General features: G+C 47.4%; 48 protein-coding genes (2 of these 48 running past the window's edge). 19 read left to right on the forward strand and 29 right to left on the reverse strand.

Annotated elements, in window-relative coordinates:
- Positions 1-16: the 3' portion of an ABC transporter ATP-binding protein gene (locus ACYVGR_RS17950; RefSeq protein WP_460959122.1), read on the forward strand. Its footprint begins 1,760 nt before the window's first position; only the last 16 of its 1,776 coding nucleotides appear in the window; the start codon falls outside the window, past its left edge; its stop codon occupies positions 14-16.
- A gap of 89 nt (positions 17-105) precedes the next feature.
- Here the strand turns inward: ACYVGR_RS17950 and ACYVGR_RS17955 are convergent, their stop codons facing one another.
- Positions 106-783 carry a LexA family transcriptional regulator gene (locus ACYVGR_RS17955; RefSeq protein WP_460959124.1) on the reverse strand — a complete coding sequence of 226 codons (678 nt, stop codon included), beginning with the start codon at positions 781-783 and terminating at the stop codon, positions 106-108.
- 210 nt (positions 784-993) lie between these two features.
- Here ACYVGR_RS17955 and ACYVGR_RS17960 point away from each other — a divergent pair, with 210 nt between their 5' ends.
- Entirely contained in the window at positions 994-2,205 is a 1,212-nt protein-coding gene (locus ACYVGR_RS17960; protein ID WP_460959126.1) for a DNA polymerase Y family protein, read from the forward strand.
- A gap of 106 nt (positions 2,206-2,311) precedes the next feature.
- On the opposite strand, the gene ACYVGR_RS17965 is transcribed toward ACYVGR_RS17960, so the two are convergent.
- Together ACYVGR_RS17965 and ACYVGR_RS17970 are read right to left on the reverse strand one after the other, a co-directional pair.
- Positions 2,312-3,172 carry a pirin family protein gene (locus tag ACYVGR_RS17965; RefSeq protein WP_460959128.1) on the reverse strand — a complete coding sequence of 287 codons (861 nt, stop codon included), beginning with the start codon at positions 3,170-3,172 and terminating at the stop codon, positions 2,312-2,314.
- Positions 3,173-3,226: 54 nt separating this feature from the next.
- A complete protein-coding gene (locus ACYVGR_RS17970) occupies positions 3,227-4,042 on the reverse strand; it encodes an Fpg/Nei family DNA glycosylase (protein WP_460959130.1) in 816 nt (271 codons plus the stop codon).
- A 381-nt stretch (positions 4,043-4,423) separates the two neighbouring features.
- Between ACYVGR_RS17970 and ACYVGR_RS17975 the strand changes: the two genes are divergently transcribed.
- Positions 4,424-5,371 carry a hypothetical protein gene (locus ACYVGR_RS17975; RefSeq protein WP_460959132.1) on the forward strand — a complete coding sequence of 316 codons (948 nt, stop codon included), beginning with the start codon at positions 4,424-4,426 and terminating at the stop codon, positions 5,369-5,371.
- Positions 5,372-5,452: 81 nt separating this feature from the next.
- Here the strand turns inward: ACYVGR_RS17975 and ACYVGR_RS17980 are convergent, their stop codons facing one another.
- The 7 genes from ACYVGR_RS17980 to ACYVGR_RS18010 all read right to left on the reverse strand — a co-directional run bounded on the left by ACYVGR_RS17980 (position 5,453) and on the right by ACYVGR_RS18010 (position 11,965).
- Positions 5,453-5,890 carry a hypothetical protein gene (locus ACYVGR_RS17980; protein WP_460959134.1) on the reverse strand — a complete coding sequence of 146 codons (438 nt, stop codon included), beginning with the start codon at positions 5,888-5,890 and terminating at the stop codon, positions 5,453-5,455.
- Positions 5,891-5,892: 2 nt separating this feature from the next.
- Complete coding sequence (locus ACYVGR_RS17985) at positions 5,893-6,759, reverse strand: transglutaminase domain-containing protein (protein ID WP_460959136.1); 867 nt, start codon at positions 6,757-6,759, stop codon at positions 5,893-5,895.
- 139 nt (positions 6,760-6,898) lie between these two features.
- Complete coding sequence (locus tag ACYVGR_RS17990; RefSeq protein ID WP_460959384.1) at positions 6,899-8,521, reverse strand: OmpA family protein; 1,623 nt, start codon at positions 8,519-8,521, stop codon at positions 6,899-6,901.
- A 98-nt stretch (positions 8,522-8,619) separates the two neighbouring features.
- Positions 8,620-8,826, reverse strand: coding sequence for a type II toxin-antitoxin system HicA family toxin (locus ACYVGR_RS17995; RefSeq protein WP_460959138.1), 207 nt, complete (start codon positions 8,824-8,826; stop codon positions 8,620-8,622).
- Complete coding sequence (locus tag ACYVGR_RS18000; RefSeq protein WP_460959140.1) at positions 8,823-9,062, reverse strand: type II toxin-antitoxin system HicB family antitoxin; 240 nt, start codon at positions 9,060-9,062, stop codon at positions 8,823-8,825. Before ACYVGR_RS18000 ends, ACYVGR_RS17995 begins: the two co-directional genes overlap by 4 nt.
- A gap of 41 nt (positions 9,063-9,103) precedes the next feature.
- Positions 9,104-11,407 carry an ATP-dependent helicase gene (locus ACYVGR_RS18005; RefSeq protein ID WP_460959142.1) on the reverse strand — a complete coding sequence of 768 codons (2,304 nt, stop codon included), beginning with the start codon at positions 11,405-11,407 and terminating at the stop codon, positions 9,104-9,106.
- A gap of 117 nt (positions 11,408-11,524) precedes the next feature.
- Positions 11,525-11,965 carry a hypothetical protein gene (locus ACYVGR_RS18010; RefSeq protein ID WP_460959144.1) on the reverse strand — a complete coding sequence of 147 codons (441 nt, stop codon included), beginning with the start codon at positions 11,963-11,965 and terminating at the stop codon, positions 11,525-11,527.
- Positions 11,966-12,125: 160 nt separating this feature from the next.
- Between ACYVGR_RS18010 and ACYVGR_RS18015 the strand changes: the two genes are divergently transcribed.
- From ACYVGR_RS18015 to ACYVGR_RS18025, 3 genes are all read left to right on the forward strand, one after another.
- Positions 12,126-12,713 carry an RNA polymerase sigma factor gene (locus ACYVGR_RS18015; protein WP_460959386.1) on the forward strand — a complete coding sequence of 196 codons (588 nt, stop codon included), beginning with the start codon at positions 12,126-12,128 and terminating at the stop codon, positions 12,711-12,713.
- A gap of 74 nt (positions 12,714-12,787) precedes the next feature.
- Positions 12,788-13,411: a hypothetical protein gene (locus ACYVGR_RS18020; RefSeq protein WP_460959146.1), complete on the forward strand. Its 624-nt coding sequence runs from the start codon at positions 12,788-12,790 to the stop codon at positions 13,409-13,411.
- Positions 13,392-14,462: a hypothetical protein gene (locus ACYVGR_RS18025; protein WP_460959148.1), complete on the forward strand. Its 1,071-nt coding sequence runs from the start codon at positions 13,392-13,394 to the stop codon at positions 14,460-14,462. The genes ACYVGR_RS18020 and ACYVGR_RS18025 overlap by 20 nt, the downstream gene beginning before the upstream one ends.
- On the opposite strand, the gene ACYVGR_RS18030 is transcribed toward ACYVGR_RS18025, so the two are convergent.
- Positions 14,455-14,952, reverse strand: a complete 498-nt coding sequence (locus ACYVGR_RS18030; RefSeq protein ID WP_460959150.1) for a cupin domain-containing protein — start codon at positions 14,950-14,952, stop codon at positions 14,455-14,457. The two genes, ACYVGR_RS18025 and ACYVGR_RS18030, sit on opposite strands and share 8 nt — an antisense overlap.
- Before the next feature lie 100 nt (positions 14,953-15,052).
- Complete coding sequence (gene tpiA, locus ACYVGR_RS18035) at positions 15,053-15,817, reverse strand: triose-phosphate isomerase (RefSeq protein WP_460959152.1); 765 nt, start codon at positions 15,815-15,817, stop codon at positions 15,053-15,055.
- A gap of 240 nt (positions 15,818-16,057) precedes the next feature.
- Here tpiA and ACYVGR_RS18040 point away from each other — a divergent pair, with 240 nt between their 5' ends.
- Positions 16,058-17,320 carry an aspartyl protease family protein gene (locus ACYVGR_RS18040; protein WP_460959154.1) on the forward strand — a complete coding sequence of 421 codons (1,263 nt, stop codon included), beginning with the start codon at positions 16,058-16,060 and terminating at the stop codon, positions 17,318-17,320.
- A gap of 75 nt (positions 17,321-17,395) precedes the next feature.
- On the opposite strand, the gene ACYVGR_RS18045 is transcribed toward ACYVGR_RS18040, so the two are convergent.
- On the reverse strand, positions 17,396-18,430 hold the full coding sequence (locus ACYVGR_RS18045; protein WP_460959156.1) for a sensor histidine kinase: 1,035 nt from the start codon (positions 18,428-18,430) through the stop codon (positions 17,396-17,398).
- Between the two features lie 90 nt (positions 18,431-18,520).
- Entirely contained in the window at positions 18,521-19,228 is a 708-nt protein-coding gene (locus tag ACYVGR_RS18050; protein WP_460959158.1) for a response regulator transcription factor, read from the reverse strand.
- Between the two features lie 294 nt (positions 19,229-19,522).
- Here ACYVGR_RS18050 and ACYVGR_RS18055 point away from each other — a divergent pair, with 294 nt between their 5' ends.
- On the forward strand, positions 19,523-20,674 hold the full coding sequence (locus ACYVGR_RS18055; RefSeq protein ID WP_460959160.1) for an AI-2E family transporter: 1,152 nt from the start codon (positions 19,523-19,525) through the stop codon (positions 20,672-20,674).
- A gap of 72 nt (positions 20,675-20,746) precedes the next feature.
- On the opposite strand, the gene ACYVGR_RS18060 is transcribed toward ACYVGR_RS18055, so the two are convergent.
- Both ACYVGR_RS18060 and ACYVGR_RS18065 read right to left on the reverse strand, forming a co-directional pair.
- On the reverse strand, positions 20,747-21,376 hold the full coding sequence (locus ACYVGR_RS18060) for an LON peptidase substrate-binding domain-containing protein (protein ID WP_460959162.1): 630 nt from the start codon (positions 21,374-21,376) through the stop codon (positions 20,747-20,749).
- A 21-nt stretch (positions 21,377-21,397) separates the two neighbouring features.
- Positions 21,398-22,183: a cysteine hydrolase family protein gene (locus tag ACYVGR_RS18065; protein WP_460959164.1), complete on the reverse strand. Its 786-nt coding sequence runs from the start codon at positions 22,181-22,183 to the stop codon at positions 21,398-21,400.
- Between the two features lie 110 nt (positions 22,184-22,293).
- On the opposite strand from ACYVGR_RS18065, the gene prmA reads away from it, so the two are divergent.
- From prmA to ACYVGR_RS18085, 4 genes are all read left to right on the forward strand, one after another.
- Positions 22,294-23,124, forward strand: coding sequence for a 50S ribosomal protein L11 methyltransferase (gene prmA / locus ACYVGR_RS18070; protein WP_460959166.1), 831 nt, complete (start codon positions 22,294-22,296; stop codon positions 23,122-23,124).
- Between the two features lie 38 nt (positions 23,125-23,162).
- Positions 23,163-28,199 (forward strand): hypothetical protein, encoded by a 5,037-nt coding sequence (locus ACYVGR_RS18075; protein ID WP_460959168.1) that lies wholly within the window; start codon positions 23,163-23,165, stop codon positions 28,197-28,199.
- Positions 28,200-28,333: 134 nt separating this feature from the next.
- A complete protein-coding gene (locus ACYVGR_RS18080) occupies positions 28,334-29,269 on the forward strand; it encodes a CPBP family intramembrane glutamic endopeptidase (RefSeq protein WP_460959170.1) in 936 nt (311 codons plus the stop codon).
- Between the two features lie 48 nt (positions 29,270-29,317).
- Positions 29,318-31,036 (forward strand): GMC oxidoreductase, encoded by a 1,719-nt coding sequence (locus tag ACYVGR_RS18085; RefSeq protein ID WP_460959172.1) that lies wholly within the window; start codon positions 29,318-29,320, stop codon positions 31,034-31,036.
- A 110-nt stretch (positions 31,037-31,146) separates the two neighbouring features.
- Here ACYVGR_RS18085 and ACYVGR_RS18090 read toward each other — a convergent pair whose 3' ends face one another.
- On the reverse strand, positions 31,147-33,423 hold the full coding sequence (locus ACYVGR_RS18090; protein ID WP_460959174.1) for an FAD-dependent oxidoreductase: 2,277 nt from the start codon (positions 33,421-33,423) through the stop codon (positions 31,147-31,149).
- Complete coding sequence (locus tag ACYVGR_RS18095; RefSeq protein WP_460959176.1) at positions 33,398-35,455, reverse strand: glycoside hydrolase family 2 protein; 2,058 nt, start codon at positions 35,453-35,455, stop codon at positions 33,398-33,400. The genes ACYVGR_RS18090 and ACYVGR_RS18095 overlap by 26 nt, the downstream gene beginning before the upstream one ends.
- A gap of 67 nt (positions 35,456-35,522) precedes the next feature.
- Between ACYVGR_RS18095 and ACYVGR_RS18100 the strand changes: the two genes are divergently transcribed.
- On the forward strand, positions 35,523-35,759 hold the full coding sequence (locus ACYVGR_RS18100; protein WP_460959178.1) for a hypothetical protein: 237 nt from the start codon (positions 35,523-35,525) through the stop codon (positions 35,757-35,759).
- A complete protein-coding gene (locus tag ACYVGR_RS18105) occupies positions 35,756-36,163 on the forward strand; it encodes a PIN domain-containing protein (RefSeq protein WP_460959180.1) in 408 nt (135 codons plus the stop codon). Before ACYVGR_RS18100 ends, ACYVGR_RS18105 begins: the two co-directional genes overlap by 4 nt.
- Here ACYVGR_RS18105 and ACYVGR_RS18110 read toward each other — a convergent pair.
- From ACYVGR_RS18110 to ACYVGR_RS18140, 7 genes are all read right to left on the reverse strand, one after another.
- Positions 36,119-37,846 carry a sodium:solute symporter family protein gene (locus ACYVGR_RS18110; RefSeq protein ID WP_460959182.1) on the reverse strand — a complete coding sequence of 576 codons (1,728 nt, stop codon included), beginning with the start codon at positions 37,844-37,846 and terminating at the stop codon, positions 36,119-36,121. The two genes, ACYVGR_RS18105 and ACYVGR_RS18110, sit on opposite strands and share 45 nt — an antisense overlap.
- Before the next feature lie 258 nt (positions 37,847-38,104).
- Positions 38,105-40,681 carry a glycerophosphoryl diester phosphodiesterase gene (locus ACYVGR_RS18115; RefSeq protein ID WP_460959184.1) on the reverse strand — a complete coding sequence of 859 codons (2,577 nt, stop codon included), beginning with the start codon at positions 40,679-40,681 and terminating at the stop codon, positions 38,105-38,107.
- Positions 40,682-40,861: 180 nt separating this feature from the next.
- The gene (locus ACYVGR_RS18120) at positions 40,862-41,965 is read right to left on the reverse strand and encodes an FAD:protein FMN transferase (protein WP_460959186.1); all 1,104 of its coding nucleotides are present in this window, start codon (positions 41,963-41,965) and stop codon (positions 40,862-40,864) included.
- Positions 41,937-43,742 (reverse strand): FAD-dependent oxidoreductase, encoded by a 1,806-nt coding sequence (locus ACYVGR_RS18125; protein WP_460959188.1) that lies wholly within the window; start codon positions 43,740-43,742, stop codon positions 41,937-41,939. Before ACYVGR_RS18125 ends, ACYVGR_RS18120 begins: the two co-directional genes overlap by 29 nt.
- A 109-nt stretch (positions 43,743-43,851) precedes the next feature.
- Entirely contained in the window at positions 43,852-44,955 is a 1,104-nt protein-coding gene (locus tag ACYVGR_RS18130) for a hypothetical protein (protein ID WP_460959190.1), read from the reverse strand.
- A gap of 181 nt (positions 44,956-45,136) precedes the next feature.
- On the reverse strand, positions 45,137-46,612 hold the full coding sequence (locus ACYVGR_RS18135; protein WP_460959192.1) for a RagB/SusD family nutrient uptake outer membrane protein: 1,476 nt from the start codon (positions 46,610-46,612) through the stop codon (positions 45,137-45,139).
- 121 nt (positions 46,613-46,733) lie between these two features.
- Complete coding sequence (locus tag ACYVGR_RS18140) at positions 46,734-49,772, reverse strand: SusC/RagA family TonB-linked outer membrane protein (RefSeq protein WP_460959194.1); 3,039 nt, start codon at positions 49,770-49,772, stop codon at positions 46,734-46,736.
- Between the two features lie 340 nt (positions 49,773-50,112).
- On the opposite strand from ACYVGR_RS18140, the gene ACYVGR_RS18145 reads away from it, so the two are divergent.
- Positions 50,113-51,132, forward strand: coding sequence for a LacI family DNA-binding transcriptional regulator (locus ACYVGR_RS18145; protein WP_460959196.1), 1,020 nt, complete (start codon positions 50,113-50,115; stop codon positions 51,130-51,132).
- A gap of 140 nt (positions 51,133-51,272) precedes the next feature.
- On the opposite strand, the gene ACYVGR_RS18150 is transcribed toward ACYVGR_RS18145, so the two are convergent.
- Entirely contained in the window at positions 51,273-51,626 is a 354-nt protein-coding gene (locus ACYVGR_RS18150; RefSeq protein WP_460959198.1) for a winged helix-turn-helix transcriptional regulator, read from the reverse strand.
- A 97-nt stretch (positions 51,627-51,723) separates the two neighbouring features.
- Between ACYVGR_RS18150 and ACYVGR_RS18155 the strand changes: the two genes are divergently transcribed.
- The 4 genes from ACYVGR_RS18155 to ACYVGR_RS18170 all read left to right on the forward strand — a co-directional run bounded on the left by ACYVGR_RS18155 (position 51,724) and on the right by ACYVGR_RS18170 (position 55,687).
- Positions 51,724-52,467 carry an SDR family oxidoreductase gene (locus ACYVGR_RS18155; RefSeq protein ID WP_460959200.1) on the forward strand — a complete coding sequence of 248 codons (744 nt, stop codon included), beginning with the start codon at positions 51,724-51,726 and terminating at the stop codon, positions 52,465-52,467.
- Between the two features lie 21 nt (positions 52,468-52,488).
- Positions 52,489-52,872, forward strand: coding sequence for a DoxX family protein (locus tag ACYVGR_RS18160; protein ID WP_460959202.1), 384 nt, complete (start codon positions 52,489-52,491; stop codon positions 52,870-52,872).
- Between the two features lie 225 nt (positions 52,873-53,097).
- Complete coding sequence (locus ACYVGR_RS18165) at positions 53,098-54,267, forward strand: alpha/beta hydrolase family protein (protein WP_460959204.1); 1,170 nt, start codon at positions 53,098-53,100, stop codon at positions 54,265-54,267.
- A gap of 43 nt (positions 54,268-54,310) precedes the next feature.
- The gene (locus tag ACYVGR_RS18170) at positions 54,311-55,687 is read left to right on the forward strand and encodes a Gfo/Idh/MocA family protein (protein WP_460959206.1); all 1,377 of its coding nucleotides are present in this window, start codon (positions 54,311-54,313) and stop codon (positions 55,685-55,687) included.
- Positions 55,688-55,743: 56 nt separating this feature from the next.
- On the opposite strand, the gene ACYVGR_RS18175 is transcribed toward ACYVGR_RS18170, so the two are convergent.
- The 3 genes from ACYVGR_RS18175 to ACYVGR_RS18185 all read right to left on the reverse strand — a co-directional run.
- Positions 55,744-56,217 carry an RES family NAD+ phosphorylase gene (locus ACYVGR_RS18175; RefSeq protein ID WP_460959208.1) on the reverse strand — a complete coding sequence of 158 codons (474 nt, stop codon included), beginning with the start codon at positions 56,215-56,217 and terminating at the stop codon, positions 55,744-55,746.
- Between the two features lie 18 nt (positions 56,218-56,235).
- Positions 56,236-56,619 (reverse strand): type II RES/Xre toxin-antitoxin system antitoxin, encoded by a 384-nt coding sequence (gene parS, locus ACYVGR_RS18180; protein WP_460959210.1) that lies wholly within the window; start codon positions 56,617-56,619, stop codon positions 56,236-56,238.
- Positions 56,620-56,704: 85 nt separating this feature from the next.
- On the reverse strand, positions 56,705-57,671 hold the 3' portion of the coding sequence (locus tag ACYVGR_RS18185; protein WP_460959212.1) for an ATP-binding protein. The gene runs 170 nt beyond the window's last position; only the last 967 of its 1,137 coding nucleotides appear in the window; its start codon lies off the right edge, out of view; it ends in the stop codon at positions 56,705-56,707.

A 57,671-nucleotide genomic window follows, 5' to 3' on the forward strand; every position in this document is an offset into this window, starting at 1 on the left:
GCAAACGGAAGGGTAAAAAATTAAGTCAGGGTTAGTCAAAAGTGGTCAAGTACTGCAAAACAATACTTGACCACTTTTGACTAACCCTGACAATATCTGACTAGTTTATTCTACTGGAGCCTCTACAATCGCTACAATTTTCCAAAGCCCACGAATATCGCTGAGCGGCACGGTTACATTGCCACCATTAGGATTATCGGAGTGGAGGGTAAGGTATTTGCGGGTCAATAACTCATTATCGCGAATTCGCTTAACAACAAAATAATCCCGATACATGACCGCATAAACACCGCCTGACTGGTATTCCCAGTTATTCTCGTTGATGGGAACGGCTAAGACTTTGGCTCCGTGAATAAGCTGTGGCGTCATGCTACTTCCTGAAATCTCCAGCACAACCGGATTTTTATGCCCTTTCAGCAACGGCTTCCGGACACGGAATGACTCCGTATCGGCCATATTGATGGTGTCCGAATAACTCTCAACAAAGGTGGCGTAGAATTTTACGGGCACAAACGGTACTTCAATCGTATCATCATTGGTGATCGTCAACTGAGCATTGCCTTCGGGCGGGTTAAGCACAGGCATAATACCGCGGATCAGGAAATCTGCACTGATCTGCGGATAACAGGCCAGCAAACTCATAATCGTGTCGTACGATGGTTTGGCCCGGCCGTTTAAAATATTATAAAATTTCGATGGGTTTTCGCCTAACTCCTTGGCTATCTGGTAAATAGTGATCCCCAACGCATCGAAAACCTGCTTTAGTCGGTCCTGGATAGTCACAATAGTGTCAATATTTTTTTAACAAATTTCTGCCATTATCAGATAGATAGTTGACATATATAATACAAGTAAAATATATTGCGGTTGTATTACAGCAAATATACTAAAAATACAGACGAATGACTAGGGGAAAAGCCATATTCTTAGCCAAAATAGATGAATCGGAACCGTATTAGTACACAAACTAGTCCAACTGTGCTATTTATTGATATGAATAGTTTTTTCGCGTCCTGTGAGCAACAGGATAATTACTGGCTGCGTGGGCGGCCTGTTGGTGTGTGCGTGTATACGGGGCGGCACGGATGCGTCATTGCGCCTTCGATAGAAGCTAAGTTGCGAGGTGTAAAAACGGGTATGCGTCTGGATCAGGCTATTCTACTCTGTCCGGAGCTGGTTCCGGTTGAAACGCATCCCAGGCGCTATCGAGAGTACCATGTTAAGATCGTAGAGGTACTTCGGACTTTTTCCGACGATGTTGTACCAAAGAGCATCGATGAGGCTGTGGTAGACTTAACAAATTACCAATTGGTTTATAAAGACATGCGGCAGGTGGCTCTGTCTATTAAACAGGCTATTAATAAAAAAGTGGGCGATTGGTTGCGCTGTTCAATTGGTATTGCTCCCAATGTGTTTCTGGCCAAGCTTGCTTCCGATGTGCAGAAGCCTGATGGTTTAACCGTTATCACACCCGAAACGATTGATGACGTTTTACGTTCGTTAACGTTAACCGATTTGCCCGGAATTGGTCATCGAATGGCTGCTCGCCTAGCGGCAGGAGGAGTGCATACTCCGCTGGATTTACGCTATGCTTCGCCCAACCATTTGCAAGCTGTTTGCAAAAGTATTGTTGGCTGGCACTGGCATTTGCGGCTGAATTTTGGGGGAGAGGTTGATTTGTCGACCAATGACGAGCTGAAAAGCATGTCGGCTATGCGGACGATCTCAACCGAGCAACGGCAAACGACCGAGCGTTTGGAGGAATTGTTACAGTCGTTGTGTTTAACCCTCGAACGGCGAATGGTGAATAAAGGGCTCTTCTGTCAGGATATGTCGTTTTCCTGCCGATACCACACCGGTAAAACCTATAACTATGAAGTGCATTTTTCGGAACCCAAGCAGGATGGCCCGGAACTTTATCAGATAATCAGGGAGCGACTAGCGAAATTTCAGGCAGCTCACAATTGTGAACCCGTTTTGAATGAACACCTGCGGAGTATGTCTTTGGTGGTATTCCGGTTCATTCCTGCTGAAGTAGTACCACTGAATTTGTTCACTACGGATAGTCGAAAAGATACGCTTCGTAAAACACTTTATGATCTCAAAACGAAATTCGGTGCCGATAAACTGGTTAGGGCAACGGAGCTGCGGGATAACCCCATTTATCGAGATGTAATTGGTTTCGGGAATATCAAGGATCTGTGAGGTTGTCAAAATGTTGTCAGGTATCGTCAGAAAGAAAAAGTCAAAATTTGATAAGTGACAATACCTGTCAATTCTTGACTACTCCTGACAATACCCGACTTACAACTTAATTCAATACGCCCATTCGCCCATTCTGAAAGTCTTCGAATGCTTCCAGAATTTCTTCTCGGGTATTCATAACAAACGGGCCGTAAACTGCCAAAGGCTCATGAATTGGCTCACCGGCCAGAATAAGTAATTTGGCGTCGGTACTGGTCGACAGTGTGATTGTATCCCCATCGGCATTCATCAAGGCAATTTGACCACGATCAATCGTTTCGCCCAACAGCTTGGCTGAGCCACTTAGCACATAGACCATTAACGAATACTCCTTCGGAATCGTCAGCGTCTCCGACTGGCCATTTACCAGTGTTAAATCAGCCACTATAATTGGACTAAATGTATTTGCCGGACCTTTCAAACCCGCCAACTCGCCTGCAATAACCCGAAGTTTACCGCCATTGGGTAACCCTGTTGTTTGGATTTTCGACGCGGCAATATCCTGGTATTTGGGCGGACTCTTTTTGTCTTTAGCAGGTAGATTCACCCACAACTGTACGAAATCCAGCTGGCCGCCCTGACGAGAAAACTCCTTTTCATGTTTTTCTTCGTGGATAATGCCCGATGCCGCCGTCATCCATTGCACATCGCCCGCAAAGAGTTTTCCGTAATTCCCGGCAGAATCGCGATGTTCTAAAGCACCCTCATAAACAATCGTTACAGTCTCAAAGCCTCGATGTGGATGCTGATCAACGCCTTTAGGTCGATTGGAAGGTTTCACCTGCATAGGACCATGATGATCTAACAGCAAAAACGGATTATATGGGCGTGATCCTTGTGGGTGAAAAGCATTTAAACCGATAAAACCATCTCCAACACTGTTGGGAGTAGCGGTATTTATAGTGGAAATTGTTCGTTGCGTTGCCATATTAAATGTATATACATTTAATACACTAACAGGTTATTGCTTTCGCAAGTTCATTTAAACGACCTGTTCTTTAGGGCAAAAGAAAGTTGTTCGACCACCTACTTCCGAGCGTTCGATACGAGTACCACAACGAGGGCAAAATTTATGGGCTTCCACATCATCATAGGGTGAATCGTCCCACTCGCGAACATGAATTAAAAAGCTGCTCGGAAAATCTCGATACGTAGCTTCGTAGCGAATAGCTGTTTCCAATACGAGCCGAATAGCCTTGTGCAATTGATTGAACTGATGCGCTGAAAGCGTATTGGCCCGTTGTTCGGGATGGATGTAGGCTTGAAACAATACTTCATCGACAATCCAGTTTCCCAACCCGGCCACTACTTGCTGATCAAGCAGAACTGGCTTTATAAAAGCCTTTTTAGGCTGAATTTTCGCGGTTAACTCATTTAAGGAAATTGAAAGTCCATCTTCCCCGATTTTCTTTCGTTTCAGAAAAGCGTCAATATCGTCGATCAAGCCTATTCGCTCGAATTTCCGGGGACATAGGAAACCAAGGTTAAATCCATTCGTAAACTCGAATACGATTCGGGCAAACCTGGGTCGATCAATTGACGAATGGTAATATTCCAGATCGCCGGTCATGCCAAAATGCATATGGACGATCACATCGGGTGCGTCGGTTAGGATAAAAAGATTCTTTCCAACCCGGTGTGTCCCTATAAACTGACGTCCGATTAAGGCAGCTACCAGGGTATTATAGTCGATTGTAAGTAGTTTTCTATCCTCCACTTCAATGTGAGCAATAGGCTGATGAAGCGATGAGGTTTCGAGATATTGGCGTCTGATTTCGACCTCCGGAAGTTCTGGCATTGCAAAAGGGTTTACCTAGTAACCAGTTGAGGTTCGGGTTGTTATAAGGAGTAAATCGAGAGCACAGAATTACATAGTTCATAGATGGCTAAATTTAATATTTATCCTACGGTCTATCTTGCTGATAATCATTGGCTATTTTTGCTGCTTCTGGTAAGTGTAAAAAAAACCTTTTTCGAGTACAACCTGTTGTTGGCTACAATACTGGCTTGCTAGATGGCGTTCCGTTAGTATTGATTGAAGAGTAAATTCTATTTTTCTGTAGTCGAATTTTATTTTTTCATTCAACATCCTTGTTAGATGTAACAACCTCTACACAACCGCGAAAGCGGCTTTTTTTACAAGTCTGTGCATGTTTAATCGTTAAACTGAAAATTTGAAATGGAAAATAATTCGCAAAAGCCAAAAACAAATGGCGCTCTTCTGGCTGCTCTGATTATTATGACAGGTTTAGCCGGAGTATCAAGTTATCTGTATTTCGATCAGAAAAAGGTTTCTGAAAATCAGGAAGTCACTATATCAGAACGCGTCGAAGAACTGTCAACCACTCGGGTTAAACTCGATTCGATCTCGACGGCATTAGACGCTAAAATTGCCGAAGTACAGAAGTTAGGTGGTGACGTTTCGGAGTTAGAGAAAATGAAAGCGCAATTGGAAGAAGATAAAGCGAGCCTGAAAAAAGGTAACCGCATTTCAATCGCGAAATACGAAGCGAAAATCAAGCAGTACGAAGCGTTCCTGGTTGAAAAAGATACGCTGATTGCCAACCTACAGCGCGAAAACGTAACGCTGGCATCGAATGTGAAAACATTGGATGAAGAAAATACTGGCCTGAAAGTAAAAGGGCAGCAATTCCGGGACTCGGTAACTACCGTTGTAGCGGAAGTACAATCGCAAAATCAGGATTTGACGAATAAAGTTACCCGTGCGGCAGCGTTGAAGGCGCAGAACGTAAAAGTATTTGCGGTTAATGCCAAAGGAAAAGTAAAAGAAGATGATTCGTACAAAGCGAAACGGTTAGACAAAATCAAACTGGTTTACACGTTGCAGGATAATCCGCTGACCAAAGAAGAACCGAAAGATGTATTTGTTCGCGTGCTTGACCCATCAGGGGCAGTTGTGTCGGATATGGCTAACGGTTCAGGTACGTTTACGGTAGATGGAAACGAAACCATTTATACCACCAAACAAACGGTGAACTACACGAGCAACGGCCAAAATGTTGAACTGCTTTATTCGCGTGGATTGCCTTACAAACCAGGCAAATACACGGTAGAATTGTACTCGGAAGGATTCCGGATCGGTTCGGGTGAATTTGCAGTTCGATAGGCGTTTCGAAACCAAGCCTATAAAAAATGGCGGCTCCCAACGGAGTCGCCATTTTTTATAGGCTTTAAAATCAGTGAATTTCTATTTAACGCCAGCAAAGTTTAGCCGGGTTTTCGAATCAGTCTGAATATTTACGCGCAACAGTTTTCCCTGTTTTTCCATGCCATCGTTCGTGAAGACTCGATCGGTCTGTAGTGTACCAATACTTGAATCAGCTACCAGCAATTGAATCAAATCGGCCTGGCGGCTCAATCGCACATGCTGAATAGCCTGGCTAGTTGGGGTTAAGTATTGTGTATTATATACTAGCGTAACACTAGTATCCGATTCTGCTTTCAGTTCTGTATAGGGCATCTGCTCTGTCGGAATCGCTACGCGAGATGGGTCAAGGTAGACGTTTGTTCGATAGGTGCCTGCTACTTCTCCTGCCAGTGTTGCAGAGGTGGGCTGAATATCTGTCTCGCGCTGACAAGCGGTCATGGTTCCGACAAACGCACAGAAAAGCAGTTGCTTTTTCATTATTAGTTACTGTTTTGATTCATGGACCCGGCGGAGTTAGAAATCGTTGGAAACTCCTCCATCTTTTTCCCACTTTCGTCCGCGTCATTCTGTGCCGTATCGACCCACACTTTCATATTGTTCAACTGCATTGGTCCAAATTGAGTCGTGAAGGCTACATCGGCTGCATCGCGACCATAAGCTACCGTAATACGATTACCGCGTGGTTGTTCCTGGGTAGCGTCGAATGTAAACCAGCGGCCATCTACGTAGGCTTCAAACCACGCATGTAAGTCCATCGGATCGAGTTGGTATAAATAACCAACGACCATACGGGCCGGAATATTTAATGCCCGACAAAGGGAAATACCAAGATGGGTAAAATCACGGCAAACTCCAATCCGACTATTGGCTGTATCAACAGCTGATGTGCTGGCATTGCTAGTGCCGTATTGATAGGTGATGTTCTCGTGAATCCACTTGCGTATGGCTTCGGCCTGGTCATAACCGGCTTCAGCATCTTTCGTAATGTCGCTGGCCAAATTGCCTAGTTGATCTGACTGGCAATAGCGACTGGGTAAGGTGTAATGCAGAACATCATCCGGGAGGTCTTCAACAGGCGTATAAGGGGCACCCGGGGCCACGTCAATCAAATCGGCAGTTTGGACTGTGGCCGAAAAGTGAATTGAAAATGGGCCTTCCGGAGCGACTACTCGCTGGCATAAATTGCCGTACATATCGGTAAATTCGGTCACGTTAACCGTAGGCGTAATCTGGTATTCTTCCCGAATAATCCATTGCCCCGCCCCCGAACGCGGACGAAGCATTAACACTAAAGGAGTTGGCGTTTGGGCATGAAATGAAAGTTCACAGCCAGCGTTGAGTTGCATAGTATGATCTAAATGAAGAGTGTTTAAAGAGGCAAACCAGTGATAGCGCAGCTTGCCTTACCAGATAACTGTAAGTTGATACCCGATGTTGGTGTTTTGCTGACAAAAATCACCGACACATAGCTATCTGGGTTGATAATTACTTCTTTACAATCACGAATTCAACTCGTCGGTTTTTCTGACGACCTTCTTCAGTATCGTTTGTTGCAATGGGTTTCGATTCCCCTAAGCCTTTGCTGGCAATACGGTCAGGTTCAATGCCTTTGCTGATAAAATACTCCCGAACAGCATCTGCACGATCCTGCGAGAGTTTGTTATTGATTTCATTCGATCCTGTGTTATCCGTATGACCGCGTACTTCTATAGTCATTTTCGGAGCTTCATTCAGATTCGTGACCAGTCGGTCAAGTTCTGGACTGGATTCTGGTCGTAACTCTGCTTTCCCGGTGTCGAAGAAAATATTATTCAGAGGGATTACAGCACCCGGCTTTATTTCTAACAATTTCAATTCTTTACCCTTAATTTCCTGAAAGGCTTTTGATTGAGTTAGATCAATATTTTCTCCAATGGCAATGAAATCTTTGGCAATAGCCCGAATCGCATATTTCTGACCATAGGGCAATATAATTTTGTATTCGCCTGTGAGTGGATCAGAAGTGGCTTCGCCTGCTTCGGTGCCATCGGGTAGTGTCTGATAAACAATTCTGGCTTCAATAGGCTTACCTGTTACCTGGTCTACCACTTTTCCGCTAATCAGGGCAACCGGATCGGGCCGGGTTACATCTCCTTTACCAGCCACATCATCACCTCCTCCTCCCAATTTGCCAGGTTGGTTGGTCGGACGATCGTCGCTAAGTTTAACCCGGACAATATCACCTTTACCGAGTGTATTTTTGAACGTAGTCAGATAAGCATAATCGCCCGAAGCGGCCAGGGTATAATAAGCGTCATAGCCATCCGTGTTGACATTAGGGCCGAGATTAACAGGTTTCGACCAGTGCTTCCAGGTTTTGTCAACCCGCTTACAAACGTAAATATCATTGCTGCCTAAACCCCCTTCCCGATTGCTTGAGAAATAGAGCGTAGCGCCATCGGGCGCCAGAAATGGGGTCGTTTCGGTGAACTTGGTATTTACCTCTGGACCAAGTTCCATTGGCTTTGTCCAGGAGCCGTCTTTTTGCCGGAAACTAACGTAGAGATCGTCTTCCTTGCTATTCTTCTTCTCGCTAAAGGCCATCAACAAGACCTTCCCATCTGCCGACATGAACCCACAGTCGAACTGCCCCTTACTCATGTTGACATAGTTGGGAATATCCATTTTCTGCGGTGGCGACCAGCCATTAGCCGTTTTCTTGCTTAGCGAAAACCCACGGGTTTCGTAATTCCCATTGTTGTACTGCCCTTTAATGAGCATTGTTTGGCCATCGGGGGTTATGCTATAGGCGCAATTATATTCGTCCTTATTGAGCGGGAAACCCATACGACGGGCAGGGCCCCATTTTCCACTGGCTGCATCAAGGTCAGAGTACCAAATGTCCTGACTTCCTTTCACACCATGCGTATTATTAGGGTGGCTGATCCGGGCGTAATACAAGGTTTTTCCATCCGGCGAAATCATCGGATTAATCTCATTGTATTCCGAATTAACCTGACTGCCAAGATTTTCAACTTTAGTGCCGGTTGAATCTGGCTTGGGCTGGGCATTCGTAAACAGCGGGGTGAATAGCAGCAAACAGGTCGTAAAGGTGCCGAGGGCATTCATGGAAGTCACACGGATAGTGAGGTGCTTTGAAGGAGAACGATGGAGTGTGAAGATTTTGTATTCGGTTGGAAAGACCTATTCGTCAGAACAATCAATTATCAGTCCAGATTTGCTGTGTCAATACCTGCATCTTTTAAGATACCCAGAAATGTCCCTTTTTTCATGTCCTTTCCATGAACGGGAACAGGAACCGTAATCTTTGTATCAGGATTGTAATAAATGTGGTGACTGCCTTTCCCCATTCGCTTTAAAAAAAAACCGTTTTCTTCCAGAATTCTTATAAGCCGTTTAGGCGATAAATTCATACCAACTCAGTCGTCAGGTTTAATGAGTACTCTAATGTCTCACTATCATCGGGTGGGATAGGTTGCCCTTCTTCTTTCAAAACTTCCAGGCATCCTTCAATGGCGTCTTTTGCCATTGCAATAGCTTCTTCAATCGTTTCGCCATAGGTAACACAACCACGAATAGCGGGTACTCTCACAGTATAGCCACCTTCTGGTTCTGGGGTTAAAATCAGCCGATATTGTAATGTTTTCATAAATCAAGCAAATCTGTTTAACTTCTCTTTATTACTCTCATTTATAGCACAATCCGCAACTTCGCGAAGCTCAGCAACAACACTTTTTCGCCCACTTGCTCAAACTGGATAGTGGCTTTACGTTCAGTGCCGTTAATCTCTACTTTTTTTACCGTACCAAAACCAAATTTAGCATGTTCAACCCGTTGTCCAGACGCCAATTCTGCTGTGCTGGTGGGCGCGAAATCGGGCGAAGGCGTATGCGAAGCGGCCTGCTGAGGAGTTTGTCGTTGGGCTGTTTTCTGCGCTAATGAGCGAACAAAGGCCATTGACCCCGTTGACGTACTTTCGCTGCGATCCCGATTAGGGCGCTCAGGCCGGTCGAAGTCCAGGCGGCTTGGGGCCGATCGTTGTTTCGACATTTTCATGTATTTCTGATCGATTTCCATCAGAAACCGACTTGGTTCGCACATTTTTAGTCGACCATAATGGTAGCGTGTTTCGGCGTAAGAAATCGTCAACCGCTTTTCGGCACGGGTAATGGCCACATAAAACAATCGACGTTCTTCTTCTAGGTCATTTCGGCTTTCGAGCATCATCTGGCTGGGAAAGAGATCTTCTTCTAAACCAACGATATGCACGTTTTTGAATTCCAATCCTTTAGCTGAGTGGATGGTCATTAAGGTGATTCGGTCGTTATCACCGTCGTCTTCCTTCTCATCGGCGGTAGTAAGCAGCGAGACCGACTGTAGAAAGGTGGCAAGGCTTTTATCTTCGTTATCAGGATTATCGACAAACTCCTTAATGGCGTTCAGCAATTCTTGGACGTTTTCGTAGCGGGCCAGCCCTTCAACCGTTTTGTCATCGTAAAGCTCTTTCAATAAGCCCGACGTTTTGGCGATATGGGAGGCTACTTCAAACGCATCTTTCTGATCGAGCAGCAATTTGAAGCTCTTGATCAACGTGGCGAAGTTCTCGATGGCAAACGAAGCACGACCAGCAACATACTTGGTGATGTTGGCCACAATTTCCCAGATAGAATCCTGCTGTTCGGCGGCAATAACGCTAAGTTTAGCAATGGTCGTATCGCCGATTCCTCGTTTGGGCAGATTGATAATCCGCTTGAAGGCTTCTTCGTCCTGCTGGTTAACTACAAAGCGCAGGTAAGCAATCAGGTCTTTAATCTCTTTGCGCTGGTAGAAAGACAAGCCCCCAATAATGCGGTATTTAAGGCTCACTTTGCGCAGGGCTTCTTCAAACGCCCGCGACTGGGCATTGGTCCGATACAGAATCGCGAAGTCGTTGTTTACGAGCGATTCGTTCATCTTTGCCTCAAAAATGGCTGAGGCTACCAACCGCCCTTCTTCGTTGTCCGACGATGCCTTGATTACGTCGATTAGTGGACCTTCTTCGTTGGACGTAAAGACGTGCTTTTCCAACTGATTTTTATTGCGGGCAATAATGGAGTTTGCCGCCTGGACAATGGTATTCGTCGATCGGTAATTCTCCTCCAGCTTTACGATCTTGACATTTTCTTTACCATAATCACGCTGGAAATTCAGGATGTTCTCGATGTTGGCACCCCGGAACGCGTAAATACTCTGGGCATCGTCGCCCACAATACAAATGTTCTGGTGAACAGCCGCCAGTTTTCGGGTGATGAGATACTGCGATACGTTGGTATCCTGAAACTCATCGACCATTACGTACTGAAACTTGTGCTGGTATTTATTCAGAATATCTAAATGATCGCGGAACAACACATTTGTATTGAATAACAGATCATCAAAATCCATGGCATTAGCCGCAAAACACCGAAGTGCATACTGCTTGTAGATTTTGCCAATATGCGGCATCCGCGCCGACTCGTCGTCGGCCTGAATAACCGAATTATTCAAATAATCATCTGGACCAATTAGACGGTTCTTGGCGCCTGAAATTCGGCTAAAAACGCTGTTGACACGATACACCTTATCGTCCAGCGCCATTTCTTTAATGATACTCCGCAAAAGCGATTTAGAGTCATCGCTATCATAAATGGAGAAATTGCTGGTATAACCAATCGCTTTGGCTTCGATGCGTAAAATCTTAGCAAATACGGAGTGGAACGTACCCATCCAGATATTCCGCGCTTCTGTACCAACAACTTTTTCGATCCGATGGCGCATTTCGCCAGCAGCCTTATTGGTAAACGTCAGCGATAAAATTCGAAAGGGATCAACTCCATTGTCAATCAGGTGGGCAATCCGGTACGTCAGAACACGGGTTTTTCCCGAGCCAGCACCAGCTATAATCATTAGCGGGCCACTGCCGTGCATGACGGCTTCCCGCTGAGGGTCATTTAATCCAGAAATATAATCAACCATTCCGCTCGTTTCTCTTCCTTCTATAACAAGTAAAAGTAGGAAAAAATTTGCTAGGGGAGATGGAGAATGACGTCAACAGAAGGGAGCAAGCGACACGCTAAGTAAAGGAGTGAGCAATTATAACATCGGCCCTAAATCAACGCCCATTACGTCTGAAACCGACGAGGCTATAGCTACACCGCCGTCGCCTTTTCGGTAACGAAGCCATTCATGGGTTTTATAATTGTAAAGAAACCCTTCCAAAATTCCGTAGTCGTCATCTTCAATTAAGCGAATAACCTTACGTAGATCGTTCCTAAAACCACGGTTTGCACAAACTTCAATAATAACACGAGTTTGTTCTGTTTTCTCATCAAACAGAATTACATCAGGTACTGGATAGCCCGGTCCTTCATCCAAGGGCGTTTCTGGAAGTGGAATAAGAGATATTGTCTGTTTATGATAGTACAGAACTCCTAGCTCAACCGTGAGTTTGCTGATGATGCGCTGATGATCGTAGGGTGAGTTAGTCCCATCATCATGGACCATAAAGGGCGGATTATACTTTTGTTCGTACATAATCGTGTAAATTGTGTGTTTATACACAGAAAAACGCCATTTAGAACGAGGAGATGCAAAAACGCGTAATTTTTCTAAATTATTGTGCAACATCTTCAACTTTCCTGCATCTTTCTCCTGATTGCAATCTGACTTAAACGATAACGAGACGCTGAACCTGTTGGAATCGAACCGAAACGTCGGAGATGCGGCTTCCCGACCGCCGTACCCTGACCGTCATGCTGAACTGGTCAAACGCTGCCAACAGGGCGAGCGACGGGCTCAGTATGAGCTTTACCAGCATTACGTGAAGGCGATGTATAACGTGTGCCTGCGGATTCTGAATCACGAAGCCGAAGCCGAAGACGTTTTACAGGAGGCTTTTATGGACGCGTTTGGTCATATCAATTCGTTTCGTGGGCAGAGTACGTTTGGGGCGTGGTTGAAGCAAATTGTTGTGAACCGAGCTATAAACCATCTCCGTAGCCGACGGTTAGAGTTGGTAGATATCGAGTCGCATCGCTTTGGTGAAGACGACGGACCTGATCTGGCTGATGTTGAGCCGTACGATGAGGAAGGCGTTCAACTGGAAGTGGAGCGGGTTCGCCGGGCTATGCAATTGTTGCCGGAAGGCTATCGGGTTGTATTGTCACTCTATTTATTTGAGGGCTACGACCACGAAGAAATAGGTAACGTATTGAATATAAGTGAGACAACATCGCGAACGCAATACCTGCGAGGGAAAAAACGTTTGCTGGAATTACTATAATAAAGCTGAACGATTATTGACTGGACGTTTTACTTACCAACACCGCGACAATCCTAAAGGAAGTCGACACACATATGAAAAAGGATAAACTTGAACGCTTTGTACGAGACAACCATGAGGCCTTTGATCGAGAGCCCCCGGTTGATCTATGGAAAAAATTAGAAGCGGGTCTTGACAAATCCAGTTTGGATAAGACGCTACCTCAACAGGCTGGACCGAGCATCGCTTCGCCGTTTCTGGAAGTGCATAAAAATCGTTCGCTGACGAGTGGACGACAAATTGGCTGGCCTACGCTGGATTGGCGCGTGGCGGCTTCTATTGCTGTCCTATTGCTGGCTGGTTGCTTTTTTTATATGAACCAGCGGTATGGGGTGGCGCATCAGCCTGAAGTGGTAGCTGCCAATCCGACTTATGCCAAAGAAGTTGTGCATTATACGCAGCTAATTGACGATAAGCGTGCTGAACTGAAACAAATGACGGAAGACAATCCGGCATTGTATCAGGAGTTTGCCACCGATCTTAATCGGCTGGAAAACTCATACAAGGCGCTTAAAGCTGATTTGCCAAAGAATCCGAATCAGGAACTGTTGATTCAGGCCATGATTCAGAATCTACAACTTCAGATTAACCTGCTTAATGAACAGTTGCGTGTTATTGACCGCATTAAACAACAAACCAATGAAACGAATCCTGTTTAGTATCTTATTTGTACTCGGCCCATTACTCACCTGGGCTGGGGAGCCGATTGACGTCGGTGAGAGCGAAAGCTCAATTGAAAAGAAAAAGACCATTATCAAACTATTTGATGTGGACAGTAAAGATCAACTGGTTGTCGACAATCAATTTGGTGAGGTCAAGATTGGATTGTGGGATAAAAATGAGATCCGAGTGCAGATAACAATCGTCGCCAATTCCGATTCCGACGAGCGTGTACAGAAATTCATAGATGCTGTTTCTATTGAAGAAAAGCGCAGTGGCGATCAAATTCTGGTTCGGACGAATTTTAGCCAGAGTAGCGTATCGAACTGGAGTTTCGGGAAATGGAAAGATGGTGGCGAGCGCAATTATGTCAAAATTAATTATGACGTGATGATGCCCAAGCGAAATGCATTAACCGTGCGGAATAAGTTTGGCAATACAAGTGTACCCGCCTTTCAGGCACCCTTAACGATCTATAGTCGATACGGAAACTTTAGCGCCGAAGACCTGACGAGTCGCCAGAACGATATTGATGTAGCGTACGGGAAGGCCGATATTCGTTCATTGGATGAAGGAAAGCTAAGAATTTCGTACGGCAACCTCGAACTGGAAAAGGTTAACGTGTTAGAGTTGGTCAATAAATTTGGTAAAATGAATATCGGCAATGTCGGCAAGCTGAACGCAGACATTGACTACTCGGGCGCCAAAATTGGAACGTTACGCGAATCCGGGAAGATTAAACTCGGCTTTTCGGGAGGTTTCCGTATCGATCAGATGCCTAAGACGGTGGATAATGTCGATATTCAGGCTTCTTACTCTTCCGTAGCGCTGCCGCTGGATCACAACAACGACTGCGATTTCGATGTGACGGTTAGCTACGGAAACTTCAATTACGATTCGGGCTCAACAATGCACTTTACAAGTCAGCCGAATGATAATGACAATCATCGGGGGCCTAAGCTTACTAAGCAATATATTGGCAAAGTAGGAAGCGGTAACGGCACTAAGGTAAAAGTGGTATCCAGATTTGGGAATGTGAATTTCAGGTAGTTAGTAGTTCAATTACAGCCTTGTGTTGAGGGAGTTCCTGGAGTAAGGTCATCCGGTCTGCCATCTCAAAGTCGGCAAAATCGAATCCAGGGGCTACCGTACAGCCTACTAATGAAAAATCGGTGCCCATAGCTGGCTTTGAGCCAAACCAGCACCCGGCTGGAACAACGGCCTGAAATACCTGGCCCTGATCCAGGCGGTTACCAAGCCGAATAACGGTCAACTCTCCAGCTGGCGAAATAACAAAAACCTCTAGTGGTCCGCCCGCATAAAAATGCCATACTTCGTCGGATTGAATGCGATGAAGCGCCGAGATATGATGACTCTCGAGCAAAAAGTAAATGGCTGTACTAACTGACCGATCCCCGCTAAAGCGGTTGGGTAAAGCTTCCTTCGAAATCGCTTCGGCAGAACGATAAGTTTCTGCAAAATAGCCGCCCTCAGGGTGAGGGTGCATGTTGAGCGTTCGGACGTAATCAGCAGCGGTCATGGGTAATGTTGAATGATAGAATGAGTGAGTGATAGAATGAATTAGCAGACTTGGGTTTACTATTCAATCAGTCTATCACTCACTCATTCAACATTAAAAATTATTGAGCAGCCTTCACGACAGTTAAGAAATCGGCCGCCTTGAGCGAAGCACCACCAATTAGACCGCCGTCTACGTCGGGTCGGGCGAAGAGTTCGGCTGCATTTTGGGCGTTGGCACTACCACCATATAGAATTGTCGTGTCCTGTGCGACTGTGTCGCCATATTGACCCGCAATGTGCTGGCGTAATTCAAAGTGCATATCCTGTGCTTGTGCCGAAGAGGCTGTTAAACCTGTACCGATGGCCCAGATGGGTTCGTAGGCGATCACGACTTTACCAAACGACTCGGCCGAGAGGTGAAACAGGCTTTCCGTGATTTGATCTTTTACAAAGCCAATGTAGTCGCCGTTTTCGCGAAGATCGCGCGACTCACCGCAGCAGAAAATAGGGACAAGGCCATTTTGGAGAGCAATGTTTACTTTCTCGGCAAGTTGAGCATTTGTTTCGCCGAAATATTGCCGACGTTCGCTGTGGCCCAGAATTACATACTCAATACCAATGGATTGCAGCATTGGCGCCGAAATCTCACCCGTATAAGCCCCCGATGCTTTCTCATGGCAGTTCTGGGCACCAATTGACACCTTACCGCCTGGGTTTAACTGCTGTTGTGCCGAAGCCAGATAAAGTGATGGTGTACATAATACAACCTTCACATCACCTGTGACTTCGTCTTTAACCATATTGATTACTTCCGACAGTAAGGCTTGAGCTTCATCGGCAGTTTTATTCATTTTCCAGTTGCCAGCAACAATTTTCTTCCGCATAATAAATTAGTAAGGCGTTCAAAATCAGTTTTCTAAATCAAACGAACAGATCATTCGTTTCGTAACCAGGGCGAAATTAGGCGTTTTAAACCGAACGATTTGTTTGTGTGTATGCTAAATTTTGTCCAGGCTTATATATGCTTGTTTTGTCATTTTTATTGACCTAAAACCAATCGCTAATTAATTGTGTTATTTGAATAAAAAAATGCGTAATTTTAATTTGATAAAATAAAGCTATACATGAAAACGCTGGTACTGGCCTTTGGACTGTTTCTGTCCTGTTTGGCTGCTCGGGGAGATGATCCTCAGCGCATGCCCGATAAGGATAGGTACGGCTTTTTTATTTCAGGAAATCGCACCTGGACTCGCATTCCGTTTCAGCTTCACTCGAATCTGATCATTGTTCCTGTACGAGTCAATGATTCGGATACACTGCATTTTATTCTGGATACAGGGGTTAGTAACACAATCATTACTGACCCAGCTGCATTGAAGAAAAGCTCTTTGAATTTGACCCGAAAAGTTAAAATTAGCGGGGCTGGCGAAGGCGGGAGTCTGACGGCCTCTATTGCCATCAACAATAGTCTGACTATGGGCGGGCTAAAAGCAGCGCACCATAATCTGGTTATTCTGGATGAAGATATGCTCAAATTGTCGGAGTACGTTGGTACGCCCGTACACGGTATTTTCGGCTATGAAATCTTCGCCAACTTTGTTGTAAATGTTGATTTTCAACGCCGGGAGCTGATGATTATGCGGCCTGATAAATACACTTATCGCAAACGTAAAGGCGATCGGTATCCAATTACCATTCAGGATACGAAAGCCTATACAGATGCGCTATCGGTGTTTGATGGGCAAAAAACCTTGCCGTTGCGGGTTGTTTTAGACACAGGCGCAGGTCATGCGCTCTTGCTTGATCGGTCACGCAGTACAGCGTCGATGCCAATTCCTGAGAAGAACATTCGGGCGCAATTAGGTCGTGGTCTTAATGGAGTAATTAACGGGAGCTTGGGTCGGATTCAGAAAATCCGGTTTGGCCGCTATGAAATGGACAACATTTTGGCCTCATTCCCCGATAGTCTGGGTTTTGGTATGAAACTGGTCAACATGCCCGAACGCCAGGGTAACGTCGGCTGTGAGCTATTGCGCCGATTCAATGTTACATTTAATTATCCGGATCAATATATTGTGATGAAACCCATCAAGCGTCTGATGCATGAGAGTTTCGAACACGATATGAGTGGTATGGAGCTTCGGGCAAAAGGTGATAGCTTCCGGAATTACTACGTAGATAAAGTCATTTCGGGTTCTCCAGCAGCTATGGCTGGGCTGGAAGAAGGGGATGAAGTTTTATTTGTCAACAACAGTTCGGCAAAAGATCTGTCAATTAGCGATATCTATAAGATATTCCAAAAGGGCGAAGGCAAAGAAGTATCTGTACTGGCCCGACGAAACGGGCAGATTGTAATGGCCCATTTTTTTCTTAAACGGTTAATCTGAAATGTCTCAGGTTTCAAGTTCAATGTTCCATGTTATTGAGTAGACTGGAACATTGAACTTGAAACCTGAGACATTTCAGTCCATCCGTTCCAGCTTGAACCGGAACGTTGTGCCTTTATCGACCTTGCTCATCACCGTAATTTTAGTCTTGTGAGCGTTCAGGATGTGCTTCACAATAGCAAGTCCAAGACCTGTTCCCCCCCGATCTTTGGAGCGACTTTTCTCGACGCGATAGAACCGCTCAAAAATCCGGCTCAGGTGTTCAGGTGGGATGCCCGGTCCATTGTCCCGAATTGACACCAGAATGTGCTTTTTGTCTTCTTCAAGATTCACCACAACCCGGCCGTTCTCATTGCCGTACTTGACCGCATTTTCTATTAAGTTGGTCATTACCTGTAAAATACGCTGAGAATCGGCTTTTACCCACACAGGGCCCGGCTGGGTTGTTCGTATTGAGAGTGACGTTCCTTTGGTTTGGGCAATCGTTTCTAATTGATCAAAAATTTCCTGTGTGATTTCAGCCAGATCAACTCGCCCAAAACTCATTTTTACTTCGCCGGTTTCCAGTTGAGAAAGGGCAACTAGGTCTTTTACCAGGGCGTCGAGGCCATCGAGGCTTTTGGCTGCTTTCGACAGAAATTTATCCCGCACCTTTTCATCATCGACTGCACCATCGATCAGCGTATGAATAAAACCCTGAGCTGCGAATATGGGCGTTTTTAATTCGTGCGAGACATCGGCCAGGAACTCCCGGCGGAACTGCTCCAGGCGCTTCAATTCATCGATTTCCCGTTGTTTTCGGGCGACGTAGACGAAAATCTCATCGTTTAATTTTTTGAACGGATTCGTGTTCTTGATGATCGATTTTCGGGAGATGCTGAAGTCACGGATTTTGAGTTGATGGATGGTTTTGTACATCTTATTGACTTCCCGGAACACGAGTAGTTCAATAGCATACAGCACCAGAAAAAACGAAATAGCAAACGACGAAAGGCCCACCACAAACAACATACTGCTGGTAACCCCCTCAACAAACGTTAAAAAGGTCAGCGTCAGTGCCGAAATCAGGCAAGCCAGTAAAAGCGCAATAATGCGGGGACTGAGAGACATTTAATGAATGAGTGAAAGAGTGAAAGAGTGAATGAGTGAATGCCATCCGGTAGTTTTATTCACTCATTCGCTCATTCACTCTTTCACCTTTTATTCCGGTTGATCGGTAAACATATAGCCTACGCCCTTGAGTGTACGGATGTGGGCGTCGCCGATTTTTTCGCGGAGTTTGCGGATGTGGACGTCGACTGTACGTTCGAGAACGTAAATGTCGGCCCCCCAGATTTTCTGAAGTAGCTCTTCGCGGCTACAGACTTTGTTCGGATGTTGGGCCAGAAAAAACAGTAACTCAAATTCTTTTTTCGGCAATATGATTGACTTGTCGTTCTGGCTAACCGAATAATTCTTTCGGTTAATCAGCAGATCGGCAATGGTAATTTGCTCGCCGGGGTCTGCTTTCTGCGCTTCACGCCGGAACAGCGCGTTAATACGACTCATGAGTGCCCGTGGCTTAATCGGCTTGGTGAGATAATCATCAGCACCTACGTCGAAAGCGGCAACTTCGGAGTATTCTTCCGAGCGAGCTGTCAGGTAAAGAATATACGTCTGGCGGAGTTCGGCAATGTCGCGAAGTTGCCGACCCGTTTCGATACCATCCAGATGGGGCATCATGATGTCGAGCAGAACCAATTCGGGCAAATACGTCTTGGCAATTTCAATGGCTTTTCGTCCATCGGTTGCTGTACGGACTTCATAACCTTCTTTATTAAGGTTGTATTCGAGCATTTCAACAATGTCGGCGTCGTCGTCAACGACTAAAACGCGATGCAGTGGTTGAGCGGCTTTTGCAGCACTCATACGAGATGGAAGTTGGTGATAATGACCTACTTTTAGTAGCTTACTTATAGCATTAACAGCCCGAAGTTACGTGGCTTATAGTCAACGTTACCAATTACAAACGCATACTTAACAAAAACTTAACAGTTACTTCATAAGCAACGCCCCTAATTTTCAACTGAAAACGAGTTCGTTAATTGATTATAAAGAAGTCTATTGTTCAAACTAAAGCCGATAACAGATGGTTGGCTACTTAGGTAACCCTGCCAAATGCTGAAAATAGAACTAAGCTCCCCTCGGTTGTTACCTGTTACTATGAATAATCACGCTTCGGAGATTAAGTTGCCTCCCTTTGTTAAAGTTGTTAGCGTACTTCTGTCACTCGTTATTATTGTCTATGGCCTGCATGCACTGAAAGGTATCCTTATTCCTTTGGTGTTCGCCATTTTGTTTTCCGTATTGCTGTTTCCGCTGGTACAACGACTCGAAAACTGGAAAACGCCCCGCGTAGTGGCTATTGTCCTTTGTCTGGTGTTAGCGCTAGCGATCTTAAGTGGTTTATTCTATGCCATTTCAATTCAGATTAGCAGTTTTGCTGAAGTGATTCCAAAATTTATTGACCGTGGTAACGAGTACATTGACAGCATCCAGACATTTGCTGACAAACAGCTAAATATAAATCGCCAGCGACAGGTTACTGAAGTGAAAAAATACCTTAATCAAGCTCTGGCTGAGGGAGGTACCATTTTAACGTCAACCTTGTTGGCTACCACTAATATAATCACCAATCTGTTCCTCGTCTTATTATTTTCCTTCTTCTTTTTACTCTATCGCGATTTCTTCAGGTCTTTCTTTTATAAAATATTGCGAAAAGTCCGCCGGTCAAAGATTGATAGCGTGATGCAGGGCATTTACGAGGTGGTGAAAGACTATCTGGCTGGTCTGGTGCTGGTTATTCTTATCATTGGCACGCTGATGACTGTCGGCTTGCTCATTCTGGGCGTAGATTATGCCGTTTTCTTCGGATTCTTTGGAGCCTGCCTGGTACTGATTCCTTACTTTGGACTGTCGATGGGATCTTTATTGCCAGCGGCTTATACGCTGGTTACACAGGACAATCCAATCAAAGCGTTAGGGGTAATCGGCGTCTTTTTATTTGTACAAACGCTGGAAGGCAACTTTATTACGCCCTACATTATTGGCTCTAAAGTTAGCATTAACCCGCTGGCCGCCATTGTTGTCCTTATTCTTTGGGAAAATATCTGGGGACTTCCAGGTCTGGTTTTAGCGCTGCCCCTGACGGCCATACTAAAAGTTATTTTCGATGCCACAGAGCCACTCAAGCCCTATGGGTTTTTGATCGGCGAAGCTGAGAAACCTCGACCACCTATCAAAAACCTGCAGGAACTGGCCGAGCAGTTACCCAAACGAGCGAAAAAGATTGGGAAAGTGGAGGAAAAGAATTGAATTCAAAGAGTGAAAGAGCGAATGAGTGAATAATGTTTGCGTCAGCTATTCACTCATTCGCTCTTTCACTCTTTAAAAATTAAGCGGGTCAAGATTCTTGAAATGGCCGTTCATTCGGATGCGGTCTTTGGTGCGTTCCATATCTGAGACGACGGGTAATACGGTATTTAGGTGTTGAATCAAGAATAGCTGGCGTTCGGCTTCGGTGTCTAGTGTCAGCAATTCGTATTCCTGTTCTACAGATAAGCCAACTTTGTGAGCCACCTTATAGGAAAGGTTTTTAACTGTCGGCGAATAATCTATGTCGAGTTGCAGTAAGGTGTATAGCCGCTTCAACCGTTCGGCCAGTGCCGATGCGTGGGCGCTGAAACCATCACTGGGTTCCACTAACTCAACCTCTCCGCCAGCGTACAACTTACCCGCCATCGGGTTCTCGAAATTCACTAATCGAAAGACACCAAGTCCCTTCGATTTAATGTCCATTCGCCCATCAGGATAGCGTTTATGGAGTGTAGTCACGTGCATTTCGGTGCCGTAACCAGGAAGCTTATTATTGATAAAGGCAGGAATGCCAAATGTACGTTCTTCCTCCAGACACTCGTTGATGAGCTGTCGGTACCGAGGCTCGAAAATATGGAGATTCAAATCTTCGCCAGGGTAAACAATAAGGTTAAGAGGGAACAGAGAGAGCGTCTTTTGCATAACGCCGAAAAGTTACGGGTTTTAGTTGAAAATAGCGTCTGATGCCATAAAACGGATATTTCGGGCCTGGGCTTCGGCGTAGATAGGATCACCTAAATAACCTAACCCCGTTACGTCAGACATACAGTCGGTCACGACGATCAGCTTAGAAACGAGTTCCGGCGCAAAATCCAGCAGTTGTTTTAGGCTATTGGCCACACAGTGCGACTTGGCTTCACCCATCAGATAAACGGTATCGAAACGGGCTAAATCGGCAATCAAACTGGTGTTAAGTTGAGTTTCGGGAACAGCTGGATCAGGCACCTGTGCCTGAAAGATGCCGAAGTGTTCAGATAGAGGATACAAGCCTTTTTGTACGGCTTTGTAATCAAGCTCCCGCTGTTTCGACCATTCTTTCAGGGCATCGAACAGGGTGTCATGCAAAGCAGCTCCTCGTGAGCCAATCAGGCAGTGTTCGGGCCAGATGAAATGGGTAAACTGTCCATCGGCTTCAAGGTCATGAACGTATTTTATGGCCTTTTCGGGCGAAAATCTCGGTATCCACTTACCCGCATCAATATCTGCTCCCGTGATTTGCGTAAAAGGAGCAGGGTTTTTACCCGCTGCATCATGCCAGAATAGCGGATGAGCGATATCTAAAACATGGTGCGTATCGAGCGTAACAACAATGTGATCAATCTGATCGGCATGTTGCCGGATAAGGGTCGCCATACGCTCAATATCCTGTTCAGCTCCCGGCACAAATAAGGCCCCATCAGGATGACAGAAATCGTATTGGGCATCAATAATTAGAAAAGCGTTTTTCACGGTTGTTTTGGTTTCCACGGCAACGGCCGACCGTCCGCGCTACATGTGTGAAATAAGCGAAAAAGCGCATACACATCGAACAACTTACCCCTTTTTCGTTACTTTGATGTATGAATTATACGGAACTCCAACTGCGCCTGTCGCCCGATTATACCGATATTCTCACTGCCGAGCTGGCCGAACTTGGTTTTGAGTCATTTGTTGAAACCGACGAGGGCTTGAGTGCTTATATTGTTGAGTCGGATTTTGATGAAAAGGCCGTACAGGAATTGATTGCTAAATACGAGGGTCAGACCGCAATAGCCTACGAAGTTAGTTCGTTAGAGAAACGAAACTGGAACGCCGAGTGGGAACGCGATTATGAGCCGATAGAAGTTGCCGACCAGGTTCGGGTCCGGGCGTCCTTCCATGAGTCGGATGCCCGGTTTCGTTACGATATAGTCATTAATCCGAAGATGTCGTTTGGTACAGGCCATCATGAAACCACCGCCATGATGCTGGAACAACAGCTCGGCCTTGATTTTGCCGGGAAGTCAGTACTCGATGTGGGTAGTGGTACCGGCATTCTGGCGATTCTGGCTGAGAAAATGGGTGCTCAAACGGTATTGGCTTTCGACATTGAGGAGTGGGCCGTTGAAAATGCCCGTGAAAATGCGGAGCTAAACGACTGTCCGAAGACTACGGTGTTTCAGGGGACGATTGCCGATGTTGACCCGACGACCCAATACGATATCGTACTCGCCAATATCAACCGGAATATATTGCTGGCTGAAATTCCATCCTACACAAACTTATTGACCAATAACGGGTATCTTGTTGTCAGTGGTTTTTACGAAAACGACGCGCCAGATATTGAACAGAAAGCAGTGGAGGTCGGATTGAGCCTGGCTAACCGAGCCACCACAAATCAATGGACATCTTTGTCATTTTATAAACCCTGATCGCGTTCGGGCAATCGAACGTCAGTCAGTTGCTGGATATGAATCGTATTTATTATAGCCTGATAATTACTTTGACTACCCTGACCGTTTCGTTCGGTCAGGCGGTTCGGCTTTCCGATAAGCCGGATCAGTTCATGGCCGATGTGCAAAAACTAATGGCAACCGGTGGACCAGTTGCCGTACGGGCCGGAACGAATTTACAGGCACTCTGGTCCGAAAACCGACTGTCGGCACAACAACAGGAGCGGGTGATGGTATTGAGCCGAAAAATGAATCAGAAGCGGCTTCCAGCAGCTACGCATTTCGCCCCTTTTTATGAATCGCTTTATCTGACAACTCAGCAACAACCCGCTACGAATGTTGATGGATTGCTGACAATTGCCGAAAAGCTATTCGACGCGAATGACCCCAAAGCATTTGCCCGAAGTCTCGAAACGACCCGGCGATTTATGGACCGCCATGAACTCTACGCCAGCAATTACAACAAACTCTATGCGCTTGGGGGAACATTTCAACTGCGTTATGTCGAAGCCCTGCAACCGGCTAAGCCGGGAGCCGTTCAGACGCCCGCCGATTCTATAGCAGCTGCTAAGGCCGCTGCCGAGCGGTCTCGATTCGATGGATGGGATACCCCCGCTTCTGCCGATTCTACTCAATCACGCCAGTTGGGAGCGCAATACATTCCGCAGCGTCGGCCAATTCCGTCGGTTTCAGGGCCAGTTATTACGTTGAAAGATGTAACGTTGGCGATCGTAGCGAATGGCGATTCGGCAATTTTGGCGAACACGAGTGGCGATATGATGCTTAAAGATGGTATCCTGGTCGGCCAGGGCGGTAAGTTTACCTGGGCTACCGCCGGACGGCCTGACATTTTCGTAACGCTAAGCGAGTATGCACTCACGACCATGAATCCGCGCTTGCAAGCTGATGATGTTACCTTGACCTACGGCCCTGCCAAGCCAATTAAGGGTGTGTTTGAATACGTTAGTAAGAAGAAAGGCGGCCCTGTTACCTATCCACGCTTCATGTCGTGGCAGAACGACGTTAAACTGCCTGACCTTGGTCCAGATATCGACTATCGTGGTGGATTAGCTTTATCGGGCACGCAGATGGTTGGTGCATCGGCTAGTGGGCAGCCTGCTCAATTGACAGTTAAATACAACGGAAAGCCAGCCTTCAAAGCAACGAGTCGCCGATTCGATTTCAACATGAGCGACACGACGGCTGTCGATTCAACGCAGGCAGGGCTAGCACAGTCTGGTTTTAACACAACCGAACCCGCAAAGCTAGCTACTTCTACAAAAGGTATATCTCGTCCAACCATTTCGGCTACATCGGCCTCATTTATTGGCTATGTAGATGCCGATTCAATTACTCATCCATCGGTAATGTTGCGGTACGACAAAAAACAGCGCATCGCCTGGCTCGATCGTGAACAACGTACCGATTTCGCCCGCGTTCCTTATTCCGATTCATACCATAAATTTTACATCTTGCCCGAAGTTGTTCGTTGGGACTTACCACGTCGGAAAGTCGATTTCTATCAGGTTGGTGCTAAACGGGAGGTTCCAGTGCGCTTCGAATCGTTCGATTATTTCCAGCCACAGCGTTATGCCGATCTGACCGTTGACTATGGGTTTCACCCCTTGCAAATTGTAGCGAATTTCGTCTCGACCAAAAAGCAACAGACCTTCTACGATGACGACATTACCCAGTTTGCTAAAAATGTTAACGCAACATCGTTACGAGGTTCGTTGAATCGGATGGTGCTGGAAGGATATATCACGCGAAACCCAACTACCCAAGAGATGCGATTGAGCCGAAAAGGCGCGTTGTATGTGTTGGCTTACGCGAAGAAAAGCGACTACGATAACTTTCAAATCCAATCGGTCTTTGCTTCGAATGATAGTATCAAGAATGCGAGTATAAGCCTCGACGATAAAATTCTGACCATTCGGGGCGTTAATCGCTTTACCATATCAGATTCACTGAAAGTATTTGGCTTCCCATCTGATAAAGTATTGCGGATTGGCAAAGGGCGCGATTTCACACTCAATGGTCAACTTAAGGCGGGAACGCTGCGCTACGCTGGTCGTGACTTAAAGTTTAATTACGACAAGTTCTCGATGAATCTCAACAAGATCGACTCCATTACCTTCTCGTCGCAAAAACTGGCGGCACAGGGGAAAGAGGGCGAAATTGGGGGTGATATCAAATACGAGAATCCCGGGACGGTTTATCTGGCTAGTGCCGATAACAAATCGGGTCAGGTTGCAGGGAAAAAGACTACTCAACGATTGGTGATGCCCGAAGGGATGACCGTTTATTTTAACCAGCCTGTGCGGGGAAACATCACGTATAATCAGAAAGTCTATTTCAAGATTCCGGCCATTGACAACGACAGTATCGGTAAAGGCGACATTTCCTTTATGGGAACCTTCTATTCCGACGGCATTTTCCCGCCCTTCAAAGCCCAGCTAGTAACTATGCCTGACAACACACTGGGCTTTGTTCACAAGGCTCCCCCAACGGGTTATCCGGTGTATGCTGGCAAGAAAGGTACAACACCCTCAACGGTAAAATTCACGGGTGATGTGGTTATGGACAAGAGCGGGCTTCGTTCCGAAGGGGTGCTAAGTCATATGACGGCCAGCCTGAATACGAATGGCATTTTGTTTATGACCGATTCGCTGCTGGCTTCCGGAGAAAAAGGCGAGATAAAGGAGGGACTAATCGGGAAAGGCTATTTTCCGCAGGTTCAGGTAAACAACTTCAGCCTGAAATGGTGGCCTAAGGCTGATAGCATGGTCATTACCACCCAGAAAAATAACTTCAACCTCTACAACGCAACGACCAATCTGGAAGGAGGCCTGGTTCTCCGTTCGTCAGGATTGTTTGGGAATGGAACCCTGCGTCGGAAAGACTCGGAGACCGTTTCAAACGGCATTAAGTTCAATAAAGAGGGTTTTGTCGCGAGCAATGCTCAGTTTAAGATCATATCGGCAACGGAAGCCCCCGGAGCCCAACTCGGTAAACCTATTCTACTGGGAAGAGATGTCGATGTGGATTTTAACCAGGTAAAAGGTATTGTTGGTTTAGCGATTACGAAAAGAGAAAGCATTGGCGATACAGCACAAGCGAGTATGGAATTCCCGTTTGCAGCCTATAAAACCAGCATTAACCGGGCTCAGTGGAACGTAAATGCCAAGACTATTGCCATGAAAGGTGATGTAAAAACATCAACCTTCACCGCAACTGCCGAGGAACAGGAAGGCCTGACATTCAAGGCGTCGGCGGCTTTGTACGATGTTGAAAAGCGAACCCTGAACATTAGTGGTGTCCCTTACATTGCCTCAGCCGATGCCCGTATTTTCCCCGACAAGGGTCTGGTGTCGATCCGGCGTAATGGTGAAATGCTGGCGCTGAAAAATGCCAAACTCGAATTAGACACAATCAGTTTATTTCACCGGCTCAAAAACGGGAATATCCAAATTCTTTCCCGAACGCGTTTTGCTGGTGACGCTACGTACCAATTTGCTACGGCCAAAGGAGATACGGCGAGTATCAAAATGGGGAGTTTCGAGTTAAAAGAAGCCCCAGCCGTAGCGTCGGCTTCATTAACCGCTGATGCCAAGAAAGCCCCCAAAGGCCGCCGTTCGGCGGCTACTAAGCCAGTAACAACCTATTTCACGGTTGCTCGGGCCGAAGTAGATGAAGACGATAACCTGCAATTGGCGCCGAAAATGCTGTTCAAAGGCACCATTGCCATGCAGGCTCCTTCGCGCGATCTGGCCATGGATGGATTTATTAAGCCAGCCTTGAAAAAACGGCAGGATTTGATAGGCGGCTGGATTCCGTTCAAAGAAAAAGTTGCTGAACGACTCGAAATTAAAGTCGATAAAAACCTAAAGAATGAAGGAGCCCAGCAACTGGTAGCTGGAATTCATTTCCGAGCAGATGGTTCGGGCTTGTACCCAACCTTCTTGTCGCCCAAAGAGGATTCGAGAGATACGGATCTCTTTTCGGCCTCAGGGATCATGCGGTACGATGAAAAAGACAAAGTATATCGAATTGCCTCGAAAGGAAGCGAACCTGCAACGAGTCAGGCCGAAGCAGCGGCTCCTGCCGCAGATAGTACGAAAACTAACAGTGCCAAGCCTGATAGCACAGCTGCTGTTGCGGCTGTAGAAGACGAGGTAGAAAATGCGTTTACCTTCAACGATGCACGCGGAGTGATGACTTTCAAAGGCAAGTTGAATCTGCTTAATTCAGCCCCGAATGAATACTTGTTAGCGGCAGGTTCGGCTCGGATTAATATCGATAGTAGTCTGTATCGATTCAATACGCTACTAGCTTTTGCCTTCCCGGTTCCTGATCCAATTAATGGCCTTATTTCGGATAAACTCGTTAAAGCCAATCAGGAAGAGAAAAATGACGAAGCCGCTGATGATGATCTGAATCGACTTTCGGATAAATTACTACCTCTGATTGGTTTGCAGGCGGTGGAGACTTATCGCGTGAAAGCCCAAAATCAGCACGTGCCTTTGAATCAGGCATCGCCCAAGTTGAATGCCATGCTCGTATTGGCCAATGCGAACTTACGCTGGTCTACGAAGTACAATGCCTTTTACAGTACGGGTCAGCTTGGCGTGTCGAACATCATGGCGACAGATATTAACGCCCAGATGGACGGCTTTGTCGAAATTAGGAAAACAGCGAACGGCGATGAAGTCAGTATCTATCTGGAATCCTCGCCCGAAGTATGGGTGTTTTATGACTACAAACCGGGTAATGCACCAACGGCTTTAGGTCAATTGGCCATTATCACCTCCGAGCAGGATATTAATGACCGACTGATTGCTGGTTCTAAAAACTCCGCTAAAGCAACCTTAGAAGTGGTACCGGCCACGGTCGATGAAAAAACGACCTTTGTCGAGCGTTACCTCGATCAATACAAAACCAAAGCCAAACCTGCCCCAAAACCGAAACTACAACCAGGGCAAAAGGTCGTGAAAGAAGAGAAAAAGAAAGACGAAAAGAAAAAAGACAAGGAAGCGGAGAAAGAAGGATTTTAGCGTTTTTTCTGCCAGATTTAAATCGTTTTTTGACATTCCGACATCAGGAGGAATCTCAAGCTTAACTCTTATAAAACTTGAGATTCCTCCTGACGTCGGAATGTCAAAAATCATCCCACTGCTATAAATTTTACGTGAAAGCCCTCTGGCGAGACTTACGCAACCACCTTCAAATAGACTTTCGGCTTGACCTTTATGTCGCCACTGCGCTCTGGGCTGCTTTGCTGCTAGCGGTCAATTTCTACTTCGACATTGAAGACTCTTATATTGATTCGTTTCAGGGAAAACCCATCTGGCCGTTTCTCTATTTTTGCCTGTACGCCACTGCTTACTACGTCAGCGTTTGGCTCTGGACACACTTTCATCATCGGGCCGACATCTGGCGAAGCCAGGATTTCTGGCTCCGAAGTGGCGTTGCGTTGATTGCCTATTCGATCTATGCGGGTTTTTATGCGCACAGCGAATGGAGCCGACAGCTATTTGATGGGCAGATTTATGTGTTTGCGTACTATTGCCTGCATAATCTGCAATCGGTACTGACAATTGTACTACCATTGTTTCTGTTCTATAAGTTGGCAGATCCCTATCCAAGTAGCTTTTATGGCATGGCTCCAAAGCGAAAGGGTTTGGCGCTCTATGCAATTATGCTGGCCCTGATGATTCCGCTCATTACACTGGCGTCGTTTCAGCCGGACTTTCTGCAATCGTACCCGACCTACCACGATACCAACGCCAACGAGTTCTTCGGCCTACCTGAATGGGTAACGGCGCTTGTCTACGAACTCTGTTATGGCTGGGATTTCGTACCGACCGAACTCCTTTTTCGAGGATTTCTCGTTATTGGTATGAGTAGAGTACTGGGCCATGGCGCTGTATTGCCAATGATTGTCTGGTATTGCGCCATCCATTTTGGTAGGCCATTGGGTGAGGCTATTTCGTCACTGTTTGGTGGTTATTTACTAGGCGTGCTGGCACTAAGTACCCGGAGTATCTGGGGTGGATTGCTCATTCATATTGGCATTGCCTGGGGCATGGAGATTGCCGCTTTCCTGCAAAAGGCGACTCACTGAAGTATGTAAAAAAACGCTGCGTTCTTTGCAGTTAAAAAACCTAAACCTATGATAAACAACCTATCTATTCCACCCGGTAAAAAATTCGATGCCATTGTTGTTGGCTCAGGAATTAGCGGAGGGTGGTCGGCTAAAGAGCTGTGTGAAAAAGGACTCAACGTTTTGCTCCTCGAACGAGGACGGATGATTGAGCACGTCAAAGATTACCATACGGCCACGATGAATCCGTGGGATTTTCCGCACCACAATCAGGCCATGCCGCTTGAGTTGCTGAAAAAGTACCCCGTCCAAAATCGAACGGGATTCTCCATTACCGAAGCAACGCATCACCATTTCGTCAACGACCTCGAAAATCCCTATGTCGAAGAAAAACCGTTCGACTGGATTCGGGGCTATCATGTTGGCGGGAGATCGCTGATGTGGGGACGCTATTCGTTTCGCTTCTCAGACCTTGATTTTGAAGCCAACGCCAAAGAGGGTATTGCTACCGACTGGCCCATTCGGTACAAAGACATCGCGCCCTGGTACGATTATGTCGAGAAATTCGCCGGAATTGCAGGGAATCGTGACGGATTGCCACATCTGCCCGATGGCCAGTTTCAGCCTGCCATGCCCGACAACTGCATGGAGGCCCATCTTCGAAAAACGGTGAATGAGAAATTTCCCGATCGCAAGGTAATTTCGGCCCGGGCGGCTCACCTGACAGCACCAACGCAGGAACAAACGAACTTGGGCCGGGCTAAGTGTCAATACCGAAACCTGTGTATGCGCGGTTGTCCGTATGGCGCGTATTTCAGCACCCAATCGGCGACGTTACCTGCTGCCCGCCGAACCAATCGGCTAACGGTTCGACCACATTCGATTGTCAATTCAATTATCTACGATGAAAAGACGGGCCGTGCCACGGGTGTTCGGGTGATTGACGAGCAAACGCACCAATGGCATGACTTTCAGGCCCGTATCATTTTTTTGAATGCATCAGCGCTGGGTTCGACTTACATTCTGATGAACTCCAAGTCGAAGCGGTTTCCAAATGGCATGGACGATAGTGGCCAGCTAGGCCACAATTTGATGGATCACCATTTTCATGTAGGAGCCCACGCCGATTATGACCACGATTTAGACAAATACTATTACGGTCGACATCCGGCAGGACTGTATATTCCCCGTTTCCGAAACCTGCCGAATCAGAAAAAGCAGGCGTTCAAACGCGGTTATGGTTTTGAAGTCTATACCGGTCGCGAAAACTGGGATCATGCCTACCATGAAGAAGGCTTCGGTGCTGATTTTAAAGAGAAAGCCACCCAGTTTGGTACCTGGAAAATCACACTCGATGCCTTCGGTGAGTGCATGCCTCACGAAGACAACCGGGTTTATCTGACTGATGAAATCAAGGATAAATGGGGCCAGCCTGTCCTGAAAATGGACGTTCACTACCGCGAAAACGAAACCCTTATGCGGAAGGATGCGCACGATCAGGCCATTCAGATGCTGGAACAATCCGGCTTCTCGAACATAGAAGGTTTCGACAGTCAGGCGCATCCGGGGCTGAGCATCCACGAAATGGGTACGGCCCGGATGGGAACCAGCCCGAAAAATTCAGTCTTCAACAAATTCAATCAGCATCACATCGTCAAAAACGTGTTCTGTACCGATGGGGCCGTTATGACTTCCTCTCCTTGCCAGAACCCATCGTTAACGTACATGGCGCTTTCTGCGCGAGCGGCCGATTATGCGGTGAAGGCGTTGAAACGGGGAGATTTATGAGTTTTTGATCATGTTTTTTGTCATTCTGACGAAGGAAGAATCTTAAAATATCCTCATTTGTGGGTAAGGAAACGTTAAGATTCTTCCTTCGTCAGAATGACAAAAATGCTCTAACTATAACACCGAATCTCCATCAATGAAGCAGGGGCTAACCCGTCTTTTTTCTTTAAATGGATCGTTAAGCTACTTGTTTCAATTGGAGTATCGAACCGGATCGTGTTGTTGCTCTGGTGATTATGCGCCTGATGAAAAATACGTTCCTGCTGGTCATTGCAGACAATGTATTCCTGTACGCAAAATGGGCCAACCGTTTCCGGATGAATCATAATAACCGTTTCCAGCGGATGGTCGAAATCGCTATCGAATCGTAGCTCCACACGGCTGATTTTTTGGCGAGAAGGCCAGCTCAACGTTAGCGTAGGATTTGCGTCGTCCGTCCTGGCAACCCAGGCATTAGGCTGATTCGTTGGCCGTTGAACCCCGTTTCGAACGTTTGCCGGACTGAATAACCGAATACCCGGCTGAATCCGAAGCGCAATGTTGTGACCAGCTGGCCGACGCTCCGGACACCAGAACTCGAACGTGTCGACGCCAATGTCTTCCGTTGGCTCCTGTTTCCCGTAATTCGATACGGCCGGGTTGATTTTATTGAAGACCGACAAAATACCCGTAACACGCAACTGACTGTATTGCAGTTGAATGTGTTCATTTTTCATGAACATCACAAATACATACTGAGCTTCTGAAAGCTGACTAATAAAATCCAGATGGATCTCCTGCCTGCCTTTATGGACTGGAATAGTCAACGTTTCCAGCGTTACATCAGGTGTATGGTTAAACGGCTTGCTACTGCGTCGCAATTCAACCACTAGCGTTGTATCCTGATCGGCGGTTACGAAGGCGGTTAGTTGCGGAACGGGGCCAATCGACAAGGGCAACATCTGAGCGGCTGAAGATGTCAGGGGCAATAGAGGGCCATCGGCAGGCAGCTCATTCAAAACAAATTCACTGGATGCCGATAGTTTGGCCTGTTGAGCAAGGTCGCTCTCATCACGGAGTTTAAGCCCTGGAATGTGCTGCCCGGTTTTCAGTAACTCCTGTTGTAACGTGTGCATTCGGGCTGGCTCGGTGAGGTCGCGGGGAAGCAGGTAGTCTCGCGTGCTAAGCGCTGCCGCCATACCTACGGCCTGCCCGACATGTGCGCTTGTGGCCATTACCCGAGACGACCCAAACGCTACGTGCGAAGCACTGATAATCCGCCCAGCCAGAAACAGATTCGGTACATTATGACTATATAGGCATCGGTACGGAATCTGATAAAGCCCCTTGCTATGCCACTGATTACAACCCGGTTTTTCCGAAAAAATACCGTCGGCAGGATGCAAATCAATTGACCAGCCGCCAAAGGCAACCGCATCGGGATGCGTCCGTTGTTCGACTACGTCCTGTTGAGTCAGCATGTAATCGCCCTCAAACCGGCGACTTTCGCGTTTGCCGGGAATCTGCCCAACCCATTCGAGGGTCATGGTTTCGGCTTCGGGAAACTGGCCGGAATTCTTGATGTAATTCCAGACACCGTACACCACTTTCCAAAGTTCCCACTTGATGGTTTCGGTATCGTGAACCGTATCTAACCGACCGCCATATTCAATCCACCACAGTTGACAGCCGTATTCCTGCGCGTTGAAGCGTTTATAACGGGGTATTTTGGTGATGTCGTCCAGCGCATAAGCTGGCGGAACAAACCGAACCGGGCGGCCGGTATCTTTGGTGTAGAAGTACAGCGAATGACCGAGTAATTCACCATACTCTTCGGTCGGGGCAAACTTCTCCCCAAATTCCTCCTGACGCTCAGCACCCATTCGGAAGGCGGCACCGGCTTGAAAGCCAACGATACCGTCGCCGGAAGCGTCGCAAAAAAGTGGTGCTACCAGTTCGTAGGCCATGCTGTTTTGGCTGCAAAAGGCTTTGATCGACTTAATAGCTTCGCCTGATTTCTCCACCTCATAGACCATAGTATTCAACAGGAGCGTAATGTTGGGCTCCAGGACTACCTTTTCTAACAGTATCGTGTCGAAAATCAGCGGATTCCCTTCGGGGTTGCGGTATAGGTTTTCGAGCAATAATTCGTCGATAACTCCGCCTTCGCGCGCCCAGCGGTTGTTGTTGCCCATGTGCGACGTAGCGCCCAATACCCACAACCGGACTTCGGACGATGAGTTGCCGCCTAACACGGGTCGATCTTGTACCAGCACTACCCGAATACCTGCCCTGGCAGCCGTAATGGCGCAGCAAACGCCCGACAGCCCTCCACCGACAACAATCAGGTCGGCATCGTGGCGAATGGTTTTTGGGGTTCGTTTATCGGCTGCTTGTTCGCGTATCATTCGTTAAATCAATCGTTTGGATGAGAATAGAAAATCCGGTTGGCTTTACGACTTCCACAGATAATGTTTTGTCGAAACCACGCACGGGAATGCTTACATCGGCCTGTTGGCCGGGTTGAAGGTCAGGGATAGGAATCGTTCGAGTATTGGTTTTTAGGGTGTAATTTTTGATCGCATACGCAGGGAAATCCTTTCGGGCCGTCACGCGTAGTTTTAGCGTATGTACACCCTCGCTACCGGTTTCCCAGCTTATTTTCTCAACCGTAACGGGGGCCATACCGGTTTGATGCGTCTGGTAAAGAGGCCGCTTCGATCGATCTCCCCGCACCAGGCCCCACGGACGGGTACCGTCTGGATTGGTGCCATCGTGCCGGCTCAAATAGTCATTAAACGACCACCACGAAGTCCCAACAATGTAGGGCAATTGCCGAACGTCGGTGAGAAATTTCTCAAGGTGTGTGACCTGACCTGCTTCCCCATCTTTGCCATCGGCTCGGGTACCGTATTCGCTAATAAAAATCGGTTTGTCGGGGTAGAGCGAATGGATGTGTTTCAGGATGTTGAGGTGATTGCCATAGGTATTGGTCGAAATAAAATCGCAATACTGACTGGCTTCATCTTCAGGCTTTTTCGGCAAAATATTTAACCGCATCGACGCGAAGGTGTACAGGCGAGTAGGGTCAAGCTCGCGCGCGTAGGCGATCATGTCTTTGGTCCAACGCTGCCCCGCTGGTTGCTCGGAGAGGTACTCATTGCCCACACTATACGCAATTACGCATGGATGATTCCAGTCGCGCTCGGCCATCTCCCGAAACTGTTGCCTGAATTTCGTGCGGATGGTATCATTGTCCATCTCTCTGGGTGTTAGCTGCCAGTTTCCGGCTTCGGTGATGATCAGCATACCATTGCGGTCGGCCCAGTCGTAAATGGTTTCGGAAGGCGTATAATGGGTTAGCCGGTGAAGCTCCATACCCGCTTCTTTCATTAAGCGCATATCTTTTTCCACCAGCCAATCCGGTTCCAGTGTGCCCAGGCCAGGATGATCGACCACGCGGTTACCACCTGCTACTTTGATCGGTTGGCCATTCAGCAGTAATTGCGCATCCCGAACTTCCACTTTACGAATCCCAAAATGGGTTCGAATGGTATCGGAAGCCGCTATGACCTGTACATCATACAAGGTTGGCTGGTCAATACTCCACAGCTTAACATCGGCTGCCTTCAAAACCGTTTCGGCTTCTAAGGTTGCTATTTGATTAGCCGCTACGTTTCCTGGCTGCTGTTTCCAGGTTAGCGTAATGGGCTTCCCAGTCTGCTCTACCCGAAAGGCTAGTTTTGGCGTAACGGCTTGTGCACTGGCATTACGAACGCGGGTTTTGATTTTCAGCGTAGCTGTGCCCTTCGCTAGGTCAGGCATAGCTTCCGTTTTCACATTTTCGACGTAAACATCTGGCTCAACGGTCAGGTAAATGGGCCGAATAAGGCCACCATAGTTTACCCAGCCCGGAAATGGGTCGTTAGGCTCGTTGTTGTCTTTGGCACCGGGAATTGTACCCACTCGCCACGTATTGTTATTGACCGAAATGGCAATGGTATTGTCCGAACCGTTCGTTTTTAAAAAGCTGGTTATGTCAAAATGAAAAGGTGTGTAGCCCCCTTCGTGAGTGCCCACTTTCTGGTTATTGACCCAGATCGCGGTTTCGTAATAAGCAGCGTCGAGGTGAAGAATAACGCGCTTTCCCGGAGTTGGTTTAAACGGGAACGTTCGGCGGTACCAGGCCGGGCCCGTGTAAAACTGATAGCGCGGGTCGACCGAGAAGCAATGCGGAACCGTTACTTTGTTCCAGCGGCCCAACGGTGCGTCTTCCCGATACCAGCTAGCTTTCTCCCCAACGGCCATTGGGTCCATGGCAAATACCCATTGACCGTGTAGCGGAATTGCATTTGGGTCGCGAATGGTGTATTGGGCGAAGCTCGTTGTGAGCAGGCCCAAAATCAATAGTATTAGGAAACAGGTTCTTGTATAGGTCATGTGTTAAGTATGGCTCGTTTATAAATTCGCTAAGCTTTATTTTATATTTGTGAAAAGGAAGTACACAATGGCAACTTCGCAACCAATACCCTCGAAATTGAGCAACCTTCAGATGGAATTGCTGAAGTTGTATCCCTATGCCGTTTCCGACACAGAGTTGACAGAAATTCGATTGCTTCTTGCTGATTATTTTGCCAAAAAAATTGATGCCGAGATGGGCCAGTTATGGCAGGAAAAAGGCTGGAGTGAGCAGACTGTTGAGGGATGGAAAAATGAACACCTGCGTAGCCGTACTGCTCAATGAGAATTGTACTGGATATTAATGTGTTATTGATATCACTTCCAGTCGCGTCGCCATATCGACCAATTTTTGACGCTTTAAAAACTGGTAAGTTTGATTTGGTTCTGAGCACAGATATTTTGTTGGAATACCACGAAAAGCTAGCCGAGAAGACCTCCCCAACCATTGCCGATAACGTCATTAAACTTTTGCTTTCGCTAGAAAATTGTTCATTACAGCCTGTATATTTTGAATGGGGCTTAATGCATAACGATCCAGACGACAATAAATATGTGGACTGCGCTTTAGTGTCAAACGCTGACCATGTAGTCTCTGAGGATCGCCATTTTTCTATTCTTCGTGACATTGAATTTCCCCGTTTATCAGTTATCCGTGTTGATGAATTTCTCGATTTGCTCCGACTTTGATCCCAACTGAACGCGTTGGGAAGCTCGCCAGGGAATCAATGCTGCCAGCAGAACTAAGCCACCAAGTGCTGCGGTGATACCTCCGCCCACATTGGCAAATGTGCTTAAACCAGCCAGCATTAACGCCGTGAATACCAGTGATCCGGCAATGACCCGCAGCCCAAACCGATTCTGTTGTCGGATGGCCAACGCTTCTTCGGGCGATTCGCTTTGCGCATCCTCCCGCTTTTGCTGACGGGCAATCAGGTATTGATAGTATTCGTTAGCGGTCCTATCTTTTGACCGCGCCCACAACTCATAACCCAGTAACAGCAGCAACGGGAGACCAACCCCAACGATGGTTTCGGTGCCTCGGGTCAGTTTAAAATCAAATAGGAGAGGAGCCAGTATCTTAAAAAATAGGTTGACAGTCAGGCCAATGCCCGTAACCCAAAGCGTTACTTTGCTGGTCAGGCGTTTGGAGAACAACGCCCAGAGAGGAGGAGCCAACAGCGGACCGCCTGAAATGGATGAGATGCTTAACACCACTTCCACAATGCCACCGGCTGCGGGCACCATCAGCGCAATCCCAATCATGCCCAGCCCAAATACCCAGGATGAACCCCGAGCTACCTGAATCAGCTTTTTATCGGAAGCCGCTGGGTTAATCAGCCCTTTGTAAATATCATTCGTAAACACGGCCGACACGACGTTTAGGGCCGTGTTTGCACTCGCCGATGTTGAGAAATACATGCCCGTTAGCATTAGGCCCAGAAGGCCCGGTGGCAGTACGAGCTTACAAATCATAAGATACGCATTCTCGGTATCAAGCCCGGTTAATGATGGGTTGATGGCTTTGTAAATCATGGGCGGCATCATCCAGATAACTGGGCTGATGAGATATAAGCCCGCAAACAGAAACGCCACGTTGCGCGCCGACTTCGGGCTGTCAACACTGGTGTAGCGTTGCACAAACGTCCAGTTGCCTCCGATGTAGCAGATGTGGTAAATGACAAAAGCAGCTATGAAACCGAAAGTGTATTCGCCGTTTAGCAGATTAAAAAAGTCAGCCGGCACGTGTTGCGTGAACCCGTCGATACCGCCCACTTTATCCAGCGAAAGCGGTAAGAGAATAAATACAGCCGCCGATAGTACCACGAACTGCAAAATATCGGTCACCATAACTGCCCACAACCCACCAACGGCTGTATAGGCAATCATGAAGAAGCCTAGACCAATTGTGCAGGGAACCAGCGGTAAATTCAGCGACGAGCTAACCAACTTAGCCACCGGATACAACACCGAACCTTTAATGAACAGCGAAACCAGCGTAAAAATGAATATGTACGCTTTCTGGACGGTTGTTCCTAGCCGGGTGCGGATAAACTCAGCGGCTGTTAAAGCACCTGTTTGTTTCCAGCGAGGGGCCAGATAAAGGCCAGTGATTAATGCGCCAATGCACATGGTCCACTGAATGGTAATGGCTACCCAGCCGTGTTTGTAAGCAATGGAACCCCATGCCACGAACGTGCCCGCCGAAAAGAAACTCATGAACAGGGATAGGCCGCCAATAAACCATGGCACGGCCTCCCCACCCGCAAAGAATGATTTCAGATTTCGGCCGGTTCGGGCAAATAGCATCCCGATGCCTAACACAAAGGCCGAGAAAATGACAATAACGGCAGTATCTATGGTTGTATTCATAATGTCTTAGTTATGTTTTTTGACAGGATTTACAGGGAAGCTGTTTAAACTTTCTATATCCGAGCTATAATTGGTTTTTTGTCATCCCGAGGAACGAGGGATCTTCGGTAAAAGGAGTTTTTGGTTCGCTACCGAAGATCCCTCGTTCCTCGGGATGACAAAAAATGCGACTACAAAAAGAAGTTTTACAATTACAGGATGAACAGGATTTTATTCCTAGATGCCAATCCTGTTCATCTTGTAAATCCTGTCAAAAAATTACTGTAAATCAATCTCCAGCACACGTTGGCCAAAACCTGGCAAATCAATTGAAATGACGTCGGGGGCAACCGTTTCGTTGGTAGGCAGCCACTTTGCGCTTGCAATGCGTTTTTTCAATACGGCAGGGTTGATCTGTATGTTGGATTTCGTTGCTTGAACGCGGTTGTTTTGCAGAACGACGAACAACTTTTTCTGATCGGCAGACTGTGCCAGAATGTAGTCGATAACGGGACTATCGGGTTTTACCAATTCTTCCTGAATCAGTAAGGTAGCGGGTTGCCCATAAATCGTTCCGGCTTTAAAACCGTACGTTTGGTGTGGTCCAACTTTAGGTGTTACGAATCCTCGCGGAAAAACTACCTTACCGGCTGATCGTAACTCGGCTTCGGCCATCAGATAGTCGGTTAGCCAGCCAATTTGCCACCAGGCATGGTGCGGATAAGGGCCAGCTCCTCGGTTCATGGCCTGCCAATAGTAAGAAGCCACGCTGGTTTTCTGGTCGACAAACGCATCACGCCCGATAGCACCCGCCCGAGCCATATCGGCAAAAATTGGCTCCTTGGTTAAGCCATACATTCGAATAAATAGACCGGCGTGGCTGCATAACTGAATAGGCCCGTGCCGAGTCGCCGACCCGAAAATGCCGCCGTGTTCAAAACTCAAGCCTGTCTGGCTAATCTCCCAATCTTCGCGGGCGACTCCATTTACGGTTTTGGGCTTATGACTGGCAATCGGATGGGTGTAGATCGACGTAGTGTACACTTTGGCCGCTGTAATAGCAGCCGTTTTGTAACGGGCGTTTTTAGTCAGATCATACAAATCTAACAGCGCCTGCGCCGACTGGCCGGTCGCGAAATCGGGGGCGTAACGGGCGTCGCCACATACCCCCAGATAGCTGCCCGTTTCGATGGCGTTTTTCAGAAACCAATCGGCACCTTTGCGGGCAGCAGCGAGGTATTTCGGATCGTTCAGAATGCGATAGGCAACGATCAATCCGTAGAACGTGGGCCGTACATCCTGAATGTCTTTGAAGATTTCTTTTTCGGTATGGTGATCATAGGCGACAGCCCAGCTACCATCCGGTTTTTGCCAGGTTAACAAACGGTCCGCACCGAACCGAAGCCGTTCTTTTAATTCAGCATTGGTGGGCTCGAACAAGATCATATTGCCAAGGTCGAGCATGGTGTAATACGTAAGGCCAATGGGTTCGACAACTTCGCCCCATTCTTCGACAAACTTTTTCTTTTTCGCCAGAAAGTATTGTCCTTCGGGTGCTCCCTTGAAAAAATTGTTCCCGGTTTCCTGCTGAGCAAGTTTGAAATTCTCGGCGTAGGGCAACACGTTTTGGGTGAGTAACGGATCTTTCGTTGCGTTGGCCAGCATCCACATCGCACCATAATCGGAGTTTTTCATGGCGTCTTTATCGGAGCCAACTACACCACCCAGATACGACTGAGCCCCGATCTTCTTTCCTTCAAACTCTTCAATATTCCACAAAGACGTTTTTGGGTCGGTCAGGTAATGGTGCATTTTTTCGATTCGGTCGGTCAGCGATTGCTTGCTTTGCCGTAATCCGAGCGTTTCCTTGAACCGATACACATCATATACCGCGTGGTTTAGCGCCTTGAACCAATCGCCATCGGTGAGGTTGTATCGAAACGTATAGCTAATCGGTTCGCCTGTTTTTAACGCCGATTTGGGTTCGCCCAATACCGGATAGTAGAGCGTTGGCGAAAGCTGGGCTTTGCGATTCATGTGCGACAACCCGATGTTCCAGTCGATTTGCGTGATTTTGTCTTGCGCCCAGGGGTCACGTGCCAGGCCTGGTTCGGGGATAACAGCCAGCGTAACACCATTTTTGGTGGTAATCATCGGGCTAAGTGTACTGGCGCAACGTTCGCGGTAGATGACGGGCAGTGTCGGGATGCCGTGACCGTAGGCATAGGCCAGCGCAAAATTTGGTTGAAACTTGTTCCCTTGAAAATAACCCGGTACGGTAGCCCAGGCCAGATTCTTCTCCAGAGTTGTGGCAAGCGTTGGGGTCGCGAGCGAAAAATAACCTGCTTTCTTCGGGCTAATCGTCTGCTTAACAATAATATCCGATGCGAATTCTGGGTCTAGTGCCCACTCGGTAACGATGCTGGCAACCTCAGTTTCCTGCCGAAATACCAGCCTGTTTTTACTAACCTGCTCGGCTTTCTTCGGGAAAAAATGAATGGCTTTGCCCGCTTTATTCAGCGAAACCGGATTTGTACTTTCCGCCCATTGCACTTGTTGGTAATGGTATTTCTCGCCTGGGAAAATAGCCCCGGTGATGTCTTTAAACGTCGTATCGGGTTTATCAGATGGTTTTTCGGCCGCATACAGTAGGGTATTTTCTCCAGAAGGATTAGCCATGTTCAGCCACGCATTTCCTTTGCGTACTGCCACCTGCCCAATTGCCCAACCCGTTGAGGTGTTTTGCCAACTGATTTTTACCCGATCATTACTCAGCGACAGGGTTTGGGGTGATTGAGCCTGAACTTGTAAGGCTGCTATAAGTAGGACAATAAAAATACCTTTCAAGTACTTCATAGTTAACGGTTGTTTGCACTGATATTCTCGGTGTTCGTGGTGTCGGTTTCTAAAAACCGACACTGAAAGGTTTCTCAAAACCTATTCAAAACTTACTGTATTCCTGTCGCGAGGTGTTAAGAAACCTCACGTGTCAGCTATAAGTAGCTGACATCACTCAGTTAGTTGATAGCATATATATCAATTTTTCAATCCCTCGGTCATAAATGTCTTTGGCTGGCCATCCTCTCCGGCATAAACAATGTAGACGTCCAGGTCTTTTCTGGTGGACAGATAGCGCTTGGTTGCCTCCAACCCCATCACAAAAAACGCGGTGTCATAGCCATCAGCAGTAATGGCATCCGGCGCGAAAACGGTCACGCTCAACACCGAACTTTGTTCCATCAAACCCGTTTTGGGGTTGATGATGTGGCTAAATGTCTGTCCGTTCGATTCGTAATGATTCCGGTAGTTTCCGGCGGTGGTCATCGCTCGATTTACCAGTTTCATTGTGGTCAGCATTTTGCCGGGCTGGCGTGGGTTTTCAATCCCGATTGTCCAGGTCTGCCCTTCGCCTTTTTTCCCTCTGGTACGAACCTCCCCGCCAATTTCTACAATGTATCGATCAATTCCCTTGCTTTCCAGAAACTCCGACACCACATCGACCGAGTAGCCTTGCGCAATGCCGTTGACATCCAGACGTATATTTTTCTTCAGCTTTCGAATGGATACAGAGTCAAACGAGATTTTCTGAAAACCAACGAATTGTAATAATGAGTCACTGTTTACCGGCTCGGTTAGCCGTACTTTTTTCGGCCCAAACCCGTATGCTTCGATCAGCGGCATGACCGTTGGATCAAAAGCCCCGTTCGTTACCCGAAATACCTCTTCCGACTTTTTCAGCACTGGATAGAAATAGGGCGATTCGAACCGGTGCGTCTCCGAACGATTGAACCGCGAAATCTCGGAATCCGGTAAATAGGTCGATAGGCATTTATCAATCGTTATCAGGACTGAATCAATTTCTTTTTTGAGGTTCCGCTGCCGCTCATCCCGGTATTTTATGTGATACGTTGTCCCCTGTGTTTCTCCCTCCAGATTGATCATGGGTAAGTCGGTGGCCTTTGATAAATAAGGGGTGAGGAGAAGGATGGTTAACCAGTAATAGTTAAGCGTTTTTTTTAGCCCCTCTCCCGTTTTGGGAGAGGGGTTGGGGTGAGGGTAAACGTTGCCCTCACCCCCGACCCCTCTCCCAAAACGGGAGAGGGGAGTGAGCCTACGGCTTGCTACTCGCAGTGGGTTCATCTTTGATGATGGCCATGAATTCCGGCAAGTGTTCCTGATAAACACCGCGTGGCGTCGTACTGTATTTTTTAGCCATGTATGCGGCAAAACCAACGACTTCCCCCATCATACCGCAGGTGCGCATAACGCGCGTGCTACCAAACGCAACGTGCGTTGTGCTGATGTTCCGGCCAGCCATAAACAGGTTGGAAATATTCTTCGAATACAGACAGCGGTATGGAATGGTGTATGGAGCCACTTTGATGTGCTTCGTTCCGGCAAAAAACTCCTGCCCCTCAAAGTACTTGCTGTTTTTGGGGTCTGGGAAGTGGAGATCGATGGTCCAGGTGGCCGTAACGGTGCCGTCTGGGTACTGTTTCCCTTCCTGAATATCCATCTGATTCAGAATATGATCGCCAAGTAATCGGCGGGATTCGCGCTTGCCGCCGATGTAGGCTACCCAGGCCAATTCCCGTTTGCCATATTTCTCTTTTTTGTTGGTTTTCAGATACGACCAGTTGCCGTAGATAGCCCGCAGGTTATGATCACGAATTTTTTCGGCGTCGGTGATGGTGTTGTAATTCCCAAAACCGGTTTCCCACTGCCAGTCGGAGCGGGCTTCGTCAATGTGGTATTCATCCGAAAAAGGCAGCGCCCAGGGTACTTCGGGGAACGACGAAACCGTGTCGCGTTCCAGCGATGCCCATAGATTAGACGTGCCCAGCGTAAAGTCGTCTGACTTATCGGCGGCCAGCGATTCACCTGTTTCGGCCTTACTCTCGCGCCCGAACCGGTAGTCGGCACCAATCAGATAGCCGAGCGTTCCATCACCAGTGCAGTCGGCAAAGTAAGTGCCTTCGAAGCGCGTTTCTTTGTTGGTCGCAATATCCCGACCCACTACGGCAGTCACTTTGTCCTTCTCTTTTTCGGCCTTGTAAACGTGCGTGTTCAGAAACAGCTTAATGTTTCGTTCGGCTTTTACGATGGCAATTTTACGGGCATCGCCGTATTCGTTGCCGTTCGGATTACCATTGCCCGGATCGCCATTGTCCATTTCCCGAACGATACGCCCGAGTTTAGGATAGTGGTTCTGATCGGTTTCGCCCCGGAGGTGCACCCGAACTTCTGAGCTGTTGTTCCCACCCAGCAAAGGTCGATCCTGAATCAGAGCCACTTTCAGGCCCATGCGAGCGGCCGACAGCGCGGCACAGGTGCCAGCAATACCTCCGCCTACAACGACCAGATCGAAATGACCTGCATTAGCCGTTGTGCCGGTCAGGTTAAGTAGTTTATTTCGAAAAGCGGTCAGCGCTTCCAGTTTATCGGGTGGTGTGAATTTGGGAGCGTTGGTAAACAGAATCGCGTCGCAGCGTCCGTTGAAGCCAGTCAAATCGTGTAAGGCCAGACTGGTCTGATCATTTTTAATATCAACTTCGCCACCGTTGTACCATTTCCATTCGTCGGAACCACTTTCGCCGAAGACCATCTTTACCGGCTGATTATCAACAACCACCTGAAATTTCCCTGGACCTTTCGGAAAAGGTGCCCAGTCTTTGGTGCGCACCCAGAGTTGGTATTTTCCTTTTTTAGGGAAGCTAACCGTCGTGGTTGCATCTTTTACCGGGCGTCCCATACCATGCGCCATCATGTAGGATGAACCGATGACAACAAAGGATTGCTGATCGATAACCCAGCCGCCTTTATTCTGAAACGACTCCGTTTCGACGAAAACCTGATCCTGAGCCACCAGGGGCAAGGCGAACAGCAGGAATAGGAGAAGTTGACCAATTGATTTCATCTAATTCTTTGATTTTTGGAACGCTGATTATTATGATTTTTACTGATTTTTAAGGATTTATAATTAGATCATAAGCATCATAAAAATCTGCCGGTCCGCCGGTGCGGTTCTATTTGGTTTGAGTAGCTTTAAAAGCATTCATCTTCGCCACAACGGCGGGGTTCTTTGGGTGAAAAGAAGTTAAGACTCGATTGATCTCCATGGCATATTCCTGATTTGACGTAACCAGTTGATCCGCCATCGTTTGCATCACTTTCTTGGATAATGTCGGTTGGGTGGCCAGCAAATTGAGCATCAACGTAAACTGCTCCCGATTGGCATTGACCATCGCCTTAGCCGTTGCTTCAGCCAGCGAAGACTGAAAGGGGATTTTCGCCAGCTTTTTCAGAATCGCGATTTGCAGGGGGTAACTCGCCGATTGGTACGTTTCCCAAAGCCAGACCTGACGTGCATTACTGGCGAAAAACGGATTGCTAATTTTTTGAAGAGCCGAGCGAGCCGTAAAAACGTTTTTCCCCCGAATGATTTGCAGTATATCGGGCGTGAACGATTCGGTTATGTTCCCCGCTTTATCGACCACTTTATCCATGGCCCAATATTGGTAGTGGTAGTTGCTGCTGGTCAGGAAACGGTGCAGCAGATCGTCTGTTCGATACGATTCGGTGATCTTTTGCATTTCATCCGATACCTTTCCATGAGCGATGTGCCAAAGCGTATAGCAGGTATACACAGCTCCATCGATCACCTCGTTTTTGACGGTTTTCAACGTGGCTCCCGCTTTCGCATCTACGGAGTCAGCCAGGTTTTCGGTGCCTTTTCCAACCAGATCTTCCATGGCCACGTCTTTCAGCAGGGAGTTCGTATTGCTCAGGATATCCCGCAGCTTGTCATAGTCCTCCTGTTTAAATTCCCGGTGATCCATTTTGGTCAGAACTTCGCCAGTTGGTAAGTCGTAGCGCATATAATTGCCCAGTAAATCCCAGTAGAAATTGATATACACCGGCTTGCACTCACCTGTCAGGCAAACGGGCGTAAACACATTGCGGAAGAAATAGGCGGGCTGGTCCTGCTCATTGAACGCCAGCTTCAGGATGTAGGAAGCTGTATCGTTTTCGACAATGGTAAACTCCCGGATTTTCTCCGACTTTTTCGTAACCGCTTCCGGTCGTTCCGAAAAACCGGAAAGAGCCAGCAGGATTAGTAAAAAAGTCATTGAGCGGATCATTCCTAAATGAGGTCTTCCTCAGATTTTAATCGTACTACTTAGATTAACATCACGAAGGCTCATTTTTGTCATCCCGACGTTAGGAGGGATCCGCTCCGGCGGCCCGGTCAAGTTGTGTAATAGTCAAGCTTGAGATCACTCCTAACGTCGGATGACAAAAAATGGCTTCCTACTTCCAATCTGAATTCTGTTCCAGCTTCGAATTAGCGTTCAATTCGTCCTGCGGAATTGGGAAATATTTGTTCTTCGCGGTTACGTTGCGAGTGGGGTAAACCGAGTTGACGGCTTTGGGAATAACCGTCAGGAATTTACCCGTCCGGGTGAGGTCATACCAGCGGTCGCCTTCGGCAAAAAACTCCCAGGCCCGCTCCTGAATCACGGCGTCGATGAAAGCATCTTTACCGAGACCCGTTTGCAAATCGGGTAAGCCAGCCCGTTTCCGAATAGTATTCACGTAGCCATAGGCTAGTGTTGTGGCACCGTTTAGTCGGGCTTCGGCTTCGGCGGCAATTAGGTACATATCGGCCAGACGAAGAATGGGTATGTTCGGAATCAGACCAATCGTCGAAACCGGATCCTGGTATTTCTTGATCAACACCCCATCGGTTGTAATGGGCGTAATGCTCCTTTGGGGAATGGTTTTGGCATTTTTATCTACATACGTCGTGTCGAGCAAGAGCCGGCGCTTGTCCTGCGGGTTGAACGAGTTATAGAACGACTGATACGCGAACATCGAGCCAAAGGTCGTTTTACCGTATTCTGGTCCAGCACTGGCCGGGGGACCGCATAGGCCCGTCAATTGGTGCGAGCGTCCTGGAGAAACGGGGTCAACTTCATACGCCCACATGTTTTCGACACGAGCCGCGTCTTCCTGATCGTACCTATAGACATTACGCACATCGGGCATCAGCGAGTATTTTCCCGATGTGATAACGGCCTGCGCTTTTTCGAGCGCTTTCGCCCAATCTTCGTTATACAAAGCCGCTTTTGCGTACAGCGCATTCACCACTTCTTTCGACGGGCGGCCTTTGTCAACTGCCGGGTACGATGGTAAACCGGCCGCAAATGCCTGATCTAAATCGGCATAAATCTGCTTGTACACATCGGCTTTGGGGCTTTTCCCAACAATGGCATCGGTTTGCGAATAGCTGGGGGTGGTTTTGATCACGACATCGCCGAAGTTCTTGGTGAGCATCCAGAGATAGAACGCCCGTAAGTAATACGCTTCGCCGATGATCTGCTTTTTGCGGGTTTCGTCCATCACCGCTGCGGGCACTTTGGCAATAATCCAGTTTGCTTTCTCGATGCCATCATAACCCGATATCCAGATTTGCTGAGGGGCTTCGTTGAGACGTGAATTACTTTTCTGCGTTGTATAGTTGACGTCGTACGTAAAGAGCGTCAGCGTGTTCCGGCCCACCACACCACGAGGGTAAGTTTGGTCGTCGCTAAAATCTGCGATCAAGGTTCCGGCCGGGCCACTATACATATCCGCAAATGGATCATAAGCGGCTATCAGCCCCTTCTCGGCATCGGCAGCCGTTTTGTAAAAGGCTTCGGTGTAAATGGACGAATAAATGGTTTCATCCAACTGGCAGGAAGCCAGACCGAAGGCAACGAATATAGGAATGAGTATCTTTTTCATTTGCTTAAAGAGCGAAAGAGTGAATGAGTGAAAGAGCGATTTGTCCTAGTGGGTAAAGAGTGATCGATGCATTTTGTGCTACTAGCTAGCACGCTCTTTCACTCATTCGCTCTTTCACCTTTTAAAACGTGACTTGTAAACCGCCCAGGAATGATTTGGCTTGTGGATACACGAGGTTGTCGATGCCGATGGCGGTATTTGACCCTGCATAGGTATTCACTTCCGGATCGAAACCACTATACTTCGTGACGGTGAACAGGTTGTTGGTGCTCACATACACCCGAATTTGCTGAACTCCTTTAATGTGCGGCAGCGTATAGCCCAATGTCAGGTTCTTGCAACGCAGGTACGAACCATCTTCAACTACCTGACTCGTCACGGGCAGACGGCCCGCCTGGAAACCACTCACGTACTGGTTGCTTGGGTTCGTTGCCGACCAACGATTGGCAAGCCCCGCCAACTGGTTCCGCTGGCCCAGTGGCATTTCGAATGACAGACGAGCAGCATTGTAAATGTCATTGCCCTGCGACCCTGATAGGAACATGCTCAGGTCAAAGCCTTTGAACGACAGATTCGTAGAAAAACCGTAAATGAACTTCGGGTTGGGATTGCCGGTAATCACCTGATCGGCCGCCGAAATGGTGCCATCGCCGTTGATGTCTTTCACTTTCAGACCACCCAAACGACCATCGTAACCGGGTAGGATCGACTCGCCCGTTTGGTTGATACCGTCGTAAACGTAGGTTTTGAAAACGCCAAGCGGCTGGCCAACTTTCAAGACGGAGTAGGCGGTAATGAACCGTTCCTGCGTGGTGCCACCGTCCAGATCCAGTACTTTATTGCGGTTCATAGTCATGTTGCCCGAAACATTCCATTTCAGCGGCCCGTCCAGAATCCGGGCGTTTACAGCGAACTCCAGGCCCTTGTTTTCCAGCGAGGCAAAGTTGCCCGTAATGGTGCTGTAACCCGAACTCAAGGGTAGTCCTTTTACGTACAGCAAGTCTTTGGTGGTTTTCTGATACGCATCGACAATGATGCTGATGCGGTTGTTGAGTAAGCCAATATCAAGACCGATGTCTGCCTGAGCCGATTTCTCCCAACGTAAATCGGGGTTGGCAATGCCCGATGGATTGATGCCCGTTACATAGGTGTGGTTGATGTTGTAATCACTTCCCGAAGCCGAAACCGTTGCCAGCGATTGGTATGGGTTAAGGCCACCGGCATTACCCGTAATACCGTAGCTACCACGTAGTTTCAAATCCGAAAGCCAGGTCACGCTCTTGATAAATGGCTCTTCGATGATCCGCCACCCTGCCGAGATAGCCGGGAATAAACCATATTTGTGGTTTGCGCCGAACTTGCTCGATCCATCGACCCGAGCGGTCAAATCCAGGAAGTACTTGTCTTTATAGCCATAGTTGACACGGGCCAGATACGAGTCCAGACGTGTGCGACTCCGACTGCTGGTGACAGTGCGAGTCAGGGCTAATTGCAAGGCTTCGTTTTGGGTCGCATCGTTCGGGAAACCCGTGGCGTTAATTTGGTTCGAATTGTTGTCTTCCGATTGAGACGCCACTACTGCCGTCGCCTTAAATGAATGATGCTGGTTGAAAATGGTACTATACGTCAGGATGCTTTCGTGTAGTAATGCCAGCCCGTTCGTATTCACTTTGAAGCCCGAGCCTGAGTTGTCGTTCAAATCGGCTTTGTTGACAATCGACCGGGGAGAGTATCCGTCGCGCAAGCTGCTTTGCAAATCCGCATTGAACGATGCCCGGTAGGTCAAACCTTTCAGAATGGTGAAATCCGCGTAGAAATTGACGAGGGTTCGTTTGATGGCGTTGCGGTTCAGGACGCTGGCGAAGTTGAGCGGATTAGTCACCTCCCGATATTGTCCACCAGCCTGCTCGCCAAAGGGAAACAAGGTTCCGTCGGCACGGTAAGGTACCAGTGTTGGGGGAGCCCCGATGGCCGCGCCAAGAATAGAGGCTGTGACAACCCCTGCATCCCCAATCGTTTCAGAACCCGTTGTAACTCCCGAGTTAATCGCGTAACTGCCTAAAAGACTGGTGCCTACTTTCAGCAATTTGCTCACCCGGTGGTCAACGTTCAGCCGGTACGAGTACCGCTTAAACGCTGAATTGATGATGATACCGTCCTGATTGAAGTAGTTCGCCGAAAGAGCGACCTGCGTTTTGTCGTTGCCGCCGTTGATCGACAACTGATGGTTTTGAATCGGTGCCTGACGGAAAACGAGATTTTGCCAGTTGGTGCCTTCGCCTAGCGATGCCGGATCGGGGTAGAAATTGTTTTTGAAGACCTCGTTTTCCAACTGAGCAAATTGAGCCGCGTTCAAAACGGGCAGGGTTTTGTTTACTTTCTGAACCCCATAATAGCTATCGAAGGTTACGCGGGTTGCGCCCGTTTTACCCCGTTTGGTCGTAATCAGCACAACACCATTAGCCGCTCGGGAGCCGTAAATAGCCGACGCCGAAGCATCTTTCAGAATTTCGACCGACTCAATATCGTTCGGGTTTATGGTCGAAAGTGGGCTGACATCATTGATACCCCCACTGTTCGAAATCTGGATACCATCTACAACGTACAGCGGTTCTGAACTCCCGTTGATCGAGTTTGTACCCCGAATCCGAACGCTGATGTTACCGCCCGGCGCTCCCGTATTTTGGCTCACCTGTACCCCAGCAACCCGCGATTGCAACCCTTGTGCCACGTTGGCAACGGGAGTTTGTACTAGATCAGCGGCTTTTACCGAAGCAATGGAGCCCGTTGTTTCAATCTTGCGCTGGGTTCCGTAACCAACTACAACGACCTCGTTTAGAGACCGGTCGTCGGCTTTTAAGCTCACGTCGATGGTGCTCCGATTGGCAATGGCCACATCTTGTGATTCATAGCCAATGAACGAGAAGGTTAGAGTCGTCGCACCCGCTGGCGCGTTTAGCGTATACTGACCATCTGCATTGGTCGTAGTGCCTTGCTGGGTTCCTTTAACAATGACGTTAACACCAGGAAGCCCGCCGTTGGTGGTGGCATCGGTGATGCGGCCCGTCAGCGTACGCGTCGACTGAGCCTGGCTTACCAACGTGATCATCAGTAGGCAAACCAACCCGATCACGCTTCGTACTAGTAGAATAGATTTCATAAGAAAAGCAGCGATACTGCCCGCTCGATTTAGGAATGGTTAAAAATTGAAAAAGTACAAAATGGTTTTAGGCTATAGTAGATAAGCTCTATCTGAGTCAAAAAAGTATCTCTAATCGTATTTGCTTTTCCAATAGCATGAATAGAGGACTTTTTTGAATACTTATTCGATGTTAACCCTGTATATTGATTCTGCAAAGAATTTATTGACTTTTTTTATTGGGAACATTCCCAAAATCTTGGGAATGTTCCCAATAAATTTGCTGAAATTACCGTAGTTGACCCAGGTAAATTAGGTTAATGAGGTGGCAAGAATTAGAAAAATTATATTTTAGATATTCATGGCAACCCATCAAACGACGATCATTGATATAGCGCGTGCTTTAGGGATTTCTAAATCGACAGTGTCCCGCGCACTGACAGGACACCCGAATGTGAATGAGAAAACCCGCCAGCGCATACTGGATATGGCAGCCCAGGTAGATTACCAGCGAAATCAGTTGGCCATTTCGCTACTGACGAACCGGACAGGGACTGTGGGAATTATCGTGCCGGAATTCATCAGCTTTTTCTTTCCTAAAGTGATTATTGGCGCACAGGAAGAACTGGCCCAATCGGGTTACAATGTGGTCATTTGCCACTCGAATGAGTCGTACGAGACGGAAGTAACGAATGCGAAAGCCTTACTGGCCAGCCGTGTCGATGGGTTAATCGTGTCGCACACGAAGGAAACCCGCAATTTCGACCACTTCAAGATTTTTCAGCGGAAAGGCATTCCGGTCGTGTTTTTCAACCGGGTTTGCGAAGACATGAATGTATCGAACGTAACGGTCGATGATTATAACGGGGCTTTTCTGGCAGTTGAGCATCTGATTAAAATCGGGAGACGGCGCATTGCGCATCTGGCTGGCCCCGACACACTGACAAACAGCCGCAATCGGCTCAACGGATACCGCGATGCCTTAACCAAGTATGGCATTCCCGTCGATCCTGAACTGATTATTTCCTACGATCTGAATCTGGATAAGGCCAACATCTACGTAAATCATTTGCTCAATCTGCCCAATCCGCCCGATGCGTTGTTTGCCATAAATGATCCCACCGCGCTCGAAGCCCTGAGTGTTGCCAAACGTCGGGGTATTCGTGTGCCGGATGATCTGGCGCTTATCGGGTTTAGCGACGACCCAATTTCGGCTTTAATTGAACCTGGCCTGACCACCATTTCTCAGCCCGTTACTGAATTGGGACAGCAGGCAGCTCAGGTTTTGGTGCGACAGTTGTCGGCCAAAGAAGACGAGTTTCAACCCGAACGAATCGTGCTACCGACCAATCTGATTATTCGCGGATCAACCGTAAAGTGACGTATATTTTGTATGACCCCTTCAGGGTCAAATGTTTATAGTAGATAGCCTTTCTATAAACATTTGACCCTGAAGGGGTCATACTAGGTAGTAAATACTTTAAGGTAAATTTGCTTGATTGTTTAAGAAGCTCACCTGGATTAAGTTAACTGCCTGCCAACAATCTTTCTTTTGTGGTTCTGCCCCCAATGAATCATAGCATCAATTACTTCCTTAAGTGTTCCTGCATAATCGGTTGACGAATACTCAACGGTAACAGGTTTTGTATTGCAAACCTGCCTGCTAACTAATTGATTAAGTTCAAGTTCGTGTAATTCTTTGGATAATATCCTGGGCGAAATGCCTGATGCCCTGGCCAGCTCCCCAAAGCGCTTGGTTCCTTCATTAATCAGGATAGAAAGAATTAACAATTTCCACTTTCCATTTACAACATACAACGTGTCCTGAATAGCTGAATGCACGTTTTGACAGGCTACCTCCGATTTGTCGTTCATATACTATCCTTCATGTAACTAGTTACCTTTCTGTAATTAGTAACAAATATACTCTGGTAACGATCCACTTTTGCAGCCTAATTCAACTCGTTCAAAAATGGAAAAATTCGAAAATAAGGTGGTCGTCATCACTGGAGGCAATAGCGGTATTGGTTATGCAACCGCAAAGGAATTTAAATCGCAGGGGGCTACCGTTGTCATAACCGGAAAAAGGGAAACCGCCCTGGATAAAGCGTCGAAAGAACTTGGCGTACAGGGAATACTTACAGATCAGTCAAATTTGCAGCATATTGATAAGCTAGTGGCGGGTGTAAACGATTCGTTCGGTAACGTAGATGTTTTATTTATCAACGCTGGTGTAGCTTTCTTTGCGCCGATTGAATTTACGTCAGAAGAACAATTTGACACCATGGTAAATGTCAATTTTAAAGGAAGCTTTTTTACGCTTCAAAAATTCCTGCCAATTCTGAACGACGGCGCTTCGGTTGTCTTTTTAGCCTCTGGCAATACCGCCCTGGCTATGGAGAGTAGCTCTGTTTATTCGGCGAGTAAGTCCGCAATGAGCCATTTGGCAAAAATCGCAGCAAAGGAACTCGCTCCAAGAAAGATCAGGGTGAATACGGTCAATCCCGGACCAACTGAAACGGAAATGCAAAGTAAGTTCGGCATGGATGAAGCGACATTAAGCGGAATGAAAACGCAGATCATCAGTCAGGTACCCCTGCGGAAAATGGGTGTACCCGAGGATGTAGCAAAAATGGTAGTCTACCTTTCGGATAATACAGTATCCTCGTTTATTACGGGTGGAGAGTTTTTTATTGATGGTGGTATGGCATTGTAAGTAAACCGGATCAATAAAAACATGACAACAAAGACAAAAAATAGCATCGGCTGGGTATTGAGCGGACTAATTGGCTTGATGCTTAGCGCATCAGCAGTTGACAAAATTGTAGGCAGCGGCCATGCCCTACAGATGAGCGCCTTATTTGGATTATCAGCCAGGACATATTCCCTGCTGGGAATCATTGAGATCCTGTCGGTTGTCCTGTTTCTATATCCCAGAACAGGGATTTTGGGAACACTACTGCTTTCATCTTATTTAGGTGGTGCCATTGCCACTCATTTACAACACCAACAGGATATTGCTTTCCCGGCGGCCATAGAGGTTGTTGTTTGGATAACAGCCCTTATTCGTTTTTCAGAATTAGGTAGACGGTTGATAATCAATTCCGCTGCAAACGATTGAGTAGTTAACTAGAGGCATTGGCCATCCGTAAACGCTGTAGGGCTGCGATGACTCTGCGGAGTTTACGGATGGCCAATGCCCCTTCCCGGACTCTTTTCTAACGCTAGCCATAATCGCCGAGCGTACAAATCCTAAAAATCAGTGGGCTATTATCAAACGCATAGGGAGTAAGAGTTTAAGAAAGGGCGCTTTTAGTTTCGTGTTTAGTGAAACGAACTAAAATCCATGACAACCCGGATTGCTTTCCTTTTGTGTTCCGTCATTAGCTTAACAGAAGTCCTTGCGCAGCCTAACCCCGCCCGACCTGATTTATGCCAGGGAGCCTACTTTACCGAAGCCGAGGGCGCTCAGGCGTTAAAGACGTTTGCCAGTACGTATCACGACAAGGCCAGTTGGGAAACCCGCGCGGCACTCATCCGAAAAGGTATTCGCGAGGGGATGAAGTTACCTGAGAAACCCAAGTTTGCCCCACTCCAGCCTATCCGGCATAGTCTCAGGAAAATGAACGGCTATACGGTTGAGAATGTGGCCTTTGAGAGTTTGCCGGGTTTTTTCGTAACAGGTAATTTATATCGACCACTGAATGCAACGGGAAAAGCCCCCGGTATTCTTTGTCCACATGGTCACGGTGCGAATCAGGACAACCGCCTGATGGAGTACACCCAGCAACGATGCGCTACGCTAGCCCGCATGGGTGCGGTTGTGTTTGCCTACGATATGATCGGCTACGGCGATTCCAAACAATCGGACCATAAACTTCCCGAAGCCCTGAAACTGCAAACCCTGAACGGAATGCGTTCATTGGATTTTCTGACCAGTTTACCCGATGTCGATAAAGAACGAATTGCGATGTCGGGTGAATCGGGTGGGGGGACCCAGACATTCGTGCTGACCGCTCTCGACCCTCGTATAAAAGTCTCGGTACCGGTTGTGATGGTGTCTGCTCATTTTTTTGGAGGCTGCACCTGCGAAAGCGGGATGCCGATTCATAAGCGGCCAACGCACCAGACCAGCAACGTCGAAATTGCCGCTCTGGCAGCTCCCCGACCGATGTTGATGGTTTCGGACGGTAAAGATTGGACCAAAAATACGCCCAATGTGGAGTATCCCTATGTTCAGAACATCTACAGCTATTACGGGGCGAAAGACAAGATTGAAAATGTCCATTTAGCAACCGAAGGCCATGATTACGGACCCAACAAGCGGATGGCTGCCTACCGATTCCTGGCGAAATACCTGAAGCTGGATTTGAACCGTGTTCAGAAAGATGGTCAGATCGACGAGATGCCGAATACAGTCTTACCTGCTTCAGATTTACAAGTTTTTACTGCTGAACACCCGCGTCCAGCTCGCGCCGTTGTGGGCGACGATGCTGTAATGGCGCTTCTTAACTAATAATTCACTTAAACCCTGGCTACTGCCTGAACTCTTAATTCGCATGGAACTATTCAATATTAACCGTCGCCGTTTTATACAAGGCACCACGGCTTCACTAGCGCTTACGGCCTTTGGGGCCAGAGGTTTGGATCTGATGCACCCGCCTAAAGCGTATCGTGTTGCCTTGATCGGTACGGGCTGGTATGGTAAAAGTGATTTACTTCGCCTGATTCAGGTAGCTCCTGTAGAGGTTGTCGCGCTATGCGATGTTGACAAAAATATGCTGGCAGGTGCGGCCAAACTGGTTAGTCAGCGGCAGAAATCGGGTCAGACTCCCAAACTATATGGTGATTACAAAAAAATGCTGGCCGAAAACCAGTTGGACATTGTCCTGATCGGAACTCCCGACCACTGGCACGCGCTTCAAATGATTGACTGCGTAAAAGCCGGTGCGCACGTATATGTACAGAAGCCCATCAGCGTAGACGTAATGGAAGGCGAAGCCATGGTAGCGGCTGCCCGGAAATATAATAAGGTTGTGCAGGTGGGTACGCAACGCAAAAGCACCCCGCACCTGATACGGGCCAAAAAAGAGATTGTTGATGCGGGATTGCTAGGCAAAATATCACATGTTGAAATGTCCTGCGATCTGCACATGCGCGCCAATGGCAATCCACCCGTGCAGGCCGTTCCCGATTTCCTGGATTACAATATGTGGACTGGCCCCGCGCCATTGCGTCCGTATGATGGCTTGCCCCACGTGCGTTGGTGGCGGACTTTCAAAGAGTATGGCAATGGCATTACAGGCGATATGTGCGTGCACATGCTCGATACCGTTCGCTGGATGCTGAATCTGGGCTGGCCAAAGCGGATCACGTCGCACGGTGGTATTTACGTTCAGAAAGAAGGTAAATCGAATATTTCCGACACGCAATCGGCTCTGTTTGAATACGATGAACTGAACTGCGTATGGCATCACAAAACCTGGGGGACTGCCAACAACCCGGATTATCCCTGGTCGTTTACGCTCTACGGCGAAAAAGGAACTCTATGGGGCAGTACGATGCAATGTGACTTCATCCCAGACGGAAAGGGTGAGAAAATACACCTGGATGTTGTCTATGAAAAAGAGAAATATCCAGAAGATGTTACGGAAGATACCAATCCAAAAATTGAGTTGAATGCGGCTCCAGCCACCCGCCTGCACATGCTTAACTTCCTGGATGCCATCGAGAAAAGCAGCCGTCCCGTTGCTGATATTGAACAAGGACATATATCAACCGCTAGCTGTATTTTGGCTAACATGTCAATGGAAACGGGCCGTCCAATGGTCTATGACCCCGTAAAACGGGAAGTCGTTGGTGACAAAGAAGCGACCAAAATGCTGGCCAGAGAGTATCGTAGTGGCTACGTACACCCTGATCCGAAGAAGGTGTAGGCAATTAACTCTAGTAACAACAGAAGGGCCATTTCACTGAAATGGCCCTTCTGTTGTTACTGACCTGTCTCTCGCCAAAGTCGACGCTCAATTGGAAAGGGTTCTGTTTTTATAACCTGTATTTCAGTATAACGAGGATGAAATGGATGGATCAGGTAGTTCAGAGACATGGGCACTGCCACCGACGGGATGCCTATCACGAGTGTGTCAGGTTTGATCAACCAATCGCGTAGTATCCACTGGGTTTGTTCATAACTTTCAGTATTCCAATAATCGGGTAAGTCCTCGATTTGGTAAATCTTTATATCGTCTGGGACTTCCAGGGTGAAGAGAAACAGAGCTGGAAGCTTTTCATAACGAATACTGGGTTGATGAACCAGCGATTCAATCAGGGCGAGCGAGGGTGACGAAGTTGTGTAAAGCAAAGGGTAACCTTTGGGATTCCAGCGTCCGCCAAATAAACGCGCTCCTTCTGTCGCCAGTGGTTCGTGGATATATTTTGCCTTAACGGTACGGTACACGGTTAGCATAAAGTTCTCAGCCGTGTTTTAGCCAACAATACCGTGTTCGATTCGACCTAGCACATCGTCAACCAAGCCAAAGCCCGTTGTGGTGTCTAAAAGATAGATAGGTGGCTGATTGTTCAATTCCCTAATCGGATTTCGAAGCCAGGAGGCTAGTGTTTCAGCATCGCCATCAAACACATCTAAACCATGCTTCAATAGATTGGTAAGCAGCAAAAGACGTTCCGACGAGTCACGGGCCAGCCGAGCATCTTCTTTGAGTCGATGCATATTTCGCTCCGACATGTTTAAAATGGGCGCCATTTCCTTATCAGTCAGGCCTACCAAAGCCGCTACCTGATCAGCTTCAGACCGAAGTAATCCCTGCCGAGATTTTTCGATGACTGTATAAGGTGGATAAGCTGTCATTGCGTTTTGAGTTATTAATACGTGTGCCATAGTGACTGACATATTGCATTTGGATAACTGTAATATGGTAAAATAAGTTGAATTGCTACGCAATAAAATCCAGATAATTATCTGGATTTACTACTGACAGAGAAGCCGTTGGATAAGCGGTTTGAAAACCCTTGGGAAAACGAACGCGATTTGTATGCCATTTCATTTCAAAAGCGCTTAGCTGACCATTGGTTTCCTCCAGCCAATCAAGTTCCTGCTGATCATAGGTGCGCCAGAAATAGGGAATTGCCTGACTTCGTAGATAATCGTTTCGTTTAAGACGTTCCGAAATCAGATAATTTTCCCATAGGGCACCTATATCGTTTCGTTGATCGGGCAGGCTAAAGTTGTTAATCAACGCGTTCCGAATGCCATTGTCGAAGAAATACCACTTTGATGATTTCGTGACTTCCTTCCGTAGGTTATTACTGTAGCCACCTAATCGAAAGAGGATAAATACTTTTGTGAACAGGTCAAGATAGCGCACTACTGTATTCCGGTCAATCTGTAATTGTCGGCTTAATTCATCCGTAGATACCTCGCTACCTGTTTGGTAGGCTACTAATTGGAGTAACTGAAGCATTTTATGGGCATTTCGTACCTGCTCAAACAAGAGAATATCTTTCAGTAAATACGACGATACCATACCCTTTAAATAATCGATTCGATCGTTGGCATTTTCCATCTGTACGACATCGGGGTAACTACCGAAAATAAGCCGGTCAGTCAGTCGGTCGCGGGTTTGTAAGTAAGTTTCTGTAGCTGACAATTCAAGTTGGGCCAATGGATAAAGCGTATGGGTGAGTTGACGACCTACCAATGGTTCTCCTGCCCGATTCGCTAAGTCGAAAGCAGACGACCCAGTCGCAACTATGGTCAGATTAGGAAAGGAGTCGATTAGGAGTTTCAACGAGCGGCCAACTTCTGGAATGACCTGAGCTTCATCAATAAGCAGCAATTGGGTATCTCTTAGCCAGCGTTTATAGCTTGCAACACGCCGGTCGTTGAGTAAATCGGCCGTA

This window comes from Spirosoma litoris (assembly GCF_054776755.1).

What these genes read in the sequence shown, in the direction of transcription:
- ACYVGR_RS18165 (WP_460959204.1), top strand. Translation starts at nt 53,098, where the DNA reads ATGACAACCCGGATTGCTTTCCTTTTGTGTTCCGTCATTAGCTTAACA.
- ACYVGR_RS18130 (WP_460959190.1), bottom strand. Translation starts at nt 44,955, where the DNA reads ATGACTTTTTTACTAATCCTGCTGGCTCTTTCCGGTTTTTCGGAACGA.
- ACYVGR_RS18175 (WP_460959208.1), bottom strand. Translation starts at nt 56,217, where the DNA reads ATGCTAACCGTGTACCGTACCGTTAAGGCAAAATATATCCACGAACCA.
- ACYVGR_RS18010 (WP_460959144.1), bottom strand. Translation starts at nt 11,965, where the DNA reads ATGTACGAACAAAAGTATAATCCGCCCTTTATGGTCCATGATGATGGG.
- ACYVGR_RS18140 (WP_460959194.1), bottom strand. Translation starts at nt 49,772, where the DNA reads ATGAAATCTATTCTACTAGTACGAAGCGTGATCGGGTTGGTTTGCCTA.
- ACYVGR_RS18020 (WP_460959146.1), top strand. Translation starts at nt 12,788, where the DNA reads ATGAAAAAGGATAAACTTGAACGCTTTGTACGAGACAACCATGAGGCC.
- ACYVGR_RS18160 (WP_460959202.1), top strand. Translation starts at nt 52,489, where the DNA reads ATGACAACAAAGACAAAAAATAGCATCGGCTGGGTATTGAGCGGACTA.
- ACYVGR_RS18115 (WP_460959184.1), bottom strand. Translation starts at nt 40,681, where the DNA reads ATGAAGTACTTGAAAGGTATTTTTATTGTCCTACTTATAGCAGCCTTA.
- ACYVGR_RS18150 (WP_460959198.1), bottom strand. Translation starts at nt 51,626, where the DNA reads ATGAACGACAAATCGGAGGTAGCCTGTCAAAACGTGCATTCAGCTATT.
- ACYVGR_RS18100 (WP_460959178.1), top strand. Translation starts at nt 35,523, where the DNA reads ATGGCAACTTCGCAACCAATACCCTCGAAATTGAGCAACCTTCAGATG.
- ACYVGR_RS17985 (WP_460959136.1), bottom strand. Translation starts at nt 6,759, where the DNA reads ATGCAACTCAACGCTGGCTGTGAACTTTCATTTCATGCCCAAACGCCA.
- ACYVGR_RS18135 (WP_460959192.1), bottom strand. Translation starts at nt 46,612, where the DNA reads ATGAAAAAGATACTCATTCCTATATTCGTTGCCTTCGGTCTGGCTTCC.
- ACYVGR_RS17980 (WP_460959134.1), bottom strand. Translation starts at nt 5,890, where the DNA reads ATGAAAAAGCAACTGCTTTTCTGTGCGTTTGTCGGAACCATGACCGCT.
- ACYVGR_RS18075 (WP_460959168.1), top strand. Translation starts at nt 23,163, where the DNA reads ATGAATCGTATTTATTATAGCCTGATAATTACTTTGACTACCCTGACC.
- parS (WP_460959210.1), bottom strand. Translation starts at nt 56,619, where the DNA reads ATGACAGCTTATCCACCTTATACAGTCATCGAAAAATCTCGGCAGGGA.
- ACYVGR_RS18095 (WP_460959176.1), bottom strand. Translation starts at nt 35,455, where the DNA reads ATGACCTATACAAGAACCTGTTTCCTAATACTATTGATTTTGGGCCTG.
- tpiA (WP_460959152.1), bottom strand. Translation starts at nt 15,817, where the DNA reads ATGCGGAAGAAAATTGTTGCTGGCAACTGGAAAATGAATAAAACTGCC.
- ACYVGR_RS17990 (WP_460959384.1), bottom strand. Translation starts at nt 8,521, where the DNA reads ATGAATGCCCTCGGCACCTTTACGACCTGTTTGCTGCTATTCACCCCG.
- ACYVGR_RS18045 (WP_460959156.1), bottom strand. Translation starts at nt 18,430, where the DNA reads ATGTCTCTCAGTCCCCGCATTATTGCGCTTTTACTGGCTTGCCTGATT.
- ACYVGR_RS18125 (WP_460959188.1), bottom strand. Translation starts at nt 43,742, where the DNA reads ATGAAATCAATTGGTCAACTTCTCCTATTCCTGCTGTTCGCCTTGCCC.
- ACYVGR_RS18145 (WP_460959196.1), top strand. Translation starts at nt 50,113, where the DNA reads ATGGCAACCCATCAAACGACGATCATTGATATAGCGCGTGCTTTAGGG.
- ACYVGR_RS18025 (WP_460959148.1), top strand. Translation starts at nt 13,392, where the DNA reads ATGAAACGAATCCTGTTTAGTATCTTATTTGTACTCGGCCCATTACTC.
- ACYVGR_RS18050 (WP_460959158.1), bottom strand. Translation starts at nt 19,228, where the DNA reads ATGAGTGCTGCAAAAGCCGCTCAACCACTGCATCGCGTTTTAGTCGTT.
- ACYVGR_RS18055 (WP_460959160.1), top strand. Translation starts at nt 19,523, where the DNA reads ATGAATAATCACGCTTCGGAGATTAAGTTGCCTCCCTTTGTTAAAGTT.
- prmA (WP_460959166.1), top strand. Translation starts at nt 22,294, where the DNA reads ATGAATTATACGGAACTCCAACTGCGCCTGTCGCCCGATTATACCGAT.
- ACYVGR_RS17995 (WP_460959138.1), bottom strand. Translation starts at nt 8,826, where the DNA reads ATGAATTTATCGCCTAAACGGCTTATAAGAATTCTGGAAGAAAACGGT.
- ACYVGR_RS18005 (WP_460959142.1), bottom strand. Translation starts at nt 11,407, where the DNA reads ATGGTTGATTATATTTCTGGATTAAATGACCCTCAGCGGGAAGCCGTC.
- ACYVGR_RS18040 (WP_460959154.1), top strand. Translation starts at nt 16,058, where the DNA reads ATGAAAACGCTGGTACTGGCCTTTGGACTGTTTCTGTCCTGTTTGGCT.
- ACYVGR_RS18060 (WP_460959162.1), bottom strand. Translation starts at nt 21,376, where the DNA reads ATGCAAAAGACGCTCTCTCTGTTCCCTCTTAACCTTATTGTTTACCCT.
- ACYVGR_RS18090 (WP_460959174.1), bottom strand. Translation starts at nt 33,423, where the DNA reads ATGATACGCGAACAAGCAGCCGATAAACGAACCCCAAAAACCATTCGC.
- ACYVGR_RS18030 (WP_460959150.1), bottom strand. Translation starts at nt 14,952, where the DNA reads ATGACCGCTGCTGATTACGTCCGAACGCTCAACATGCACCCTCACCCT.
- ACYVGR_RS18170 (WP_460959206.1), top strand. Translation starts at nt 54,311, where the DNA reads ATGGAACTATTCAATATTAACCGTCGCCGTTTTATACAAGGCACCACG.
- ACYVGR_RS18110 (WP_460959182.1), bottom strand. Translation starts at nt 37,846, where the DNA reads ATGAATACAACCATAGATACTGCCGTTATTGTCATTTTCTCGGCCTTT.
- ACYVGR_RS18085 (WP_460959172.1), top strand. Translation starts at nt 29,318, where the DNA reads ATGATAAACAACCTATCTATTCCACCCGGTAAAAAATTCGATGCCATT.
- ACYVGR_RS18105 (WP_460959180.1), top strand. Translation starts at nt 35,756, where the DNA reads ATGAGAATTGTACTGGATATTAATGTGTTATTGATATCACTTCCAGTC.
- ACYVGR_RS18000 (WP_460959140.1), bottom strand. Translation starts at nt 9,062, where the DNA reads ATGAAAACATTACAATATCGGCTGATTTTAACCCCAGAACCAGAAGGT.
- ACYVGR_RS18155 (WP_460959200.1), top strand. Translation starts at nt 51,724, where the DNA reads ATGGAAAAATTCGAAAATAAGGTGGTCGTCATCACTGGAGGCAATAGC.
- ACYVGR_RS17965 (WP_460959128.1), bottom strand. Translation starts at nt 3,172, where the DNA reads ATGGCAACGCAACGAACAATTTCCACTATAAATACCGCTACTCCCAAC.
- ACYVGR_RS17970 (WP_460959130.1), bottom strand. Translation starts at nt 4,042, where the DNA reads ATGCCAGAACTTCCGGAGGTCGAAATCAGACGCCAATATCTCGAAACC.
- ACYVGR_RS18120 (WP_460959186.1), bottom strand. Translation starts at nt 41,965, where the DNA reads ATGAACCCACTGCGAGTAGCAAGCCGTAGGCTCACTCCCCTCTCCCGT.
- ACYVGR_RS17975 (WP_460959132.1), top strand. Translation starts at nt 4,424, where the DNA reads ATGGAAAATAATTCGCAAAAGCCAAAAACAAATGGCGCTCTTCTGGCT.
- ACYVGR_RS17960 (WP_460959126.1), top strand. Translation starts at nt 994, where the DNA reads ATGAATAGTTTTTTCGCGTCCTGTGAGCAACAGGATAATTACTGGCTG.